The sequence below is a fragment of the Helicobacter bilis genome (assembly GCF_900198365.1).
GTDB classification, from domain to species: domain Bacteria; phylum Campylobacterota; class Campylobacteria; order Campylobacterales; family Helicobacteraceae; genus Helicobacter_A; species Helicobacter_A bilis_B.
In genome coordinates this window covers 1-57,671 of record NZ_FZMS01000009.1, presented here as the reverse complement: position 1 = coordinate 57,671, position 57,671 = coordinate 1, and the positions used below count along the sequence as shown (strand labels likewise).

The following is a 57,671-nucleotide window of genomic DNA, read 5'->3' as shown; positions in this document are numbered from 1 at the left end:
AAGTCAAAGTTGCTTGACCTACACCAATGTCTAAATCAAGAGCCTTGCTTTCAAGCAGTTCCGCAAATTTCACATTGCCAAGCGTTTTTGTGCCACGATTTAACACAGCACTTGCTACTCTTGCTAAAGGCTTTTTTGGTGGATTAAACATATTTCCACCACCAATGAAAATCACTTCTACATGTCCGGTTGGTATAACACTTGATTGTTCGCTAATGACTGGAATCTTGATATTATTGATTGTGAGATGAGAAAGTGTGTTTGCCTGCATTATTTGTGCTCCTAGAATAAGAAAAAATAACATTACAATGTTTTTTATCATGCTAAAACCTTGCATATTGGATCTTGTTTTAAAAATACTAGAGATTATACACAAACTTTGTCAAATCTTAATATTATAAAGACATACAAGATTGCGTTTTAGATTCTAAAGCGATGACTAACAAACAAGTTAAAAAGAGATATAGCTGTGCTTGCACTTGCTTACAGGTTGTAATCACATAAATGCAAACTACAATAGTAAAGAGAGGGCCTTACTATATGTAAGGTAAGAACGTATATTAGATAAGATTCTATTACTTAGCTTTAATTACACCAACAATAGCAACTGATGGCTTCTCAATCACGCTAACACCAGCAATCTCTGGTAAATCACGCACAAGGATCGCATGTCCAACATCAAGACTGCCTACATCAAGTGTATAATCATTTGGTAAAACCGCCGCATCACATTTTACCGCTACTCTTTTTCGTGAGAATACAAGCACACCTTTATTTTTCAAGCCAATAGGTGAGCCTGTAACTTTCACTGGCACTTTATATTTTGCCACACAACCCTTTGTTGCAAACATCATATCCACATGTAAAATATCACTTGTTACTGGGTCTTTTTGATATTCTTGCACAACAACATCATATACATTTCCATCGATTTTAACAGGAAAAATAAGTGTTTGTTTTGCGCGCATATACTTAATAAAGTCGTTTCGCTTAAACGCACAATGTATATTTTCCTTGCCTTTACCATAGATATTAGCAACTAGATAACCATCTCGCTTCAATGCTTTCGCATTTGTTTTGCCAATACTATCTCTAAGTTTGCCTTCTAACATAAATGTCCTTTTTGATAAAATAAAAGCTGACATTCTAGCATTTAATGCTAAATTTGTAAAGCATAACACCATAAAATATAGCAAAATCTTAGAATCTGTTGAGCTAATATGCAACATTACACAGCTATAGATTTTTTATGCAATACAAAATAAAAATATTTATTATTTTTATTTATTCTTGTGTTACTATGTAAATATTTTAAATTTTAGGAGATTTACATGAGTGTTACAAGTATTATAGAGCATATGAATAATCATCATTCAGCGGAGTTGCAGGGCTTAGTAAAGCTTTATGGTGGCTTTGAGGTAAAGGTGGCAACACTAAGCGGGGTGAATGAAGATGGCATGAAAATACAAGCAGATGGCAAAGAAGTCTTTGCACCATTTCCTGCGAAAACTGAAGAGAAAGACTATAAAGATGCTATCATCAAACTTTGCATGGCAATCAGCAAAAAAGACGATCAGGTTGCTGATGAGATAGAATCTTTTAAAGAAGAGTTTAATACGATTTTACTCACTTCACTATCAAAGGATAATAAACCGCATATTAGCTACTCGCCGCTACTAAGATATGATGGAGAGTATTATTTATATGTGAGTGAAGTCGCAGCACATTGTCAAAATTTACGCACAAATCCTAATGCAGTCCAAGTTATGTTTATAGAAGATGAGAGTAAAACAAAAAGCATTTTAGCAAGAAAGCGTTTGACTTATGATGTAAGCGTAGAGTTTATGCCTAGAGATAGCCTATTTGACAAAGTGTATGATAGCTTTGAATCTCGAGTAGGAAAAGGTGGTGGTGTAGCCCAAGTTCGTGCTATGCAAGATTTTCATTTAGTAAAAATCTCTTTTAAAGAAGGTCGCTTTGTAAAAGGCTTTGGTCAAGCATATAATATTGATTCTCATGGCAAGATAGGACATATCGGTGGTAATGGCGGTATGCCACATGCAATGCCGCATAAGCATAAGTAAGGCTAACTTTTTAAACACTTGCTTTAAATGAAGTTATGTAGGATATTAGACACAATATCTTATTAACTCATATTTTCTCTCAAAAGATTCTATATGATTGTTATAGAATCTTTAAATGCTTTATTTATTCTAGATTTTAGTATAAAGTCATATTTCACTTATTTTATCTTTATTAACACTTGTTTATAACTTTAAGTTTATATGTGATACACAAACGCAAAAAATCTTTTAACATTGTAAAAAAGTTACATTTTTAGCTATGTCTCCCATATCTCTTGTTTTTTGCAAAAAAATAGCTGTTTTTAGATAGTTCTTTGCAATATTATGTGTTAAAAAGTAACATAATTTTATGATTTAGGGCATCGCAGAATCCTTTTATTGCAAAATATAATTCCGTGTTTATTATAAAAAAAGTAATGTAGCAATTATTTTTGTAATTTTTTTTGCTTTTTATGTTACATTATAAATACATTTACTTACATATCTAGTTGTGAAAGTAAATATTCTGTGATATAAGGAGTTAGCATGGGTAAGGCAGTCGCTTCAAAAGAGGAAGTGGGAGCGAGATTCTATAAATTTGTGTCATTTCGCAATAAGTTTTCGCTCTATCTTTCTTTGATTATTCTTGTTTGTTATTACGCATTTATTGCTAGTGTTGGATTTTTCCCAGAAATTCTTGGATATAGGTTAGGTCCTAGTGCGATTAGTTTAGGCATTATTTTAGGTGTGTTTATTATTGTGCTATCGATTGTAAGCACAGGGGTTTATACGCTATTTGCGAATAAATATTTTGATAAAGAGCAAGCTGAGGTGCTAGAAGAGATGGATCGTGTAGGTTTGGTTAAAGAAATGCAAAATGAGAAATAGTTGTGTTATGGAGTTTAGATTTTGTGCTTTAGATTCTAGTATCTAGAGATTAATTGCAAGATAGATTCTAGATTCTCGCCTTTATGGGTGGGTGCAGGGTTAAGGTGCATTTTACAAGGGTTTAGATTCTATAACAAATTGTCATATTGAGCGTAGCGAAATATCTAGCATAGAATCTAAAAGAGATTTTTCGTGCTTACGCACTCAAAATGACAGAAATCTAGATTCTAGTAATTGTTATGTTGAATGCAGTGAAATATTTAAAAACTTAAGAATTTAATAAAGATATTTCGCCTATCTAAATATGATAAAAGCACAAAGCAAGAAACAAAAACTAGATTCTATAAATCTTAGATTCTAAGTTCCAATACAGAATCTAATCGCAATAAAAGCGATGAAAGACACACAGAATCTAGCTATATAAAGCAAAGCAGCTTTTAATAAGGAGAAAGTTATGAGAAAAAAAGGCATTTTATTTGGAATCATATTTAGCTATGGTTTGTTTATGCAATGTTTAGCAGCAGGTATTGATGTGGGCAATGTAGAAAAAGCCCCAATAAACTACATTGCTATAAGCATGTTTATAGCGTTTGTAATAGCAACGCTTGGCATTACTTATTATTCAAGCAAAAAATCACAATCAGCACAATCTTTTTATACTGCTGGTGGTAATATCACCGGTATGCAAAATGGCATTGCAATCGCTGGTGATTATATGAGTGCAGCAAGCTTTTTAGGTATTGTTGGACTTGTGTTTGTGAATGGCTTTGATGGATTGATTTATTCTATTGGATTCTTAGTTGGTTGGCCTATTGTGTTATTTTTAATCGCTGAAAAGTTTAGAAATCTTGGTAAATACACTTTCGCAGATATTATCGCCTATCGTTTGGAATCTAAAAAAGTGAGAACAATCTCTGCAATCTCTGCTTTAAGCGTTATCGTATTCTACTTAATCGCTCAAATGGTAGGGGCTGGTGGGCTTATACAAGTGCTTTTTGGTCTGCCTTATAGCACAGCTGTAATATTAGTTGGAATCTTAATGATATGCTATGTTACCTTTGGGGGAATGCACGCTACAACATGGGTGCAAATCATTAAAGCATGTTTGTTACTTGGTGGTGCAAGTTTTATGGCTATTATGGTTTTGTATCTTACTGGCTTTAACTTGCAGCATTATTTTGAAATGGCAATACAAAATCATGCAAAAGGTGAAGCCATAATGTCGCCCGGGACATTTCTGCCCGATCCAGTATCTGCTATCTCTCTTGGTTTAGCATTAATGTTTGGGACTGCCGGATTACCACATATTCTTATGCGGTTTTTCACGGTTAAAGACGCGAAAGAAGCAAGAAAGTCAGTCTTCTTTGCTACCGGACTTATAGGCTATTTTTATATACTCACCTTTATCATTGGGTTTGGGGCTATTGCCTTATTGATAGGGAATCCAGAGTTTATCGTCGATGGTAAATTCAGTGTTGCACCAAACATGGAGGCTGTCGCATTGTCTAAAGTGCTAGGTGGAAATGTGCTTTATGGCTTCATTTCAGCGGTGGCATTTGCTACGATTCTAGCAGTTGTAGCAGGACTTGCTATCTCTGGGGCAAGTGCGATTAGCCATGACTTATTTGTAAATGTTATAAAAGATGGTAAATGCGATCCAAAGCTTGAAATGCGCGTTACAAAAGCTTCGACTATTGGACTTGGCGTATTGGCTATATTGCTTGGGATTGTGTTTCAAGGGCAAAATGTAGCCTTTACAGTTGGACTTGCGTTTGCTATTGCTGCAAGTGTGAATTTTCCTATTATCTTGCTTTGCATTTATTGGAAAAATCTCACAACAAATGGTGTGCTTTATGGTGGTTTAATCGGGCTTTTATCAGTGTTATTACTCGTGCTATTTAGCCCTAGCGTATGGGTTGATGTCTTGCATTTTGAAGAGGCAATTTTCCCATATAAGCACCCTGCTATCTTTAGTATGCCTATCGCATTTTTATCAATCATTATTATCTCTAAGTTAGATTCTAGCGAGAGGTCAATCATTGATAAGCAAGGCTTTAAAGCACAAGACTTTAGAGCTCAAACTGGTATTGGCATAAGTGAAGCTGTTGCGCATTAGAATCTGTTAGTCTAAATTTTACAACATAAGATTCTAAACCAAACTTGCCTGTAAAGATTCTTTACTAACTAGCTATATTTCTATCTCAAAGAAGAGTTGAAAAATAGCTAGTTTTTTGCTACACTTGTGCGGAATTATCTCATAATCTACTTATCATAAACTCGCCATATAAGGATTATAATGTTGCTTGATATTTCCACCTCAACACCCCTTGCAAACTATAAGATTCTAAGCAATTCTATCACACCACGACCCATTGCATGGATAAGCACAAAGAGTAACGCCGATATAATAAACCTTGCACCATTTAGCTTTTTTGCACCACTTTGTGCTACACCTATGATATTTGGCATTAGTATTATGAATAAGAGTAATGACGATATGAAAGATACTTTGCTGAATGCAAAACTCACAAAAAAGGCGACAATATGCACGGTGCAACCAGACTTTTTAGAATCTATGCAGCAAACAAGCACAGAATTGCCTTATAATATAAGTGAGGCATCAACCTACAAGATTCCAATGATAGAGATTGCAAAAAACTATCCTCCATGTGTTGATGGTGTGAAGGTCGCATTTTTCTGTGATTTTAAGGATATTTTGCAGTTTAGCCAAACTTGTTCCACTTTGATTTTACAAGCACAAAAAGTTTTTATTCATGATGAATTATATAGCGAATCTCTAAACTTTTCTCTGCAAAATGTTGGTCGCTGCGGCAAGGGATTTATATAAAACTAATATATTAAAATATTGCTTGTTGCAAATAAATATGCCTTAACCCCTTGTGTCAATAATTGGTGTTATAATAATGTAATAATTAAGGTTGCAACCGACTACCAAGCCTCTGCAACAGCATCTATGGAATACAGCTTCAAAAATTTAACTCCGGCCTGAATGGAACTTCAAAGCTTGATAGCGTAAAGAAAAACATCTGATGTTTTTACCATCATTCCAAACAAATCAGTGTCATGTCTCACAATAATAAACAACTTTAGAATCTAAAAACTATAAATTGTCATATTGAGTGCGTAAGCACGAAATATCTTTTTTTTTTAGATTCTATATTAGATACCTTGCTTTGCTCAACATGATATTTTGTTACAGAATCTAATTTCTTGTTAAAATGCACCCCAAACCCTGCACCCACCCATAAAGGTGTAGAATCTAAAACACTTTTATTTTCTCGTATAGTAAAAATGGTATTAGAATGGATTTGATTAAGATATAAAAGTGTTTTATTTTCATAGTATTTTTGCATGATATATGCTTGATTTTTCTTTACAGATTCTAAGTTATCACCGACATGATAGGCGAGATTGAGATTATTATATGGGGCGTTACTTACGCCATGATAGCGATTTGTTAGCACAAAATGTAATCCTGTGTTGCAGAAAAGCTTACTATTTTGACTTGTAAAAAAATCTTTTTGCATACCTTCCCTTTATCTTATTAGCTATTCTTAGTCTTTATGAGATTTAGGATTCTAGCATGATTTAGGGCATAGTAGCTTTTTGCTGTGCGTGGATTTCTATTGCCAATTTTTGTAGCAAAGTTTAGAGAATCTTGCTTGATTTCGTGCATGATATATGCGAGTGTCTCTTTTGATAGGGCTTGATTGTCCTGCCTTATTAAATGCTCTAATATCTCTAAATACTCTTTTTGCCCATTGTCATAAAAGCCAATCTGCAATGGGAATCTATCGCTTAAAGCAAGAACTTCATGTATAGAATCTTGTGTATGCAGCATGTTTAAATCCGCCTTTTCTGGCATTAAATGCCGCAGATTTGAAGTAGCATATATGAGTATATTTTCTGCTTGTTGCTCCATAGAACCATCAAGTGTGCTTTTTAACCCATGATATGTGGAAGTATTTGCATTAAAAGTCAAGTCATCGCAAAATACAATGAATTTATATTCTCTAAGCAAACGCATACAATCAAATAAAAGCGGCAAAATCGCAATATCTTTACTCTCAATCTCAAGCACACGAAGATTTGGATATTTATTTGCGTATTCATAGCATACCGCTTTTACAATAGAGCTTTTACCACAGCCCCTTGCACCCCATAAAAGTGCATTTGCAGCAGGGCTATTTTCACAGAAATTTCTTGTATTATTTTCTAATAACTCATAATTTTCTCTCACGCCTATTAGCTTTTGTGCGTCTATCTTTGGCAATCTCTCTATCGCATGAAAATAGCAAAAACCATGTGAGTAGCGAAACACTGCGGCTTTATATGTATTCCAATCTATGTCTGTGCTAAATAGATTCAATAAGTCATTAAAACCAAGCATGCTATTCCTTTCGTATTAGTATAATCAAAATAATTGGTAATATACCTTACTCTATTAAACTTAAACATAAAAAGTTTTATGCTATGCAAAGTATGTTAATCTTTTACTTTGAAATCTAGAAACTTAGATCTTCGCTACCTTTTAAAGCAACTAACAAAAGAGTCTGTTTTGTCATATTTGGCATGGCGAAAAATTTTTGCTTGACTAAATTTCAAAACTTTTCGTCCTAAAATCTCAAAATAAAATAACAACCATTAACACAAAGTTTTATCGTAAAGTAGGGCATGATTCTGCATAAAATCGTTTTTTTTTTTTTGTTAAACAAACATGGCACAAAACATGCTATTATCGCATAATTTTCATATTTATTTAACCAAAATCATACCAAAAGGACACACATGTTGCAGAAGAAAAAGTGGATCGCAGTAGCCCTTGCTGGTTATTTAGGCGTGATGACTAGTCTAAAAGCACAAGATATTCGCAATGAGCATTTTTTCTATCGTGATTTTTTGGATTTTGGACAAAATAAAGGCGTATTCAGCGCAGGGGCACAAAATGTGATCCTACACTCAAGTAAAGCACCGGGTGTGTCCGTTGATTTCCAATCACCCATAATCGATCAATCCGCACGCAGTAATAATGGAAATTCTACTGCACTAGGGCGGAATTTTGCCATCACGGCTACACATGTGAAACAAATAACTGATCCAAATACACTAAATGGAGAGGGACAACTCAAATGGGGAAATAGCTACTATGGTAGACCTAAGGAATATAGCAATAATGGGCTTGATGTAAAATTCTTGCGTTTTAATAAGTATATTGTAGAGGGTGAAACTGAGTTGTTGATGCTAAACTGCCAGAAACAAGTGGAGGCAATAAGCTATCACCTGAACAAGAAAAAAAGAATCTAGAAACCTTAAAAAAGCATTAGAAGATTATCAAAATAGCGATGGCACATATTATATTTTTCAAGCAGGACAAGGGCGTTTAAGCCTTAGAGATGGTGCTCACCAAGATGGAGAAGGCTTTGATAAGGCTGGTATTTTCGGTGGCACAGGACTTCGTGGAGGGAGCTTTGGAGCAATAAAATTTGATGAGATTATTTACGCACAATCAAAGGTAACGGGTGCTTGGGGACTTAAAGCAGCACAACGCACGGATTTAACATGGTATAACGGCATAACCCCCGGTGATAGTGGTTCAGCATTTTATATTTATAATCAAAAAGAGAAAAAATGGCAAGTTTTTGGCGTCACTTCATCAGCGGACTTATTGGGTGCTGGATATGCTGGTGTGGCGATAGCGACTAAAGCAGATTTTGAGAAGTTTAAAAAGGAACATGAACAGGCTTTGGATTTAGGGGGGAATTCATGGACTTATGAAAGCAATGGCTTTCAAAATGGACGATGGACGGGCAAACAAAACGATAAAGACATAGTCTTTAGTTGTGGTGGGAATCTTACAGCAAAGGAAAATATACGACTGGCAGATAGCGGAAATATCGGCGGCTTTGTATTTAAAGCAAAAGAGGGGCAAGGCGAAACCATATATAAAGTTACAAGCGGCAGTGCTAACAGCAATAGTCAAGCCAATGGCGGTATATTTGGCTTTGATGGTGCGGGGCTTGATATTGACGAAAAGGTAAAGGTAGAGTGGGGCTGGGATTTATTAAAGATAAAACGGGCGTAAATGACGCCTTACATAAAGTCGGTAAAGGCACACTAGTCATAAAGACTGAATATAGCCCAAACTCCGTGACTGATGGTAAATACGGCTATTTACGCGTAGGTGAGGGGAAAGTCATTTTTGATACTGCTACTCGAGCTCTCAATGGTGTATATCTCACAAGTGGGCGTGGGACTTTAGAGTTAGTAAAGGGCAAAGCACAAGCCTTTGGAGCGGTGAAAGATAATTCACAGCTAGATTCTAGATTTAAACATCATTTTATACTAGCACAAGAGAATAAGGATAGTTTGGGAATCTACTTTGGCAATGGCGGTGGGAATTTGGACTTAAAGGGCAATAGCTTAACGCTTAATACCATATCAAGCAATGATTCTCGTGCAAATATCATTAATACCGATAAAACAGATACAAGCTATATGGTGATTGAAGGTAAGGGCTATGATGAGAGTAAAAACAAAACGCAAGACAAGGCTGATACCATTATCCACGCGAGTTTTGGACAAAGCACAGATTCTAAAAAAGATAATTCAAGTGAAAATAACAATATTGGCTTGATTTACAAAGGTGATGATAGCAAGAATATTGATGATAAAGACAAGGCTGCACTAATCTTTGATGGTAATGTCAATGTCAAAGGTTTAGAAGCAACAGATGGTAAAGTCGTTTTGCAAGGACATCCCACAACTCACGCCTACATTAGAGACGAACTGGTAACTGTCGGTAATCAAAAAAAGAGTCTTCTAGATCTCGTTAAGAACTCGGAAGGTGTTACCTTGCCCGACTGGATGGATCTAAGTCGCCCTAGCACATTAGAGCAGCCCGACTGGGATCATAGAGTGTTTAAAATCGGCACGATTGATTTGCAAAGCTCTCGGCTTGACATAGGGCGTGAGGCGACTTTGGAGGGTAAAATCAAGGCAGATTCTGGCTCGGCGATTAACTTTGGCGGGGATATAGAGCATTATATTGATAAGAAGGACGGGGAGAACACCACAGGCAATGGCTTTGAGTATCAACAGCAAGTAGAGAGCCAAAAACTAAAAGAAGAAACGCAGAAAATCGCAAATCAAACAATCCACTTTAAAGGCAGTATTGAAGCGGACGGCACGAAAATCAACTCAAGCATTTATGACTTAACGCCAAGCTTACTTTAAAAAATAATGCGAGTTTAAAAGCCGACTTTTTAACACTTGATAGGGAAACACATACAAGCGGTGCGATTCTAACAATAGATCAAAACAGCACCGCTGAAGTTAAGAATCTTATCTTTAAAGGCTTAAAAGGGAATGGCAACGACAATAATATTATTACTGGAAACAATGGCGGAACAAACGGCAATGGCAAACTAAGCGTTACAGAATCTCTAGGCTTTGAAGCTCTACATTTGATTTAAGCAGTTTAGATTCTATGGGATTTACTAAACCGCAAAACTATGATATTTTCGTAAAAGATAACTCAAAAAATCACAGGCACAAGCACAGCAATCACCGGCAATGTCGGCGTAATGAATGAATCTAGCCTAAGCCTAAAATCTATCACACTAAAAGATACGAAAAATGGCACGACTACAACAAAAGATATACAGAAATCTAGCCTTAAAAACTCTATCTTAGTAGAGGGTAAAAACTCAAAGCTTGAAGTAAGCGACAAAATCACTTCACAAAGCCAAGATAACACCCTAATCATTGTCAATGGATTCAAAGAAACAACAGGGGCTTGGACAAGAGGTAGAGTAGAGGGCGAGAGAAAAGAAGTTATACATGAAGCGACTTTAAAAACCACGCAAGGCATTGATCTAAACGGCACAAAAGCTTATGGACTAGAGACAAAATGCAGTGGAGATTCTAAAAGCGGTGTAGATTGCTTTGCTGATGAATCTATGAATGGTGAGATTAGCAATATCGTGCTAACAACTGGAGGCAAGATAGAATCTAATCTCAAAGCGACAAATTTACAACTCAATGTCAATGTAGATAAAGATTCTAGCTTTTTGGGTAGTGGCAAGAAGTTAGAATCTAATTCTTCAAGCGTGGCATTAAACTTTGAATTAGGCGGTAAAGAACAAGAGTTTAATATTGACGCCAAAGGAAAAAGCCATATCACGCTGACTGCCCACGCTAAAGAATCTCTCACAAAAGATTCTGAAGCTTTTGGCAAAGCTTTACAAGCTTCACAATATAAAGGGGCAATCACAGCAAGTGATGGCTCTAAAATAGATTCTAATCTTAGTAATATTACCGCTAATGTAGATCTAAAAGGTGGTGCTAGTCTCAATATCGCAGAGGGTGGAATCTTAACGCTTAAGGATACTTTTAACAGCATTAAACTTGATGGGGATAATACCGCCCTTAATGTTGGCACAATCATTGCGGATAGTTTAAATAGCATAACATTTGACATAAAAGACAAAACGCAATTTAACGTTACAAATTTTGTATTTAAGGGCGGAACACTTGGTAATGATAGATTCTACGGCGAAAATGTATGGCTACAAGATTCTGCAAATGTAACGCTTAAAGGCACAGAGGGAATAAAACATAATCTCTATATAGCTGATAACTCAACTTTTAAGACAGAAAATAGCAATGCTTTGAAAATTGATAAAGGTGGCGAAACTAAGATTCAAACAGAGATAGGCTCAAAGCTAGAGATTAAAAAGCTAAAAGCAGATAAGGGCAGTAATGTATATATTGCCCTTGATTTAGAAAAAGTAAATGAAAATCTTTAACAAAGCAAAGCAGCACACAAAGTCAGCAAAAGAACTTTGATATTGACGCAAAAAATGGTAGCAATGTCTATGTGAATGTTTGGGATATGAACCGCCAAGGCTTTGATACAAACACGAATAATGGCAATACGAGCTTAACAACTGATGATACTTCTAGAATCCACTTTGGAATCTTAAAGCACGATATGGCAAAGACAAATCATATAACTTCCCCTATCAATGCAAATCTCTCTATCTCGCAAAGCTTGACTTTAGAGAATGTGGGCAAACCTATCACAAATAGTAAGCCTATATCAAATATGGCAAGTAATAGTGCGAACTCAAGAGATATTACAAGCGAAAATGCTACAAACCCTACAAATCAAGCATATTCAGAATCTGATCCCGCACAACTAGCCGCACAAGCGGGGACAAATGATGATAGATTCCACGCTTTGAAGCTAGAGGGCAACACTATGGGTTCAAATGGAGTGGTGCAAAACACAGGGAAAAATCTTACTTTGGGTGATGGCACACGCATTGAAGTAAAACTAGATAGCAGTATCAAAGCTGAATCTAGCAACGGTGGCAGTGGCAAACCCGGAGATTTTGAACTCAATAAATACTACACACTTATTTCTGCTGGAAGCATTACTGATAATCGCACGGATAAGAGAATCTACTTTACTTTTGCGGAGGGGAATCAGCCGCTGTATTGGGTAACGATTGTAGAAAATGGCGAAGTCAAAGTCAAATTTACCAAAGAAGATCCAAGTAGCTATAATGAGCTAAAAAACTATATTAATGATGATAAATTGCTAGAGATTGTCATACAGCATAATCCTAAAAATGATTTCGTGCAAATGGCAGGTATGGCAAATCAGCACCAAGAGTTAAATGGCTATCTTGCAGGTATAAATCAAAATATGAATAATATGGCTACAAATAATGGCTCTGCAATGAGTAATAAAGTCTTATATGCAAATAATGGAGCAATAAATACAAGGGTTATGCAGGTAAAAGTCATGCAGCCTACCTTTTCAAAATGTAAGCTAGTGATGAATACCGCACAAAACACACAGGCAAACGCAGAGGTAGCAAGTGATACAGAGATGAGTGCCTTTGATGAAAAAAGATAATATAGGGGGGGGGGTTATGTTAAAGGGGATTTTGGATATTAAAAAGTATTTATAGGTTTTTTAGAATCTAGTCGGCATAGCCTTAATGAAACTACAAAAAAAACATGAAAACACTTTGCTACTAAACCAATGCGATGAAATTCTCATAGGTGATGGTGATGAACTAATCTGTGATAACCCACGCGTTGCGCTTATGAGTATGGTAGCAGATTACAATCCGATTTTAGTCTATGCAAAATCACAGAATGTATTTGCAGTCTTGCATGCAGGTAGGCTTGGTGTGTGCTCTAAGATTCTCACACATGCACTTATGCTTTTTATGCGTGATTATGGGGTAAAGACACAGGATATTTGTATATTTATTGGTGCATCAATCCGCAAATGTTGCTATAAGATTGATAAAAATCTAGCATTAAAATTAATACAAGAGTTTGGGGAAAAATATGTGATATGTGAGAATAATTCCTATAAATTTGATATGATAGGACTTTTATGCGATGAGATAGAATCTTTTGATATTTCCTTATCGCAAGTAGAAATTTATCCAAACTGCTCTTGCTGTGATGAATCTTATTTTTCATATCGCAGGGAAAATGTAACAGGGCGTTTTGGACTTTTTGCAAGTCTTTGTGATCAGGGTGTTAAATGTGATTTTGTGTATTTGTGTATAAAATCGTTTTATTTCATGAAATATTTGACATATAAAGCTCATGTATTGATGCAGAGCTTTTAGTTGCACTAATATAATTTCTTGCTCTTGCTTTACTTTTATCACCCTTTTCTTTTATAGAACTTTTTCCATTCTCTTTTTATATAATGTTTTAGTTTTGATGTATTGTCTTTAGTATTATTATCTTCATATAGGTTTTTTATTATTGGGGCGTGTTCTTTCCAGCTTTGATATGATTTTTTATTTTTAAAAACAATCGCAGTGAGATTTGGTGTTAATATGAGATTTTCTAGCCCAAACTCATGTCTATATAATTTTGCCCATGGTAATTTCAGAGCTTGTGTTTCGAGACTTTCATTATGTGTAGGTTGTATGCAAAAGTCATGAAATCCAGCGTTATGTAAGAGAAAGCCTAGTGAATGTTCTGTATAGCTTATTGTATGTGTAAAATCATTGTAGCGAAAATATGTAGCAGTAGGTGCGAGTGCATTTGGCACTTGTATGACAAGCATACCATTGTCATGAAGCTGCTTAAAAATAAGTTGTAATAACTCAAGTTGCTTTTCTTTATTAATATGTTCTAATACATCAAATGCATAAACTGCATGATATGATGATGTATTGTTGGTTAAAAAAGTGGTAGCATCGCTTAAGAAAACATTTAATCCTTCCCTTTTCGCGATTTCATATTGACTTTTATCAATATCAATGCCAGTGAGATTTTTATAACCCCGCTCTTTTAAATGCAATAAAAATCTCCCCATGCCACAACCAATCTCAAGTATATTTGAATCCAATCCTATGGGGGGGGGGGGTAGATACCTTGCGTTTGAAAAAGCCAGCTTGCATAGTCTATATCATTTTGTCTTGATTCTGCTGTATCTGAGTGCCAATGGCTGTAATACCAAGAATAATCAAATATGTTATTATTCATGTGAAGTTCTCCCAATGCTAAATTTTATAGTGCTGTATCCAATGAGTTGTATAGAAGTATTGAAACAGGGTGGAAAACGGGGTAAAATATGAAGCTCAATATTCTTTATCCCACGCATTTTTACATTAATAAGATCAAATGCGGTAAGCATGATGGATTGTTTCTTTGTTATCCAATCTGTTTGCAACAATTGCTTTTTTGTCTTTTTATATGATGTGAGAAAATCTTTAAGCTTTATTTTTTGTGTAAAAAGCGGCGTGTAGTTGTCATGCGTATTATCACAACAATGATAGATAGAATCCATATTTTCAATATCTTCACTCGTTGGATTTTCATAGAAATAATCAAGATACGCCGTTACAAGTTGTGCAGAAAAATACACATTTGTATTGCCGAATATATTGCGAATATCTTGTGCAAACAAAACTGCATGTTCAGAAATATAGGGATATACACTCTGTCTTTTTAACTCATGTTTGTTTGGTTTGTCATCATAGATTGGTTGATAGTTAGAATCTATGCCTTTTATGGGTAGCTCTGGGCTTGTTAAAAGAAACTCTACAAAATCCCACTTTTGTGGATGATAGCTTGATAGATATTGTTGTGCGCTAAAGAATGAATGCGGTGGTAGTTTATTTCGTATATGTTCATATCCCCAATATAGCCAGTAGTTTGCGTATATATTCGGTGTATTTTCTTTGTTGCCATATAGAGTTTTAAGGGTTTGTTGCAATAGATTCTGTGCTGAAAACTCGATTGTTGCTGTATCAACCATACCGATGGTAATCTTTGTGTTTAAGTTTTTAGAATCTATACTCATAGTCTCTAATATCTTTTGTAAATAGTTTGCATAAAGCCCAAACTCTTCTTGTGCTGCATTTTCAAAGATTTGCTGATTGTTTTTTAGAATCTCCAACGCACTACTATGGACATTTTGCTGCTTGAGATTTTGAATATCCTTATATTTATTTGCGAGAAAATTGAGAATAGCCAAGGCTTTATTTTCATCATTTTTATGTTGCAAAGTATAGATTAGGTTAAAAAATCGTGGGGCATATACATATTTTGTTTGTATATCTGTTTGCATTATGTCAAATATTTTTTGTAGCGTATAGCCATCTCTAGCGATAAAAAGGATGTGTTTTATATCATGTTGCTTTGCTTTCATTGCAACAAACTGCATATAGGCATACCCTATTACCCCTGCATATTCATATCCTATATTTTCCCAATAATTTTCTTGTATGAGATTAAGGCATTTTTTCTGCCAATGCAACGCCTTTAGTCCTAATAAAATCGAAGCACCTAAATCTTTTGGAAAATGTGTATATAAGAGACTAGATCGCTTATCCTCATGTAAATATCTCTCCATTATCTTTTGATAGAAGAGAGTTTGGAAACCATGTTTTTGTGCTTGAATTATGTCCGAATGATAATTGTCGCCTATGTGTAGAATCTTGGATGGCTGCATGGATAAATCGCGTTTAATATAATCATAAAGTAAGCCACTTGTTTTTGTATATCCAATATCGCTTGACACATAGAGATGTGTATAATCTATGAAGCCATTTTTATGTAACAGCTTTGCAATAAATTGTTTTGGTAGATACATGTCGCTTGTTACAATAATTTGCATATCTAAAGATTTAACATACTGCCAAACCTCCAGCATTTCAGGATTTGGTTGCAATGTTTGTAATTCTAGCTCTAACTCTTTATCTTTTAAATCGTAAAATTTAGATTCTATGTTTTCATAAATTGAATCAAAAGTAATTTCGTTGTGTCCAGTCTGCTCTACATCATGACAATGGGGGGGGGGGGTAATAGCTAATGTATCGCGTGCATACGCCTCTGCACATATTCTAGCCACAGTAAAGTTTGGTCTATTATAAAGATATTCTAAATGGAGAAATAAATCTGTGGGTCGTATATATGGACGCAAAAGCAATGTATCAAAAATATCAAACGATATAATCTCTACATTTTCACACATAGCTTTAACTTGTTGAAGTAAAAAATGATAAGCCACTTAAAATCCTTAAATTTTTTGGCATTCTACTTTATGTTTGTAAATATACATATGCACGAGGGATTAAAATTGACATTATTTTTGTATCACAATGAATTTTTCTTATATTTTAATCTGGGTATGGATTTCATGTTGAATTTCAAAGCAAGATAATTTCCTTAAGTAAAAAGTTCGTGTAATTATTGTTGTAGTTTTTACATTTGAAGGGTGCTTATATTAAAAATAAACACGATGCAGTGATAAGCCATGTTTGCTAATGCTCATGTGCCACAAAATTTCCATAAATATCCTATAATTAAACTTGAAATATAGGATTAAAAAATATGAGGTATGTATGATTTGGAATGCGATATTGCTTGCTTTTCGGCAGATTTCACGCAATTATTTAAGGGCATTTTTGACAATGCTAGGGATTATTATTGGCGTTGGTTCTGTGATTGTTATGATTTCTTTAGGGAATGGCACGACAAAAAAGGTGCAAATGCAAATTGCAAGTATGGGTAGCAACTTGCTTGTTATTCACCCAGCTTTTAGGCTTAACACAGGTGGTGGCTCTCTTAGTAAGAAATTTACGCACAAAGAAGTTGAGATTCTAGAATCTAGACTGGCTTCATCGATAAAAAGTATCGCACCCATTGCAAGCACGAGTGCTATCGCACAATATAAAGGCTTAAATACTAGGACTACAATTAGCGGTGTAACAAATAGCTATTTTGAAGTAGCGGATTGGCAAATAGGGCTTGGTCGCCTTTTTAATACTGAAGATTCTAGCTCTAATGTGTGTATTTTGGGGCAGAGTGTGCATCTTGCTTTATTTAAAGATTCTAATCCGCTTGGGGAAAAGGTGCGTATTGGTAAAAGCATTTGTGAAGTAGTTGGTGTATTTAAGGCAAAAGGGCAAGGTGGTTTTGGCAACGATCAAGATGATTTTATCGCGCTGCCTTTTAAGACTTATTTGCGTGATATATCGGGTGCTACAAGTAATTATAATATCGATAGAATCATGGTTTCGATGAAAGATAATATAGATTCTAGCAGTCTTAGCGATGAGATTAGGCATATATTAAGAGAGCATAGAAATATTAAACAGGGGCAGATTGATACCTTTGATATTATGGATACAAAGCAATTTGAAGAGAATATGACGGCTACAATGCGTATTTTATCTATATTTTTGAGTTCTGCTGCGGGCATTAGCTTAATTGTAGGGGGCATTGGGATTATGAATATTATGCTTGTGTCAGTAACAGAGCGGACAAAAGAGATTGGCACTCGCCTTGCTATTGGGGCATTAGAGAGAGATGTGTTGTTGCAATTTCTTATAGAATCTGTTGTAGTCAGCGCACTTGGCGGTAGCATTGGAATCATTCTAGCCTTTTTTATCTCATGGGGTGTAGCAATAAAGATGGATATACCTTTTGTGTTTGATATGTGGGTGGCATTTGGTGCGTTTTTATTTTCTGCGATTATTGGTGTGATTTTTGGATATTTACCAGCAAAAAGGGCTTCAAAGCTTGATCCTATTGAAGCCTTGCGTTATGAGTAGTATTTTATTTAGGGCTTTAGGCTATAATCTTTTATTTTATTTAAGGAAGAGTATGAAAAAAATATCTTTTATAAGTGTAATAATGGCTTTTATGTGTGCTTTGCTACTTGCAAAAGAGCAAGTAAAACATGTGGCATACAGCATACAAGTTGGAAGTTTTAGTGAGTTAAAAAATGCTGGGAATCTTGCTGATTATCTTAATAAACAAGGGCTTGATGCGTTCTTTTTTAAAGAAAAGGGAATGTATAAAGTCCGCTTTGGCAATTATAAAGATTCTGAAACTGCAAGAAAAATCGCAAATACATACAAAAAAAAGTCTATTATTGATGACTTTTTTATCATTAGTCCCCAAAGCTATGCGATAAATCAGCATAAGCCAAAGACACATGATAAGGTGAGAAAAAATATCGCAAAAGATGCACATCAATATATAGGCGTGCCGTATAAATGGGGAGGGACGACTTCTAGCGGTTTTGATTGTAGTGGATTGGTTAGGGCGGTGTATAGGCTAAATGGGCTGACGCTACCTAGAACTTCAATCGAGCAATATGGTAGCGGTAAGTTTGTAGCAAAAAGTAATCTAAAGGTGGGAGATTTAGTATTTTTCACAAACAATGGGAAACAAGTCAATCATGTGGGAATCTACATTGGCAATAATCAATTTATCCACGCCCCCGGAAAAGGTAAAAAGGTAACAATAGCAAATCTCAACAATAATTATTGGGTAAAAGCATATCGCGGAGGTAGGACTTATTTGTAGGATATGGGATTGTAAGAAAATATTTAGATTCTAAAAAAATAAATCAGTGTCTTTATTTATGAAGCTTATTCAATAGACTTTCGACTTGTTTCTTTCATTGCATATGATTATTTAACCAAAATCATGCGGCCACTCACACACTCACACATAAAACTATGCCAAAGAATCTAGTAAATATTTTACAAAGATCAAATACTACTTATGCCTCAATTCTTACAATACTCCAAAACATGGAAAATACAAATGCTTAAGAATCTAAAACGTAGAATCTAAGAAGTTGCAGTTGGTTTATTAGTATTTGTATTGCCGCCAAAGAAGCCGCCTTTTGCGTTTTGTGGTGTTGCTTTTGTGGCTGTTGCATTGCTGCTTGGGCTAGTAGTTCGCGGGGTGCTAGTTTGTGGTCTTTGATAGGCTGAAGGTGAGCTATATCCTCTTTGTGCGTTTGCTTTATAGTTTGCATTATTAAAAAGTTTATTACCAATATAGCTTCCAATCAATGCACCAGCCGCACTCGCAAGGATAGCACCGCCAATGCCAAGCCCACCGCCATCACCACTTGTGAGCGTGCTTGTGCCATTGTCAATCTTTTTTGCTTCTTCAGCGACAAGGGTATCAACTTCTTCTTTGCTTAAAATTCTCTTATTGCCCTCTGTATCTCTTACAATAATTGTTGTATCACCATCACTACTTGGCTGTTCATCAATAATCTTGTAGCTACCATCAGCTTCTTCTTGCAAGGTAACGGTAACGCCCTGCTTTTTGCTTACCTGCTGTGCTGTGTCGGCATTATTTGAACCACTATCACAACCAAGTAATCCTGCGACTAGCACTGCACTCATACCACCCAAAATCGCTGCATCAGAGATTTTTCGTAAATAACTTTTTGGTTTTTGCTTTTCCATATATTATCCCTTTATTTTTGCATTGTTTTTTCAAGCTTTTCTATGCGTTCCCAAGTTTTCACAACAGAATCTGGATTGAGTGAAATGGAGCTAATGCCTTGCTGCACTAAGAATTCGGCAACTTCTGGATAATCGCTTGGTGCTTGACCGCAGATTCCACAATATTTGCCATGCTTTTTACATGCCTGTATGGCTTGTTTAAACATTTCTAGCATAGCAGGATTTCTCTCATCAAATATATGACTGACTAAATCGCCATCTCTATCCACACCCAGTGTAAGCTGTGTTAAGTCATTTGATCCGATAGAATAGCCATCAAACATGCTTAAGAAGTCATCAGCTAAAATGATATTTACTGGTAATTCACACATAACATAGATTTCCAATCCGTTTTTGCCAGATTCTAAGCCATTTCTTCGCATAATCTCAAGCACTTTTTTGCCTTCTTCTGGTGTGCGTAAGAATGGGATCATAATCCGCATATTTGTAAGTCCCATATCATCACGCACCATTGCTAAGGCTTGACATTCCCATTCAAATGCGGTGCGATATTGTTCAGAGTAATATCTGCTTGCACCACGATAGCCAAGCATTGGATTTTCTTCTTGTGGTTCGTAATGCTCCCCTGAAATCATGCCGCGATATTCATTGCTTTTAAAATCACTTGTGCGGACAATCACTGGATTAGGATAAAAGGCTGCTGCGATCATACCCATGCCTTCAGCAATTTTTTTAATAAAAAAGTCCTTAGGATTATCATAGCCATGTATGAGTTTTGATACCTCATCATGATTATGTATAGGTTTATCATTCTGTAAATCTAGCAAGGCTAAAGGGTGTGCTACAATCTGGTGTAAGATAATATGCTCCATACGCGCTAAGCCAACACCATGATTTGGAATCTGTGCAAAGCCAAATGCTTTAGCAGGATCGCCAACATTCATATAAATCTTTGTCTTTGTTTTGCCAAGCTGATCGAGTGAGATAGTCTCTATTTCATAAGGGTGTATCCCTGCATACACAAGTCCTTCTTCACCCTCACTACATGAAGCAGTTACCTCCATACCTGTATAAAGCCTCTCTGTTGCACCATGTGCGCCAACGATTGTAGGCACACCAATTTCACGCGCAACAATAGCTGCATGGCAAGTCCTACCGCCACGATTTGTAATAACTGCTGCTGCCTTTTTCATGACTGGTTCCCAATCTGGGTCGGTATTATCAGTTACTAGAATCTCGCCTTCTTTAAAGGTATTCATGTGTTCTATGTTGTTAATAATCCTTACTTTACCATTGCCAATCTTTGTGCCAATCGCCATACCTTTTAAAACGATTTCGCGTTCTTCATCTGGATTTTTAAAGTGGAATTTTTCAATCTTTGCCCCACTTTTTGTCTTTTGACTCTGCACTGTTTCTGGGCGTGCTTGCACGATGAAAATCTCGCCACTTTGTCCATCTTTTGCCCATTCCATATCCATAGGGCGATATTCACCTGCTTCCTTTGTATAATGTTCTTCAATACTTATAGCATATTTTGCAAGTGTTAAAACATCTTCATCAGTGATTGAAAATGTCTCCATTTCCTGATGCGTTGTTTTTACATTCATTGTGGGCTTTTCGCTACCTGCTGGGGCATATACCATTTTTACATCTTTTGTGCCAAGTTTGCGTTTAAGTATGGGTCGCTTCCCATCTTTTAATGTTGGTTTAAATACATAAAATTCATCTGGATTCACGGTCCCACCAACGACATTCTCCCCAAGCCCCCATGATGAAGTGATGAATACTGCATCTTTAAAGCCCGTCTCTGTATCAATACTAAACATAACACCTGCTGCACCCTTGTCAGAACGCACCATTTTTTGCACACCAACACTTAAAGCAACTTTAAAGTGATCGAAATTCTTACTCGCACGATAGCTTGTAGCACGATGGGTAAAGAGTGAGGCAAAACATGATTTAATATAATGGACTAAATCTGTTTTCCCTTTAACGCTTAGATATGTATCTTGCTGCCCTGCAAAACTTGCATCTGGCAAATCTTCAGCAGTAGCCGAACTTCGGACTGCAACATCTGCTTCTGCCATATTGTATTCTTGGCTTAACATATCATAGGCTTGAAAAATCTCATCTTTTAAATCTTGGGGTAATGGGGTGCTAAAAATAAGTTCTCTAATCTTACTGCAACGATTCCGCAATACATCCATTTCTGTATAATCAATATCTTTTAAAAGATCCTTTATCTTATCCTCAATGCCACCACTTTTAAGCAAATACCAATACGCATCACTTGTGATTGCAAAGCCATCTGGGACTTTAATGCCAACGGGGACAAGCTCTTGAAACATCTCACCAATGCTTGCATTCTTGCCACCTACAAGGGGAACATCTCTATTATTCAACTCTTTAAAGAATTTAATATACTTCATTGTTATGGACTCCATTTAATGTAAAAAGGTTATGCTTGTTATTGTAGTCAAAAAAAAGTCAAAAAATGATTAAAAATTTTTTAAAAACCAAAAAATTATAATTTTGCATATCTATTTCCTTGCAAACTTTAGTTAAAATCCTTGTTTTATTTTGAGTAAATATTTGCACTTTCAAAAAGGGATAATATGGGCGAATGGAGTATTAAAAAGGAACAATTAAATGCGATTCTAAAAAAGCATAAACTAGATTCTAGTGATTATGAAAAAATTGTAGAAATTTTAGAGAGAGAGCCAAATCTCATTGAGCTTGGAATCTTTTCTGCAATGTGGAGTGAGCATTGCAGCTATAAGTCAAGTAAGATTTATCTCAAAGGCTTTCCAACAGAGGCTAGTTGGGTATTGCAAGGTCCCGGAGAGAATGCAGGTGTTATTGATATAGGCGATAATCTAGCCGCTATCTTTAAGATAGAATCACATAATCACCCAAGCTTTATTGAGCCAAATGCGGGGGCTGCAACGGGAGTTGGTGGAATCTTGCGTGATATTTTTACAATGGGGGCAAATCCTATAATAAATCTCAATAGTATTCGCTTTGGAGATATTTTAGATTCTAATATGAGAAAAAAGCATATCCATTTATTGCATGGTGTTGTAGAGGGTATCGGGCATTATGGTAACTGCATGGGGATACCAACTATTGGCGGTGAGACTAGCTTTGAATCTTGCTATAACGGCAATATCCTTGTCAATGCGTTTAGCTTAGGCATTGCAAATCAAGATGAGATTTTCTATGGCAAAGCAAGTGGCGAGGGCAATCCTATTATGTATGTTGGGAGTAAGACAGGTAGAGATGGCTTAGGTGGGGCTGTGATGAGTAGTGATAGCTTTGATTCTGCTAGTAAGGCATTGCGACCAACGGTGCAAATTGGCGATCCATTTGTAGAAAAATCGCTTTTAGAAGCATGTCTTGAAGTCTTTCAAAAAGATTTAATCGTAGGCATTCAAGATATGGGTGCAGCAGGGCTTACAAGCTCAAGCTTTGAAATGGCAAGTAGAAGTGGTAGCGGTATGATAATGTGGCTTGATAAGATTCCTATGCGAGAGAGTGGCATGACCCCTTATGAGTTAATGCTATCAGAATCACAAGAGAGAATGCTTTTGTGTGCGAAAAAGGGGGCAGAAAAGCAAATAAAAGATATTTTTGCAAAGTATGAGTTAAGTGCAGAGATTGTCGGCGAAGTGCGTAATACAGGAAAAATGGAGCTTTTATGGCATGGAGAGTTATGTGCTGCACTACCCATTGCTCCCATTGTAGAAAATGCCCCTATACTAAATCGTGCTATACAAAAGCCAAAATATCTAGAATCTTGTAAAATACTAGATTTAGAGATTACAAATAAATCCCTGCAAAAGCAATTAAATGCAAATAATATAAACACAATGCAATGTAGTAGCACTAATTTAAACACGCTAACTAAAAGTATGCTAAAAAGCCTTGATATATGTGATAAATCATGGATTTATAATCAATATGATGATAGCATTAAAGCTAGCACGATTAAAGGGGCTGGTATGCTTGGCTCTAGCGTTGTAGCCTTGCATAATTATAACTCTAAAAAAGCTCTTTCAGTAAGTGTGAAATGTAATGTAAGATATTGCTATCTAGACCCAAAAATAGGGGCTAAAATCGCAGTGGCACAAGCTGGGCGAGATGTGGCTCTCAGTGGAGCAAAGCCTTTAGCAATTACAGATTGTCTAAACTTTGGTAGCCCTGAAAATCCAGGGGTTATGTGGCAGTTTAGGGAATCTTGTGAGGGCATAAAAGAGGCATGTAAGACCTTGAAAACACCTGTTGTAAGCGGTAATGTCTCACTTTATAATCAAACAAATGATGAGGCGATATATCCTACACCAAGCATTGTGAGTGTTGGGCTTTTAGAGGATTCTAAGAAAGCTATTGGTAGTCATTTTACAAGAAAAGATTCCTATATTTGTATGCTAGGCGTTATGGATAATTCATTGCAGCTTAGTGGTAGCGTATTGCAAAAAATAATCGGTGCAAAAAATAGTGGAACATTGAATGATATAAACTTAGAATCTGAACTCAAACTTTGGGAGATTCTAAATCAAAGCATAGCAAATGAGTATATTTTGAGTGCAAAAGATATAGCACAAGGCGGACTTGCTATCACTCTATGCAAAATGGCAATTTTAGGGAAAACTAGCATTGAAGTCTTAACAGATAAGATACAAGAAGTTTTAGCTAAAGACTTTCTAAATAATGAGAATCTTTTACAAGATTCTAAAGATTATGTGAGCTTAATATCACAGAATAAACTCATGCTATTTAGTGAAAACCATACACAAGTTATCTGTGAAGTAAAAGATCTAGAATCTGTAAAAAATCTCTTCAACACAGCTAAACAAAAAGGGCTTTCATTGTGTGTAATTGGCAAGGTAACACATAAACACATAAACACAAAAGATATAACAAATAAAGATTCTATAAAAATACATGATATAAATCTATCTTTACAAGAAGCACATGACTTGTATTATAAAAGCTTTGAAACATATCTATGATTTTTATATCTTTAGCTTATTTTGTTGTAAATTAGGGGTTTTAATCTCTAGTTATAGAAATGCAAACTAAAGATTCAATCAATTAAAAGTTACTTAACACTTTTACTATACACTACTTTGCTTTGAAACAAATAATTACACTTTTGGAATCTACATATTATGAATCTTAATAATTTTTTAGATATAGACTTTATTATTAGCATATTGCCATTATTTTGGAAAGCATTATTGCTCACACTAGAAATCTCATGTTATGGAATCTTTGGGGCAATATTACTTGGTTTTATTGCTTCACTTGTGCTTTACTATCAAATCCGTCCATTTGTGTGGATAACGCGTATATACATAGAGGTATCACGCAATACCCCGCTTATCATACACTTATTTTTTCTCTATTTTGGCTTGTCATATTGGATTGAGATTCCAAACTTTTGGTGTGCGGTTATTGGTGTGATATTTCTAGGTGGTAGCTACATGGCAGAATCTTTTCGCTTAGGTTTAGAATCTGTGCGACATTCACAGATAGAATCTGCCTTGTCTCTAGGATTTAGTAAAATACAGATTTTGCGTTATGTGATTTTCCCCCAAAGCATACCTTTAAGCATACCTTCAATTTGTGCGAATGTGCTATTTTTGATTAAAGAAACTTCTATTGTTGGGGTGATTGCCTTGCAAGATTTAATGTCTATCGCAAAAGAAGTGATTAGTAACTACGGACAGACAAATGAAGCCCTTTTTCTACTCATTGTTGCATATTTAATTGTGTTGTTGCCTTTAAGTTTTATATTCTCAAAGTTAGAGCATTATTACAGACGCAATATTTTATAATGCTGTATATCTTTATTATGGTATTTGAAATATTATTGTAATAAGCAAATAAAAATTACGAAAAATGTTATTAAATTGTGTTTTTAAGAAACATTATTATTTATTTTTTCTGCTACAATGCTACGAATTTTTACAAGGGAGCAGTATGCAGAGTATAAAGTCAAAAGTATCGCTTATCGTCATGTTGTTAATGCTTATCGGACTAGGTGTGTAGCAAACAATCAATATGATTTCAAGCAAAAATAATCTTTTGGAAAAAACCATAGAATCAGAGATAGATTATGTGCAAATGGCAAGTCTTGCTACTGATATGTTTAGTCAAGATAGAATAGACTCACTAGAGCTTATGGCAAAGCACATTCTCTCACTCCCTGAAGAAAAACTAGAATCCACAGAAGCACTAGTAAAAAATGTAGGACCACTTCTATTTGGATTTAAACTCGGTGGAGCACATCTAGCCGCATACATAGGCGTGGCAGATGGCAGCATGATTGTAAGCGATATAGAATCTGATGCAGCAAAAGTGCTTTTTAGAACCTATGGAAAAGGCACAGGCAAAGTAGAAAGCTATGATTCTAGGACAAGAGGTTGGTATAAGAGTGCACTGCAAAGTAATTCAGCGATTATGACGCCTGTGTATGAAGACTTTGTAAGCAAACTACCTACTTTTACTTTTTCTATCCCCCTAGTGAAAAATGGCAAAGTGTTAGGCGTGCTATCCATTGACACACCGCTATCAAACTTGCAAAGTCCAGTTTGATAAAATGCCTGCTAGAATCTTTGGGCTTGATTCAGAACAAGCGATTTTTGTGGCAACAGATAAAACGATGACTTTATTAAACCCAACAGATGGAACAAAAAGGTTTTACGCAAAGTCCATTGAAGCAGGAAATATGAAGCCATTTACCTACATTTCTTCAAGCGGGGTTGAAAGGCTTGGAGTATGTAATCATGTCAATAAGAACAATGTAAGCTATTCCATTTGTGCGGGTGAAAATATGGATAAGGTTGTGTCTAATTCACGCAAGGGCTTAGAGATGAGAATCCTTGCATTAGTGATTATATAGGGCTTATTATGATAGCAGTCATTTATGTTGTGATTCAGAAATTCTTAACACCTATTAGCACAATCTCTGAAGGGTTACAAAACTTCTTTGCATATATTAATCATAAGAGCGATAACGCACCATTAATAAAAGTCAAATCAAATGATGAATTAGGCAAAATGACACAAGAAATCAATGAAAATATACTATTGATACATAAAGAGTTAGAAGAAGACAAGAGATTTATCGATGAAGCATTGCAAGTGGCAAATGAAGCTAAACATGGTAACTTTGCAAATCAAATCACAGCTAATACTTCTTCGCCACAATTTAATGAGCTAAAAGACATATTCAATGACTTGCTTAACATTCTTGATTTGCAACTCACAAAGGTATCCAATACGCTAACTACCTATGCAAACAATGATTACACAATGCGTGCAAATGTCGATGGTTTGGAAGGAAAAATCTTAGAAATGGCAACAAATATCAATCACTTGGGGACAAGCATAGGAACAATGCTTGGAGATTCTAGTGAGATTGCAAAACAGCTTGGTAGCAATGCAGACCAGCTATTTAGCATGGTGCAAAGTCTTATTTCAACTTCACAATCTCAAGTTACTTCCTTGCAAGAGAATACAAAATCTGTTGAGAATATCAACTCATCTATGCAGCACATTGAAGATTCTATGGGAGAGCTAACACGCGAAGCTGATGAGATAAAATCTGTAATTAATATCATTAAAGATATAGCAGATCAGACAAATTTACTTGCATTAAATGCTGCTATTGAAGCAGCGAGAGCTGGAGAGCATGGCAGAGGCTTTGCGGTTGTTGCCGATGAGGTGAGAAACTTGGCTGAACGCACAAATAAATCCTTAGGCGAGATAGAGCAAAATGCAAATGCACTCATACAATCAGTAAGCGATATGTCCCAATCTATTAAAGATCAAACACAAGGCATAGCACATATTAGAGATATTACAAATCAATTAGAATCTATTACGCAGGAAAATGCAGCAATTGCAAATCAAACTGATGCAATCGCACAAAACATGCAAAGCATAGTCCAAGACATTGTAGAAGATTCTAAAAAGCATAAGTTTTGATAATATAAAATTTTTACAAAAAAATCATAAAGAGAAATATGAGAGAGGTTGGCAAAATCTAATTTTGATATAAAGCCAAATGTAACAATGCCCTTATGTGAGTTTTTTCATATTGAATCCATGCGGTTTAGAATCCCACTTTGTCTTTTGGGACTACTTACAGCATAAAATTTTTTTGCTATGGGATTTTTACCAAGTTAGAATCTTATTTAATGGATGACTATTTGGAGTTTCATCTGTTATATGTATTTGCTTACCAAATAGGCTTTCATATTGCTCTAGCGGATAGTTAAAATCCTTTGGTGCAATATTATTAAATGTGATATATCCATGTTTCGCATTTTTGATAATTTTTTCAATATAGATATCTTGTATATTGCTTCTTAGCTCACTAAAAGCATAATTGCTTATAAAGAGATCGTAATCCCTTTTTTCTAAATCCTCCATACGCTTAAAATGTAGCTTGTTTTCTAATCCGCTAAAATGTGATAGGTATTTTTTGCTAAGAGACAGAACAGAATCCAAATCCACAAATGTGTAACTTTTGACATCAAACATTGACATAATAATCCTTGCTTGTCCACCATAGCCTATGCCAATCTCACAAATATCCTTATTGCTTAAATCGCCAAAAGATTCTATTAAATCCCCTAAGACTTTAATATAACGCAGAGTTGATGGAGACATATAGCCTATTTCCTTATAATAGCGAATGCTTGCCCCACCATACCAATCGTTTTGTCTAAATCCCTCAAAGTCTTTAGGCTCAAAACGCCTTGTTTTCAGGATATAATCAAGATATTTTTGTCCCATAATGTCATCAACATGTTCTAGTATTTGCATATATACTGGATTTGTCCTAAATGTTGCAAATACAGAATCATTAGTCGCTGCTCTTGCACAAAATGATGGATATTCATTGCTGATTGTATCTGCTAGACTTGTATTGTAATTATCTGCTTGACTAGCTTTTTTGGGTCTTAGCATTTTTTTAATAAGCTTCATATATGCCCTTTCCATAAAAGATTCTAAGTGCGATTTATACATATTTCGCAGTGTCGCAATCCTACAAAAAAAAAAAAACAAGTCAAGGCATTTTTTATCACTGCTATTTATTGAGATTCTATATCTTTGCATGAAGGCTTGACTTACACATAGAATCTAGTAAGGGCTTAAACATAATGTATCTTAAATAAGCACACAAAAATATGTTATGATTTTATGTATTTTACGAGATAAAGGATAAAAATGGAGTTAGTCGTTGTAGGTTATGGCAATATGGCAAAGGCGATTTTAGGTGGGTTAATACAGCAGTCTAAAGAGATTCTAGGCATTACAAAAATCGTTATTACAGGTAGAGCACCACATAAAATAGAATCATGGCTTAAAGAGAGTATGCAGGCTTGTCGCAGTGAGTTTTTGCATGATATTACCTATGAAGCTACATGCAATATTGAGTGTGATAATAAGGTGGTGTTACTTGCTTGTAAGCCGCATAATCTAGATTCCTTTATATTTCATGGGCGAGCTCATATCGTGTATAGTGTGTTAGCGGGCATTAATGCAAATATCTTGCATAATTATATTCAGTCATACCACTACGCCCTTATTATGCCAAATGTCGGAGCGCATTATAATCTAAGCTCAAGTGCGGTATTATGGCAGCAAAATGGCGCAAAAAACCAAAGCATTAAAGAGGTAGGCAAAGTGCTAAATCTTATGATGGATAGTCATAACATGCAAGAAGCACATGAGAAAAATAACGCACACATTCAAAGCCAAATCACGCAATTTGTATCAAGTTTTGGTAATTGTGAGTTTGTAGCAAATGAAGAAGAGCTATTTGCAAGTATCGCAACAAATGGCAGCAGCCCAGCCCTTTTAGCCCTTGTAGCACAAGGTTTAATAAATGCAGGTGTCAAGCAAGGCTTAAAGCTAGAAACAAGCCAAAAACTCGTGCAAAAAACCTTTGAGGGCATGGCAGCATTACTCAAAGAAAAAAGCCCACAGGAGATAAAAGATCTCGTTACAAGTCCGGGTGGGACAACAGCAGAAGCACTTCTTCATTGTGATGAAAATAGCGTGCAAGGCGTTATTACACGTGCATGTGTCAAAGCGGTAGAAAAGGCAAAGCATATAGCCTGCAAACAAGATGACTAGAAAAGACAAATCTCAAAAATTGCTATTTTAAGATTCTGTAAGCATATTTGCAGTCATTATGCCAAGTTGTTGCAAAGCGAAAAACTTTAATCCGTGCTCGAAAACACAAGATCTTTTCTTGTCAATCCTGATGAGTTTTATTTTATTGCATTGGGTAATAGCGATTATCTCTAATTCTGCTAACCCTTTTTTACACTATAACTTAAAATATAGATCTTTTTATGTGCTTTTGAGATCACGATTATATTTAATATGCATTTGAATACAACAATTTCATAGTTAAGTATTCAGTACAGAATATTGCATAGATATACTTTCTTTAAACCCTACAGGGTATTGCAAACTAAGTCGAACAATACCTTAACAATACACAATGCAAATACATTAATGCTTTTTTGAGTAGAGGGGGATTTTTGTGAGTTGCTAGATTAAGATTGATTGCAATAAAGTAGCAATTATTAACATATATCAATTTTTATTTTAAAACTATTGTTTATTATTGCATTGCATTTTATTATAAAGGATTTTTGATGTTAGATAAACAAACAATAGGGATTGTAAAAAGCACAATACCGGTTTTAAAAACACATGGTGAAACAATCACAAAGGAATTTTATAGAATCTTATTTGATGAATATCCACAAGTTAGAACTATGTTTGATATGACAAAGCAGCAAAATGGTAAGCAGCCAAAGGCACTTGCCATGGCAATACTACATGCTGCAATGAATATTGAGAATCTAGATACAATCCATTCGCAAATAGAATCCATTGGCAAAACACATGTTAGATTAAATGTAAAGAAGGAACATTACCCAATCGTTGGAGCATGTTTGATAAAAGCGATTGAAAATGTGTTGCAAGAAAATGCGACTAAAGAGATATTGCAGGCATGGGGGAAGGCATATCAAGAAATTGCAGATTATTATATACAAGTAGAAGAGAAAATGTATGCCTTAAAAACAGAGTAGCCATACCATGCAGGTCATTATTGATAAAAATATGTTGCTACGCAATATATTTATTGTGGAGTAGGGTAATCATTTTTATCTAATAATCCAGTATAATACCCATTTGCATTGCGATAAAACTACAAAAGCAAAAGCATAAAGGCTATATCATGCAAACATACTGGCTACATAAAAATACAGATAGCAAGATTCTTATACTCTTTTTTGCAGGTTTTGCAAGTCATTACACGCATTACACGCATTTAGATTCTAAAGCTAATGTGCTTTTATTGCATGATTATACTGACTTTACATTCGATATAAATTTAGAGTTAGAGAAATATGATTCAATCTATCTTGTAGCCTATTCTATGGGGGTTAGCATAGCTGCTAGACTGCCTTTATTTCACATATCTCTATCTCGCAGAATTGCCCTTAGTGGCACAGAATCTGGCATAGATAAATTAAAAGGCATTAATCCTGCTATATTTCGCCATACGATAAAAAACCTTAATATAGACGACTTTAAAAGGGCTATTTTTGGGGAGAATCTAGACAGGACCAAAGATTTTCATTTCGCTTCTATCTCGCGTTTAAAAAATGAATTGCAATGTATTTATGATTTTTGCATGACTACACCACATACACCGCTTACATGGGATAGAATCTATATTGCAAAAAATGACACGCTTTTTTTACCACAAACCTGCCACAAAGCCTTTGAAAATAGCAAAAGTGCAATATGCGAGTTGGCTTCATGGCATTATCCATTTTTTGCCTTTGATACATGGGAGGGGCTATGTGCTATCAACTAGAGCGTTTCTTAAAAGCCCAGCAAAGCTATAAAGACAACACGCCCATTCAAGCCTATATGCGAGAATGCTTACTCAATATGCTTTTAGACACAAAAAGAAAAGATTTTTCATATATATTTGAGTTTGGTTGTGGGCAGTGTGAGCTTACCTATATGCTGACACAAAAGCTAGACTATAAGCAATATATTTGCAATGATATAAATGAATATAAAGACATAAAGCTACCGCAAAATACACAGAATCTTTGCTTTGATATGCGTAATATTGCACGCACAGAGATTTACTCGCAAAAGTTTAATCTAATCGCTTCAAACGCATGTTTGCAATGGTTACCTTTTGTTGAAACCTTGCAGAATCTAAAACATATTTTGCTTTCACAAGGCTTTCTACTTATTGGCACATTTGGTATTGATAACTTTAGGGAGATAAAAGAGATTACAGGTATAGGACTGCCTTATATAGAATCTTGCGTTATGAAAAAGCATTTAGAGAGTGATTTTGAGCTATTAGCATGGCATGAAGAGCGCATTTCTCTGTCGTTTGAAACCCCACTTGAAGTTTTTCGTCATATCAAAAAAGGCGGGGTAAATGCCCTGCAAACACGCTTTATCAAAAAATCATGGCTGACACAATACACAGAATCTTATAGCAACACTCTTACATATCATATCATTTGCTTTCTTGCTAAAAGATGCTAACTTTTAAAGATTCTAAAATGCTTTGGATTGTAATAATTCATAAGATAGATAGTAAAAATAGATATGATTCCCCCGATAATTGTATGCGTTTGTGGTAACTCATCTAAAATAAGCCATGCAAATAAAAGTGCGGAAGGCGGCGTAAGCAGGGCATAAATCCCGCCTTGTGTTACACCTAGCACATATAAACCACGATAATAAATCGTTGTGGAAAAAGTCGTGCAAAAAAGCGCAGTAATAAGGGCTAGAATCCAAAAGTTCATACCCACTTCCCCCAAAGGTGCAAGACCATAGTATAAAAAACTAGGTAGCAAAAAAAGTGCTGTGCAAAGACTAGAATAAAAGCTTAGCGATATAGCAGATACATATTCTGTTGCATAACGAGAGCTAATAATTAGCATAGCCCATGCTAATGCCGCAAGTAGAAAAATGACATTAAAAGGCATGAGTATAGCACGCCAGTTTTCAAAGAGATTGATGAGAAAAACACCTGCTAAGATTCCAAAAAATAACGCCCACTTCTCCCTTTTAAGCAATGTCGTTTGCTTCATAAAGCTATACAAAAACGCCGCAATAATGATTGGCAAAACCTCCGTGATAACCCCAGCACTCCCCGCATCACCATACAATAGCCCCATATACATAAGATAGCTATAAGCAGTGTTAAATATACCTGTAAGTAGCACGGGTATAAGGGCTATTTTTGGAATCTTAAAGGGGATTTTATAGATATACATAATCGGTAAAAAGCTAAGGCTTACGATAATAAAGCGGATGCATGAAGCTTGCTCGGGATTTAGCGTCTCACTCATAATCTTTGATAGGGGCCACACAAGTCCCCAACCCATCATAGCAAGTATCATAAGAATTTTCATAGAGATAACTCCAAAGCGTGATAGAAAGAGAATTTAGAATCTAAAATCGCAGTAAATAGTAATGCAGAAAAACTTAAATCATGCTTAAGAATCTAAGTTTTTAAATCGCATTTTTCTACATTGAAATAAACTTCTGCAAAGTAGCTAGAGTGTGTTATGTTTTATTAAATTTTTATGTTTTACTAGAATATATATGCATGGAAAGATACTTAATCTCACAAAACACATACAAAGAAGAAAAAACTTGTTGCTAACCCATGATATGAAATTCCTCGTAATTTGCAAGGTAGATAAAATTTCATTAGGTTTTGTGCTATACACACTTTTATTATCCCTTATAATTTACATGATTTTTTGCTAGAATTATAGCAATACTTTGCATTCATAATTAAGGAGTAATTTTGACTTTCAATCCATATCCATTTGAGAAACTAAGAGCATTATTAGAAACTTGTGATCCAAATGCTAATAAAACTGAATCCTGCAAACTACATTCAAGTAGTGGTTTAAATTTAAGCATAGGTGAACCAGCGTTTCCATCACCCACAAAAGTCGTGCAGGCTTTGTGTGATAATGCAAGTCTTATCCGCTATTATCCCACACTAGATTCTAAACTACCAGAAGTCCAAAGAGAGTTTTTTTATAAACGATTTAATATCGCGTTGAAAGAAGATGAGTTAATCCCAACATTTGGGTCAAGAGAGGTGCTTTTTAATTTCACACATTTTATTTTCACAAGCACTATATGTAAAAAGCAAAATAAGCCAACATTAGCTTTCCCAAATCCATTCTATCAAATCTATGAAGGCGCACAGATTGCAAATCATGCCGATGCAATTTATATGCCTTTAAATGAGCAAAACGACTTTAAACCCAAACTTTTAGAATCTGATTTAAAAAAAGTTAGCATGGTTATCCTTAACTCGCCAAATAATCCAACAGGACAGATTCTAAATAGAGAAGAGCTTATGGAGTGGGCAAAATTCGCACTTGAATATGACTTTATTTTAGTAAATGATGAATGTTATAGTGAGATTTACAAAGATGATGCCCCACCTAGCTTACTTGAAGCATGCAAGGCTATTGGCAATACTTCTTTTAAAAATAGCTTTGTTATCAATTCTATCTCAAAGCGGCTTTCTGCGCCGGGTTTAAGAAGTGGTTTTATAGCTGGAGATTCTAATATCTTAAAAGATTATAAGGTGTTTCGCACCTATGTTGGTATCAGTATGCCCTTAACCTTGCAAAAAGCAAGTATAATCGCATGGCAGGAAGATGAATACGCACAAAGCATACGCAAAAAGTTTGCTAAGAATCTAGAGATAGCACAAGAGATTTTCCCGCATACTCGTGTATATCCTTATACATTTTATCTATGGCTATGTGTCGCAAATACAAAACATAAGATTCCAAAAGATTTTACTAGCGATATGCTTTTCACACAGGAGCTATATAAAAGAAGCGGACATAAGGTATTGCCCGGCTCATTTCTTGGACGAGAGAAAAGCGGCATGGGATATGTGCGTATCGCCCTAACACATGAAGAAGAAGTAATGAGAAAAGCCCTATTAGGTATAAAAGAATGCTATGAAGATTTCATAAAAAGAGATTAGCTATGAATGCAATATCTATGGGATTAGCAAATATCGCAAGTAAGCCATGCAAGGAACAAATAAGCAATGCCGCAGGACTGCTTATCATATCGCCGCAAAGATTTGCAAACTTTATGGCAGATTCTACACATACAAAGCATATTCACATAGCCATCGCTTCAGGCGTGGAAGCTGCAAAAAGAACAAGCGAGATTTTCACGCTATGCTATCAAATAGCCCTGCAAAGCATAGATATTGAGATACAGCCAACAGATTCTATATTTACAGATTCACTGCAATATTATACAAATTTTCTCCCAAGCTTTAAGCCCAAACGCTTTTCTCTTAAAAAATCTAAAGAGACACAAAAAGCCCCACCAATACAAGATAGCACAGAATCTAATATGCGTCTAAGATTTAATCAAGCAGTAATGAACTTTCAAGATAAGCAGATACGCATTGATAAACAACAAACAGAAGCGACTAAAGCACAGGGGTATTGTGGCTTTGAAGTAAGAGTGTGCGTGAAAGCAAACGCACAAGTATCCCCTGACATAGAATCTATGTATGCCTTGCAAACTGCATTGCTTAGTCTTTTTGGAATCTTTAAGCACGATGAGATGGCAACTATTGCTCAAATGCGTTTAATGAGATAGGTTTTAGTAGAGATTTATACCAATTGTGTTTTATTTTGATAGATACCTATTGCTTATGTTTTTTGCAATCCTATTTTTACATAAAGTAACATTTGTATATTCTATTAGTTTATAATTGTAACTATTTTTCCATAATACAAAAGCGATAAAAAGTGTATTTTATATACTTTTTATCGTAAAATAGGCTTTTTTCTGTGTAATTTTATAGAATCTCGCAATGTCCTATTTTTCTTCTTATTATTTAGATAATAATGATAATTTTATACTAAAACTTGTAAATATGTAACGATTTATAATTTTTACAAAATAAAAAAGTGTATATTATTATCAATTTAAGCTAAATTTAATGTTTAAAATGCAATTCTTACTTTCAAGGATTTAAACCCCCAAACACTCTTGCAATCGCAAGTATTTCAATTTTAGGAGAACGACATGGCAAGTATTTTTGAGAATAAGCAGTTTAAGGTAACACCCTCTAAATATTCACCAAAACTTTTGGAAATGGTTTTTACGAAAGAGGTTATTGCACAATTTTTGAAAGAAGTGGAGCGATATCCAGTGCAAGCGCTTGAGTATAAATCTTTCTTGCGATTCAGAGTGGCGGAGATTCTTAATAAACTATGTGATAACAAATTGCAAAAAGTATTGCAAAACGCACTAAGCAATAGAGATCAAGGAGCATTACTTGTGAATCCAGAGGGCATTAATGATGTAGCACAAGGCGATGATATGGTAAAAATTGCTACTGCGTTCGTGCATTTAATAGGTCGATCAAACTTTGATGATATGACAGGCAAATATTATGCTAGATGGGCGGTTGTTAATACGGATAATTCAGATAGCTATTTACGCCAACCACAAAAGCCACTTGAATTACACAATGATGGCACTTATGTGAATCAAACCACAGATTATGTATTAATGTATAAAATTGATGAGCAAAATATGAAAGGTGGAGATTCTCAACTTTTACACCTTGATGATTGGGAAGATTTAGATAAATATTTCAATCATCATTTAGCAAAACGCGTTATTAAATGGTCTGCACCACCAAGCAAAAATGTAACAGAAGATGCTTATCATCCAGTATTTGAAGTCGATGCTGATGGTCGTCCTGTTATGCTTTTTATTGATCAATTTGCACAGCCAAAAGATTATGAGGAAGGCACTTGGCTTGCGGATATGGGAGACTCGCTAGAAAATAGCAAGAATAAGCTATCATTCCCTGTGCCAGTGGGACAATTCCTACTTATCAACAATCTTTTCTGGCTACATGGTAGAGATAAGTTTGAAAGACATGAGAATTTGCGTAGAGAGCTTATGCGTCAAAGGGGCTATTTCTCATTCACTTCAAACCCTTTTAAAGCCTATCATGGATTAAAAAAAGCAGCTATATAATTGCTGCATTTTATAAAGTAAGCAAAGAAATTCATCAGTCAATGAGAGATTTTGTTTGCAGGACTTATTTATATCTACATTAAATATTGAATCAAAGTGTGCTGGACATGATTTTATTTTAAGTCTAGCATATCTCTAGATCTAGTGTTTTGAAATCTGACGAAATCTTGTCATTTTTGGTATTTTGGTGAAAAATCCAAGATAGATATTGTAGCCAAGTTTTAACATGGCAAGAGATGAGATTCTGTAAATCCATTTATAGTGGTCTTTAAGCTAAAGATTCTTGTTTAATGATCTTTATTGTAGCGAGTAATTTGGGATTTCAGTCTTTAACATACAATTTTAAGCTATAATGCAGAATCTTAAACTTATAGATTCTAAGTCAGCAAAATGTGTGTTACACATGCGTTGTAAAGGGAAAAAATATGATATATGATTTTGTTATTGTTGGTGGTGGTATTATCGGTATGTCTGTCGCTATGCAGCTTATGGACGCATATCCGGGCATGAAGGTCGCATTATTGGAGAAAGAGGCAACTGCCGGGCAGCATCAAACTGGGCATAATAGTGGCGTTATCCATGCGGGTGTGTATTATACACCCGGGAGTTTGAAAGCGAAGTTTTGCTTTGAGGGAAATAAGGCAACAAAGGCTTTTTGCGATGAAAATGGGATTAAATACGACATTTGCGGTAAATTATTGGTAGCGACAACACCGCTTGAAATAGAGCGTATGAAAGCGTTATGGGAACGCACAGAGGCAAATGGCTTGGAACGCACATGGCTAGATTCTAAAGAGTTGCAAGAGAGAGAGCCAAATATCACTGGGCTTGGGGGTATTTTCTTCCCATCAAGTGGCATTGTAAGCTATGTGGAAGTAACGCAGGCTATGGCAAAACGCTTTCAAGAAAAAGGTGGAAGTATTTTTTATAGCACGGAGGTTGTGGGCTTAGTGGAGCATTCACAAGGCATGATAGTCCAAACCACAAAAGGACAATATGAAAGCCGCTATCTTGTTACTTGCTCTGGGCTTATGTCGGATAAACTTGTGAAAATGCTAGGTATTACGCCTGATTTTGTGATTTGCCCTTTCCGTGGCGAATATTATCGTCTGCAAAGTCAGCATAATCAAATCGTAAAGCACCTCATCTATCCTATCCCTGATCCTAGTGTGCCTTTTCTTGGAGTGCATTTGACACGCATGATTGATGGGAGTGTAACAGTTGGTCCTAACGCTGTGCTTGCTTTTAAACGCGAGGGATACACAAAAACTGATATTTCTATCGATGATATTGCAGAGATGATAACACATTCAGGCATTAGAAAAGTGATATATAAGAATCTAAAAACCGGGCTTGTTGAAATGAAAAATTCATTCTGCAAAGGTGGCTATCTCAAACTCGTGCAAAAATACTGCCCAAAACTCACAAAAGAAGATCTAAGCCCATATCCTGCTGGTGTGCGTGCGCAAGCTGTGAGTAACTCTGGTGAATTAATCGAGGATTTCCTTTTTGTAAATACACCAAGGTCTGTGCATGTATGTAACGCCCCAAGCCCTGCTGCAACCTCTGCTATCCCAATAGGCGCACATATTTTAGAAAAAGTAAAAGAAATGCTTGAGGCATAAAATTGATGACACATAGTGTAACAAAAACCAGTTTCTCATGGTTGTCATGTTGAATGTAGTGAAACATCTAACGGGGATTTAAAAATTTTTGTCTAACATCTAAAAAATAAGGACCTAGATTTTACAAAATACCTCGCTTGAGAGGACCTAAAGCCCACACTTTCGGACTTAAGCGATCTCTGCTCTCAACAAAAACTTAAAATAACATTAATGGTTTATAAAAATCTTTATAATTTCATAGTATCATTGCCTATTTGAAAGATAAATTGCAACAAAAAAGGAACACAATAGTATGCAAGCAAGTAATGCCAACTCTACGCTACAAGCAAAAGTGCAAGAAGCCATGCGAGAAATTGAACGGGGCTGTGTGGAGTTTATCGGTAAAGAGTATATAGAATCTTTAGTAACAAGATTCTATGAAAAGGGGGAAGAGTTTATTGTAAAGGCTGGTTTTGATCCCACTGCACCAGATTTACATTTAGGGCATTCTGTGTTATTGCAAAAGCTTGCGACTTTTCAAAACTATGGTGGTAGAGTAAAATTTTTGATCGGCGATTTCACTGCGACAATAGGCGATCCTTCAGGGAAAAGTGAGACAAGAAAACCACTAACTTTTGAAGAAGTAGCACAAAATGCTAAGACTTATGAAGAACAAGTCTTTAAGATTCTAAACAAAGATAAGACAGATATTTGCTTTAATAGTAAATGGCTAGGCAGTCTTACAAGTGTAAATATCATGCAGCTAACCGCTCAATACTCTGTTACAAGAATGATGGAGCGAGATGACTTTACAAAACGATTTAAAGAAAATCAGCCTATTTCTATTGTGGAGTTTATGTATCCTTTATTGCAAGGTTATGATTCTGTGGCACTAAATTGTGATATTGAGCTTGGCGGTAATGATCAAAAGTTTAATCTCTTAGTAGGTAGGGCATTACAAAGGGCGTATAATTGTGGTAAAGAACAAAGCGTGATGACTATGCCTTTACTTGAAGGGCTAGATGGCGTAAATAAAATGAGCAAAAGCCTTAAAAACTATATCGGCGTAACAGATTCCCCAAATGACATGTATGCCAAGATTTTAAGTATTGATGATACGCTTATGTGGCGTTATTATGAGCTTATTAGCACAAAAAGTTTAGCAGAGATAGCAAAGCTAAAAAGGGGTGTAGAGACAGGTGAGTTGCACCCAAAGGCTGTGAAAGAGGAACTTTCTTTAGAGATTACTACGCGTTTTCATAATGAAAAATTAGCCCTGCAAGCAAAAGAAGCCTTCAATGCGATATTTCGCAATAAAGAGATTCCAAAAGACATTGAAACAAAAGAGATACAAAAAGGCGAGTGGATATGCAAAGTGTTAGTAGAGCTAGGTTTTAGCCCATCTACTTCACAGGCAAGAAGAGATATTAAAGCTGGGGCTTTAAGCGTAGATCAAGCAAAACAAACAGATGAGAATTTTCACTTTTTACAAGAAGGCGAGTTTATTATAAAACTTGGTAAAAGAAAGTTTGCTAAAATTATTGTTGTAGATAGTATATAAGGTAGGATAATGGGTAATTTATTTAAAAGCTTAACAATAAGAAAACACACGATAAAATATCCTATTTTTCAAGGTGGCATGGGTGTTGGCATTAGTTGGGACGAGTTAGCAGGCAATGTATCAAAGGAAGGTTGTTTAGGCATTATCTCTGCAGTTGGCACGGGCTATTATAAAAATATGGGTTTTGTTGATAAGATTTTATCAAGTAAGCCTTTTGAGGCGATTAACTTTTATAGTAAAAATGCGTTGAATGAAATCTTTAAAAATGCGCGTAAAATATGCGGTGATAAGCCTTTAGGTGCAAATATTTTACATGCAATTAATGACTATGGCAGAGTAGTAAAAGATGCGTGTGAAGCAGGGGCAAATGTGATTATTACAGGTGCAGGACTGCCTACAAACATGCCAGAATTTACAAGGAATTTTCCAGAAGTAGCATTAGTCCCAATCGTATCATCAGCAAAAGCCCTGCGTGTTATATGTAAGCGTTGGAGTGAGCGATATAAAAGAGTGCCAGATGCTGTGGTCGTAGAGGGACCTTTAAGTGGTGGTCATCAGGGCTTTAAATATGAGGATTGTTTTAAGCCAGAGTATCAGCTTGAAAACATTCTACCACAAGTTGTCGCAGAATCTATGCAGTGGGGGTCTATGCCAATTATTGCTGCAGGTGGTATTTGGGATAGAAATGATATTGATACCATGCTTTCACTAGGGGCTAGTGGAGTGCAAATGGGGACAAGATTCTTAGGGACAAAAGAATGTGATGCGAAAGCTTATCAGCAAATCTTACCACATATTACTGAAGATGATATTGAACTTGTAAAATCGCCCGTTGGCTATCCAGCAAGAGCTTTAAAGATCGGTGTAATGCAGAGATTAAAAGAGGGAAATGCCCCAAAAGTGCAGTGCATTAGCAACTGCGTTAGCCCATGTCAAAGGGGCAAGGAAGCAAAAAAAGTGGGTTACTGCATAGCTGATAGCTTAGGCAAGGGACATTTAGGGAATCTTGAAGAGGGTTTATATTTCAGTGGTGCAAATGGCTATCGCGTAAAAGAGATTTTGAGCGTTAAAGCATTAGTTGATGAATTAACACAACGCTAAATGGATATGTATGCGTTGCATTGTGCTTTTTTTCTTGCTTATAAGCAGTTTACAAGCCGACACACTGCGCGTTTTAAATACTATTCCTTTTGGTGCATCAAGCCTTAGGATTGATGCAAACAGAGCAATTAAAAAAGATGAAATCAGCGTTCATAAACTAAGTGATACAAGCACTTTTATAGACATATACGGCATATATGTGCCAACGGGTAGAAAAGAGTATAACTTCCCAAATAACACTCAAATCACAATCGCACAAAACAACAAACAGCGACTTCGTGTGCTTATCACTCTCACCTCAAAAACTGAATTTGAATACAATATCAAAGGCAACCATCTCTACATCGCAATCAAAGAAAAAAATGCAAAACAAAGTGTAGTCCCAATCGCAAGTTCAAAAAAACCTGAAAAGCAACCAGAAAAAAAGCCCATACAACAAGCAAAACCCACAACACAAAAGCCACAATCACCAAAGCCCAAGCCAAAACCAGCTGCAAACACAAATCAGCCAAAGCCAATACTTGTTTCAAAAGCAACGCCAATGAGTAAAAATCGCAAAAAAATTATTATCCTAGACCCCGGTCATGGCGGTAAAGATTGTGGCACACAAGGTATTTCTAAAACTTGCGAAAAACATATTGTTTTAAGCGTAGCCAAACTCACCGCACAAGAGCTTTCTAGAAGGGGCTATGTGGTCTATATGACAAGAAACACGGATATATTTATTGAGCTGCAACGACGCACAGAAATGGCAAATGAGATACATGCGGATTTGTTTATATCTATTCATGCAAACTCAATACCAGCAGGTTCGAGCAGACAGCCAAAAGGCGTAGAAACCTATTTTCTATCAACTGCAAGGACAGAGAGGGCGATAAATGCCGCTGCTATTGAAAATCAAGGCATGGCGGAATATTCGCCAACAACCATTGCTTCATTCCTTACATCACAAAGGATTATCGCTTCAAATAAGCTTGGTATGGATGTGCAAGCAGGTATCCTAAAGCAAATCCGCACAAAATATAATGAGAATCTTGATGGTGGTGTAAGAGAGGGACCATTTTGGGTGCTTGTAGGTGCTCTCATGCCTTCAATCCTTATTGAAATAGGCTATAACTCTCACCCAGTAGAATCAGAGCGATTAAAGGATACAAGCTATCAAACCCTAATCGCCAAAGGCATTGCAAATGGTGTTGATGGATACATAACAAAGAATCCATAAATTACTACAATCTGTTATTCTAAATATTTCACCAAACACTTTTAACACAAGAATATATTTTCTATACTAAAACGCATTGGAATCTATCGTAGTTTTTTTGCAATCTATTCTTACCTACACAATACTTACACGATGCAAAATCTTAGTAATATTTAAAACCAAAAGTTGTAAAAAACACAGAAAAAGAACATAGGTATGTGGACTAAGAAGAAATTAAAATAGGTTAAATATATAGGCAATAAGGCTAATAAGATAGAAAGTTTAATCCTTCTGACTTACCTGTATCTCTAATACTTTGTTTTAAAGGCACAGGAGACTTAATGATGTGCCATACAAAGTAGATCAGTAAGGTATCATATTGTATTCGTTTTATAAGTGTTTGGAGAGATTACCATGTCGCCTTCTAGTGAAGGCGTTATGCCAAAGTTGGGATTTTAAAGCCAAGATTAAATCTATGGTGATTGTTTGCAATAAGACTCAAACCAACATTAATTAGATAAGATAAAGCCATCTGCCTTAAGCATATCCTTTGTTGCACTTCTATTGCTGCTTGTATCAAGCAGATTTGAAAAGGTATTTGCGATATTTTGCATTATCTCTTTTTCATAAGGTTCCATTACAGAATCTACAAGCATATATTCTGAAATATCATTTGCTAAATCATTGATAAAGGCTCGTGCCTCTTTGCTATCAAGCACACTTACAACTTCTTGCAAATATCTAATGTAATTTGTCTCATCAAGCTTTACAAGGCGATGTTCTGCTAATATCTCTTCAAACATCTCTGTTGCCCCAAACTCTTTAGCTCTTTCATACATTTTTTCTTTTTGTAATTTAATCTGTTTTGAAGTGTTTTGAGAATGATTTAATAGCATTTTATACATGCTAAAAAGCGCACGAAACTCTTCAAACTTTAGATCATTTTCTGTAATACCTACTATACTGCCTTTTTGTATCCCATCAAGCATTTCTCTTTTTTCTGCTTGGACTACACGCGGGGTAATATACTCATTATTAAACTCTACAAATGCTATATAGCGATGAATGAGATCTTTATTTGTAGTTTTGTATCGCCGTTTTAGTGTTGCCACATAGTTAAGCAGATAGCTTTTAAACTGATTACGCATAGTCTTTTCTACACTGCTGTGTCCTTCTTCTATCCCTTTTTGCACTAAATTTGCATTTAACATAGCATTAGCATCAAAAATCTTTAAGAAATCTTCCATATCTCGCTGACTTGGTGATGAATGTGCTAGGATTTCATATGCTTCAATAAGACTTTTGCCTTCTATATGAAAAAGCACGAAAGGATTAAGTGTCCTTACAGGATTTATGTTATATCTACCTTGTTGCTTTGTCTCTTTAAAATGCTCTTCTTTACCCTTATCTTTTGCAGAATTGCTTATAAGTTTATATGCACCATAGCCAAGTGCAATCCCACCTAGTGTAGCCCCAGCGATAAGCGTTACAGGTGCAGCAACTGTTGCAACGGTGGTAGTCGCAAACAAACCAAAAATACCGCCCGTAGTAGTTGCTACTGTGCTAGTCCCAAGTGTCGCTGCTGTAAAGCCGCCAGCAGCCCCAGCAGTAGCCATTGAAACGCCACTACTCAAATACTCAAGAAATCCAGTAGTAGCCTCTGTGCTACAAAAAAGTATATTAAATGCTTTATCTTGATAATACCCTATTTCATCACTAGAAGCATTGCCTATAATACTTATAATCTCACCAGCATTTTCTGTTGTGGTAAGTATTGCGTAAGCTTGATCCCATTGCTGTTGTGAATCGAGTGGTTCGAAACCCACGGTACTTCCTTCTCTCTCTGCCATAGCATTCCTTTCAATGTTAAATATGTAGTTTAAAAATCATTCCTTAATGCCTTAAAAATCTCTACTAAAAGCTTAAAAAACTCTTTTGTAGTATGTGTTGCACCTGCGATAACCTGCTGAAGAGTGCTATCTAGCTCTCTACCCCCTTTATTCACATAGTCAATATATCCACCGATAGCTGCACCAAGAAATGGGGATATAAGGGATAATACATCACCAATAAGTGGCATCATACCAAGAAATGAGCCAAACACTGCACCGATAATAGTGCCTAATGTTAAGTTTGGGTTATCTTGTATAAATTGATAGATCTTTGCAAATACGATTCTACCGATATTAATCAGCTTACCTGCTATTATCTTTGTTTGCTGAAAAAGCGTTACCATTTTACGATCAAATTCTGCTTTCATAGATTCTGGTAGTTTTAAACCACTAGACATTTCATCAATTAAACCACGTGCATTATCTTCATTAAAACGCACATTATCAAATCTTTGTAATTCCTCAATTGCTATCGTTTTTGTCATAGCCTTGCTCCCTAGTGTAATATATCAAAACAACATTGCTACTTTACAAAAAAACAAATCAAGGGTAAATGTATAATAAATATGAAAAGTTTAAAATGTGAGATTCTATATCTCAATCTTGTCATAGTTTCATGCTATGGATAATATTTAGAATTAATGTTTAGGATCAAAGCGGCATAAAGCAATCTTTAAGTTATCAAAAATAAATAATTTTTTGTTAGAATAACATGAGTTTCAGTATATGCGAACTATATTTTTATATAAGATATAAATCTTATAATTTATTATATATAAAAATATAAATTTGAGAGTTTTATAAAAAGGATTTCTATGCAAAGCACACTTGATACCACACTAATCCACGCAGGCACTACCACAGACCCACGCACAGGGGCGGTAAATACGCCTATTTTCCAAACCTCCACTTACGCACAAGATGAGCTAGGTAAGCACAAAGGCTATGAATACTCTCGCACCAAAAACCCCACAAGAGATGGGATTGAAAGCCTTATTGCCGAATGTGAGGGCGGGAAATATGGCTTTGCCTTTGCCTCTGGTATGGCAGCACTTGGCACGATTTTGAGCCTATTTAAAAGTGGGGATTCTATCATCATCTCACAAAATGTGTATGGCGGGACTTTTAGAATCTTAGATAAAGTCTTTAAAAACTTTAATATCACTTATAAAATCGTAGATACAAGGGACTTAGACGCGCTAGATTCTGCCCTAACCCCTGAAGTCAAAGCTGTGTTAATTGAAAGCCCTGCAAACCCACTTCTAAGCGTTACGCCTTTGGCAAAAGTCGCTGAAATTTGCAAGAAAAAAGGCGTGTTAAGTATCGTGGATAATACCTTTATGACGCCCTATTTGCAGCAGCCCTTAAGGCTAGGCATTGACATTGTGGTGCATTCTGCGACAAAGTATCTTGGCGGACATAGCGACCTTGTAGCCGGGCTTGTGGTGGTAGATGATGAGAATCTAGCTGAACGCATAGGATTCTTACAAAATAGCATTGGCGGTGTATTGGCTCCATTTGATAGCTTTTTGCTTATCCGCGGTATGAAAACACTAGGCTTACGAATGCAGCGACATTGTGAAAATGCCTTGTTTCTAGCAGAATCTTTAAGCGAACACAGGGCGGTAGAAAAGGTGTATTACCCCGGTCTAAAAAGCGATAGCGAATATGAAGTGCAAAGCTCTCAAGCGCGTGGTGGCGGGGGAATGTTAAGCTTTATCCTAAAGCCAGAATATGATTATAGAATCTTTTTTAAATCCACAAAAATCATCGTTTTAGCTGAAAGTTTGGGGGGCGTAGAGAGCTTGCTTTGCCACCCTGCGAGTATGACTCACGCCTCTATTCCTAAAGATTTGCGTGAATCTATGGGGATAGCTGAAAATCTTATCCGCCTATCTGTTGGCATTGAGTATGGCAAAGATTTGCTAGAAGATATAAATCAAGCGATTGATAAAAGTCGTGTGTAATCTTTAGCCTTATTGGGCTATTGTATATATTGGTCATTAGCACTTGGTCTAACTATTTATTTCACTCTCGCTTTTAGATTCTATATAGAATCTACTTAGCACTCTTTTTTTTATTGCACTCTTTACATAATATTTGTCAGTTATCTCCCTTGTTTTTCCACCTTTGTTCCAAGGGATTATATGGTCGGATTCCATTTGATTTATATTAAGCCTTCCATTTTCATGTGGGCGTTTTATGCATTTTATATCCCCATCGCTATTGGTACCGATTTCTTTTTGCTTCTCATATGTTGCCCTTTTTATGTTATTACCAAACGCCCTTAGACTTAAGCCTTTTATTACCACTTAGCGGGTATGCATACACGCTTTTTTGTTTCTCACTTCATCATCTTGCATAATCTCTGTGATTGTAGATTTTAGTTCTCATTCCTTGCTGTATTCTTAACATGCTCTATCACACGCTTTGTTGCTAGATTACATATTATATATGTTGTCCCATGAAGTAAAATCTATGTGGCTTAAGTCTAATATTCATGATGTATATGCAAAAAAAAGAGTTAAGAACATTAAGACTATAATCAACAAAGTTGTTGGGGGCAAATATCCTTTAGAATGTGCAATACAATACTTTTTAAGCTCTATCTATCCCCTTTTTTGTGCGTGAAATCAAACTAGGATACTGGATTTACCCCTTACAAATTCATCGTAATTGATAGTATTCAAGTTGTATCCTAGGCCTTTAAACTAGCACAAATTGCTGATTTATTAGCCCTTATCATACGTGATAGAATGAATGATAGCAACATAGAAGTCATCTCATACTATGTAACTCAAAATAAAAAGTTATCACAACATCTAATGCTATATTTTGTCATTTTATTTTTCTTTTCTACTTAATTTGTTATGCAGAAATTGTAAATATGGTTAAGCTATTTGGGTTTCTTATTTACCCTTGACTTGTTTTTTTGTAGAATGCAATCTCACAAGACTTGTTCTTGATAGATTATTTTAGGAGTTTTTGTATGTTTTTGAATCTACTTGAAAAAGATGAAAAAGTGGCGTTTTTTAGAGATAGCACACCATCTTGCATGGAGCAATAATGACTTTTCTGATACGCAAAAAGCAGTGATTGCGACTTATTGTTTAGAAATGCAGATTGATGATATTAGCTATGATAAGAATTGTGAAGATAGCTTTAGTCTTGCAAACGCATTTGCAAAGATTAGGAATCCACAAAGCCAACGCATTATGTTGTTAGAAGTTATGGCATTGGTATTTGCAGAGCATGTTGTGCATGTGGATAATATCCACCCAGAAGAAAAAAGAGTGATTGATGAGATGATAAAAGCCTTTAATCTTACAAAAAATCACGCATTAATCTATAGCAAATGGACTAAAGCTGTGTTATCTCTCACTACGCAAGGCAGGGCGTTAATCGCTCTATAAGGTTATACTATGAAAGAGATTCATAATGCAGGTTTTCCATGCACTAGTTGTGGTGCATGTTGTAAAAATATAGCTGGTATCAAGGAGTTAGAATCTTATGATTTGGGTAATGGTGTATGCAGATTTTTAGATTCCATAAATTTTGCACCCACACAAATGGTTGAAAATCTAGAATCTACTCAATAAGATTCTATTTCAGCACATAATAATATAGAATCTACCATGAAACCTTGCTATTTGGAGCGACTTTTATGATATGTGTATTTTCGTCCCACTCTACCATGCCTGTTTTTATGTTTGTAAGTGTTAGAGTGAATGAGTAATCTACTCTTTGTTTTTTACCTACTTTTGTATTTTTCTGCACGATAATGCCTGATAGTGAGAGATTTGGTGCGATGAGTGTGCCTTTCTCTGTTGTTGTGTATTGATTAAACTCATCATTATCTCTTAAATCCCTTGCATTATAAATCATATTATCTGTTTGCCCACCACTACCGCTAATAGCATTTGTAAGCTGGAATTTCCCGCTTTTACGCATAGCTCTTGCTACCTTGCTTGTTAGTCCTCGCACATCGACTTGCTGCATAGTATCATTGACTACATCAGAGATAGCAAGGACTTGCTTTTTCTCCAAACTCATTACATATTCGCTATTTAAAAGACTTTGCACACTCTTATGCACCGCTGCTTCAATATCGTGATAATCTATACCTGCACTCGTATATTCTACTGAATCTTGCGTATCAACGTAGCTTACCTTGCCACCGCAACCAACTATACTCAAAGCTACAACGCTTGTTACTACAACTTTTGTCCATTTATACATCTAATCTCCTTTAATAATGGTATGAGCGATTGTGCCACGATGCACACGCACATACATGATATTGTCTGTTAAGACGCACAATCTATCTTCATTGCCATTTTCATAGTATTGCTTAAAAAGCTTGATTCTAGCAGAAATGTCTTTAGGCTTTGCTTTAATGAGTGAATCTAGCTCATTTTTACTTGCCATTCTCGCTAGTTTTGCGTTGCATTCTTTTGTTATGGGAATCTCTAGCAACTTTTCATTATTACCATAAATTTTGACACTAGATTCTGTATTGGGAATTCTAGCAATCCATACGCTATTTGGCAAAATAAGACTTGAGCGTAAGTCAGCCGCAGTAGTCGCACTAAAAGCTAAAGTGCTTGCGAGTCCAATAATCGCACCATAATTCCCACCCACTGTATTAATCGTTTCTGTAATGCCAAACTTTAGCAATGCCCCAACTATCGCACGAGTGATGATTGATGGAAGCTGTTTTTCAAACTCACTTGCAAACAGATTGCTTACATCACTTAGAATCTCCGCATTTGTAGTGTTGATTCTATAATCGCTGTATGTAGGCTTTCCATTAACAAGATTTGGCAAGGCTAGATTTATTGCATTGATACCGCCACCGGTTACAAGTGGTTGTGAAATGATTAGCCCCTCTTTTCGTGCCAATGTGCCATCTTCAATAATTATCCAAGTAAATTTTTGATGATCGCGTTTGCCTTTACGAGATTCTAGAATCTGCATATCTTGTGCTACAAATGGAATCTTACTGATACCATAAGATTCTTTTAGTAAATCAGTCGATTTAGCAAAATCTCTCTCAATCATAAAATATACGCCAGAAACATAGGGGATAAGCGGATTTATCATGTCTCTATATATCGCAAACTGCTCTAGATTTGTATATCGTGTTTTTAAAATATTATCAATTTCAGAATCTCTTGTATTTGTTTCATAGAGTGTGCTTTGTGTTTTCTTATTTGCCTCTTCTACCACTTTATCATGTGCTTTTTTTATCTCTTTTGCATAATAATCTTTTGCCCTTCTTTGCCTATCATTCGCACGATTAAATTCAATCCTTGCTTGTGTATTATCCCCTAAACTAGAGAATGCAAGGGCTTTGTAAAAGTTTAGCAATGCTCCCTCAAAAATCATGCCACGATAAGGCATAGCCATATCATTGCTTAAAGTCGCTCCAACATTTGCACCTATGTTTGATAATAGCCCTTTTGCTTCATAGATTTTGAACTGCTCTTCCGCTTTTTCTAAATCATTAATACTAAAATGCGCTCCAAAATATGAAAATGTGAGAAAGCCGGACTGCATTTTCCACAAAAGCCAGTCGTTTGATTTATCTTTTGTAGCTTTTTGTAATGTTTTATAAGTTTGTGTGTAGTGCTGTGTATCGTATTCTCTCTTAATTTGTGTGCTATATGGAGAACAAGCGGATAAAAAAAGCCCAATTAACACAAAAAAGATAAAATTTTTCAAAGTTTCCTCGATACTATTGCAAAGTTTTTCTCTAAAACCATGAAATACTAATATAATTTCATATAAAAATCAATTGTTTGGGAGTAAATATGATGAAAAAGTCCTTTATGGTATTTGCCACTATGTCGCTTTTTGGAATCTTGCATGCAAAAAGCTACTGGGGGCAAAGCAACTCTTATTATAAGCCAAATTTTTATGGACAAAATTCATACCAAAACTCATATTATGATGATCAATATAACGCACAAGCTGATTATGATTCTGCATATAATCTCTACAAAAGGGGCAATTTAGAAGCAGCCCTGCCTATTTTTGCAAGGCTGTGTGAGCAGGATAACTATATTGCATGTTTATCTGCTGGGATTGTGCAGGGAAAATTGCTTGATAGTCTAGATTCTGATAAAAGATTCTCTCGGGGAGAGAGAAAGAGAAAAAAGGCAGAGTATTATAATGCGATGATGGCATTTTACACAAAAGCGTGCAATGGTGGCAATTATGATGCGTGTAATAACCTTGCATTCTACGAGCATAGCACAAAAGCAGAAAGAGAAAAAGAGAAGAAAGAAGAAGAAAATGCAAGGATAGAAAATAATAGGGCAATGGAGCTTTACGCAAAGTCATGTAAAGCTGGGAATAAGGAAGCATGTCAGAATCTAGGCGTTATATATAGTGGGAATCTTGAGGATAAAAACGGGCAAAGCACAAATCTAATGCAAGCACAAAATTATTATGGCAGAAGTTGTAATATGGGAGATAATGTAGCATGTTTTAATCTCGGTGTTTTGCGTTATAATTATGCAAAAACTACAAGCGATTATGCACAGGCGATTCATTATTTCAATCAAGCGTGTGGGGGCGATTATCCCGCAGCATGTCTTAATCTAGGTATTATTTATGAAAGGGGCGTTACACAAGATGTAAATGAAGATGTAGCAAATGCTATGCAATATTACACAAAAGCATGTTATTTGCAAAATGCTGATGCTTGCACCTACCTTGCAAAACTTGCAAATAAACGCAAAAAAATGCAGTAACATCTTGCAAGATTTTTATTAAGACTTAAAGAAGTTTGTGATAAAATAAGCCCTTTATTTATGATTTTTGTGAAGTTTAGTTAATTATAGAATCTTTTTGTAAAAGGTTATGGTATGAAGATTCAAAAATGTGCGTTTGGAGAATATCAAACAAACGCCTATATATTGCAATTTGATGATTTTGAGTTTGTAGTAGATCCCGGCTTTAATGCAACTGAATGGGTATTAAAAAACACAAACAATCTACAAGCAATCCTTATCACACATGGGCATTTTGATCATATTTGGGATACCGCCAAGCTACAAGAGCAAACAAAGGCAAAAGTGTATTGCCCCATTCAAGATTCCTTTATGTTAGAATCTGATTGTTTCAACTTAGGCTTAACACCATGCAAGGCAGATGTATATGTAGAAAATGATAAAGATTCTAAAAGTCTCAATATAAATGGTATTAATGTAACTTATTGGCATTTTCCCGGTCATACACCCGGTTGTAGCATTATAGAAGTGTGTGGGCATATTTTTAGCGGTGATTTTATCTTTCAAAGAAGTATTGGTCGATATGATTTTCCATATTCAAATAGCAATGATATGAGAGAATCTTTAGAAAGATTCTTGCAAATCAAAGAAGACTTACCTATACACCCCGGACATGGTGGAGACACTTCAGTATTTGCAGAATCTCGCAATATACCCGCATGGATAAAATATATTGCATAAAGTTTAGAGTAGGATAATATGGAAAAAGAAGAAGTATTAAAAGAGCGTTATCTAAGACATTTAATGCTTGAAGATGTCGGTGAAGAAGGGCAAAAAAAGCTTAGTAATGCAAAGGTCTTAGTGATTGGTGCTGGTGGGTTAGGCTCACCTGTATGTTTGTATTTAGCAGCCGCTGGTATAGGTCGCATTGGCATATTAGATTATGATATTGTAGAAGTGAGTAATTTACAAAGGCAAATCATACATGCGACTTCAGATATAGGCAAAGCAAAGATTACATCAGCACAAATAAAGATGAAAAATCTCAATCCAAATATAAGAATTGACACTTATTTTGAAAAACTCACAACAAATAATGCCATGCCGATTATGCAAAATTATGACTTTGTTGTCGATGCTACTGATAATTTCGCAGGTAAATTTCTCATCAACGATGCGTGTGTGTTGCTTAATAAGCCCTTTAGCCATGCAGGTGTTTTAAAATATCGTGGGCAAACTATGACGATTTTACCACATGAAAGCGCATGTTTTGCATGTGCTTTTGATGAGCCGCCCGCAAAAGAGTTAAATGCTATATTTCGTGCGGGGCTTTTTGGCGTAGTCCCGGGCATTATTGGCTGCATACAAGCAAGCGAAGCGATTAAATATATTCTAAATCTTGGTGAATTACTCACAAATACGCTATTAACCATGGATATTAAAACGATGAATTTTAGAAAAGTAGCCATTCATAAAAATGCTGATTGTCGCGTATGCTCTAAAGAAAATGGCATTAAAGAATTAAAGGCTTATCATGAATGACAAAAAGAGAAATCAGTCGATAGCCAAAAAACCACAAAGCATGGTATATAATTTGCTTAATTCAAATCTAATTGTGAAGAGAGGATGGGTATGGATTTAACGAGTATTTTAGGTATTATTTTGGCGATTACAAGCTTTTCTGTTGGGGATATACTAGAGGGCGGAAACCCTGTTCATCTAGTGCATTTAAGCTCTGTTATCATCGTGATTCCGACTGCGGCGATGTGTGCGATGACAGCCACACACGCACACGCAGTAAAAGCGGCATTTAAGGAATTAAAAATCGTTTTTGTGAATCCAAAGGTAAATATGAATAATACCATTAGACAAATGGTAGAGTTTAGCTCAGAAGCGCGTAAAAATGGACTTCTAACACTTGAATCAAGAGTATCGCAACTAGAAGATGACTTCACACGAGAAGCAATGTCAATGATTATTGATGGACGCGAAGCAAAAGATGTGCGTGAAGATATGGAGATTCAAATCGAGCAGCTAGAGCATTACTATCATAGTGCGGCACACTATTGGATTCAGTTTGGTGAGACATGTCCTACGATGGGACTTGTTGGTGCGGTGTGCGGTCTTATCCTTGCGCTTACGCTACTTGATAACCCAGCGGCTATGGCGGCTGGTATCGGTGGTGCTTTTACAGCGACTGTTACAGGGATTATGGGTGCGTATGCGATCTTTGGTCCATTTGGTCAAAAGATGAAGGCAAAATCACATGATATTATCATTGAAAAAGTAATGATATTAGAAGCGGTTGTAGGTATTGCAAATGGGGATAACCCAAGAAACCTAGAAGCGAAACTTTTAGGATTTATCCCACCGGGTGAGCCAAAAATATCACAATTTGAATAGTATGCAATGCTACATACAATACAAAAAGGTATATCGCAAAAGGCATGTTGAATGTGTGGCTAGATTCTATAAAACTTTAGAATCTAAAAGCTATACATATTTAGCATACAATAATTTCAATGTAATAGAATTTAAGGATATAGACAATGGCAAAGAAATGTAAATGTGAAGAATGTCCAGCGGGAGAGAAATGGGCTGTTCCTTATGCGGACTTCCTTTCACTTCTACTCGCACTTTTTATTGCGCTTTATGCGATTTCAGCGGCTAATACTTCAAGAGTAAAGGCGGTTACAGAAGCATTGATTACTATTTTTGACGCAACGCCTATGCCAGAACGCACCATGCCTGTAATGATTATCCCACCAGATCCCGGAACCGTTAGGCAGGAAACAAAAGATACGCTAAAAAATACTTCTACAAACCTTAATGCGCCAACCACGGTTGTAACTATCACGCAGTTATCAAACCTTATACAAGATGGTGGTTTGTTAGAACAAATCGAGCAAGGAACGACTCTAAGACTTCCTTCGGACATTCTATTTGAGCCCGGCACTGCAGATCTTGTGAATCAAGACAGAAAAACAGAGCTTGATCTACTTGCAACAGCGATTGCAAAAATGCCACCAGAAGTTACGATAAATATTAGGGGTTATACGGATAATTCAAGCCCGGCAGGCTATCGTAATAACTACGAGCTTGCAGCCGCCAGAGCATCAAATGTTATGGAATATCTAATGAGTAGGGGTGTCGATCCTGCTAGACTTTCTTTCACTTCCTATGGGCAGTATAATCCTATCGTGCCAAATACAAGTGAAGTCAATCGCCGTGCAAACAATCGCGTTGAAGTATTCTTTGCGACAACAAAAACTTCTGTCCATAAAGTGCAAGGCGTATTAGAAGATATGCAGCAATAAGTAGCATGTAAAGGGGCATTCTTGCTAGGATTTGGAATCGGTGAAATTATCCTTATAGTGATAGTTGCCATTATTGTGCTAGGACCTGATAAATTGCCAAATGCACTGATTGAAATGGCAAAATTTGTGCGTGTTGTAAAAAGGACCATGCAAGATGCAAAAGATACGCTTGATAGAGAAGTAAATCTAGCAGAGATTAAAAAAGAGGCACAAGCCTATAAAGAGAAGCTAGAACACAGCGTAGATATTAGCAAAGAACTAAATATAGATGATATACAAAAGGATATGCAAAAGGGCATAAATGATGTGCAGCATTTATTTAAAGACTACAATCCAAAGCCAATCCAGCTTGACACACAGACAAATAATACAGAATCTACAAGCACTCATAATGAAAATCTAACAACAAATCATGCAGATTCTATAAATAAGCCAGATTCCAATCCACTTGAGTGGGATGCGGAGTTTAGGACGCAACAACATAGAGAGAATCTAGATTCTAAAAATTACAACCTAAATCCCGCCACCAAAGAAGCGAATAGAAATCTAGCTACAACAAATTATCATACTGAGCGTAGCGAAATATCTAGCATGGAATCTCAACAAGATTCTTCACCTTTTTCAAAAACTCAAAATGATAATAAGTTAGATTCTAATCCCGCACAAAACGCAGAAAAAACAGAATCTGCAAATAAGGCAAATCATGCTTAATTTTGTTTTAACTACAACCTATTATAGAATCTCATCTAAAATCACAAGCCATACAAAAAGATTCTATAAAATCATAAAACATTTGGGGTATAGATATGTTTGAGGAGTTGAGACCACATTTACAAGACTTGCGAAAGCGGCTTATGCTTTCTCTTTTAAGCGTTGTGATTTGCTTTGTAGCTTGTTTTAGTTTCCATGAAGAGATTTTTACATGGGTGCAAACGCCAATTTCTCATGCTTTTAGCAGTGGTATCAAAGGCAAACTTATACAAGTAGCCCCGGCAGAATACCTTTTTGTAGCTATTAAAGTCAGCTTTTTTGCAGCATTTGTAATATCTGTGCCTATTGTATTTTGGCAGTTATGGCTTTTTGTTGCTCCGGGCTTATACAAGCACGAAAAAAAGCTTATTTTACCCTTTGTGTTTTTTGGTAGCTTTATGTTTGGCTTGGGGCTATTTTTTTGCTATCAAGTCGTATTTCCACTTATCATTCGCTATGTGCTTGCTTTTGGCAATGAAGTCGTTGAAGCAAACATTGCAAGTGATGAATATCTATCGTTTTTTATCCGCATTATGCTTGCTTTTGGTTTTGTGTTTGAATTGCCTGTTATGGCTTTTTTCTTAGGTAAAATAGGGCTTATCACAGACAATACGCTGAAGCGGTCATTCCGCTATGCAGTTGTAGCTATCTTTATAATCGCAGCGATTGTAACGCCCCCAGATGTTATCTCGCAGCTATTATTTGCATTACCTATGGTTGTGCTATATGGTGTTGCCATTATTATTCTTAAGTTTGTGAATCCAGAAAAAAAAGAAGATGAAACTTCACCGCCAGATAACACAGAGCAAACTCGCAAAGATGAGATACAAGCACAGATAGAAGAGCAGTTAAAATCTTGATTGAATAGCTAGTTTTAAAACCCCTAGCTTAATCTAGTTTTTTAACTCTATTTATTCATACCAAATAAAACAGAATTTCTTTTTTAAGAATAAAATCCATTCATACTGAATCCACCTTGTCATGTTGAATGATAGCGAAATATCTTTTCTTAACTCAACTATTTGTCATGTTGAGCAAAGCGAAACATCTAAGCATAGAATCTAGTATCATTTGTCATTTTGAGCGACAGCGAAAAATCTAATATAAAATTGCGTTTTTGTTATATTGAGACGAAGTCGAAATATCTTTTTTTTTAACTCAACATGATAAGATTCCAGAAACCACACAACGCAATCCATCAAATCACTGCAACATATCAAAAAAGTGTAAAATATATACAAAATCCACACAGATTCTATAAAATTTGTAACTTTTACTTACTTTTTATAGAATTTACTTGAATTTGTTTTTTTTTTTTTGTAGAATCATGCAGTATTTTATTTGCTATTGCAAATAGTTGATCCTAAGAGAGGCTAGTAAAATGGGGGTTAGAGCCATGAAAGTAAAAGCTTTTGTATTGAGTGCTATTTTGCTTGGTGTAGGTCATTATTCATATGCTGCTAAGAATATTCAAAACGATATTTACAATCTATACAACAAAAATGATAACTCAAATGATATATTTTATAGTAACAACATGGGGACAACATACAGCACCTTTGGTAGAAGTTTTACACAAAACTATCAAAACGGCACATTAATCATTGGCAACACCTCAAAAAGTCCAACAAATAATGGACATTGGTTTGGCTCAGGCGGTCGGCTAGGTTTTATTAATGCAACCTTCAATGCAAAGGAAGTTTTTCTTACTGGGAAAATAGGCACGGGAAATGGATGGAGAACGGGCGGTGGAGCAAATCTTACTTTTAATGCAAACAATAATCTCACATTAGATAGGGCAAATATCAGTGTAAATCGTGCAGGTACACAAAATTCAACTACTGCTTTAAATGGCAAAGGAATCGATATAAAAAATTCACAATTCAACATAGAAAATATCAATGGCGGTGGCATTAATATCGGCAATGAAAAAACAGAGAATCTGACTATAGATAATACAGATATAAGCATGAGTGGCGGACAGATAAATATCACCGCAAAGAACTCAAAGCTAAACTTTGGGTCGGTCATTATCACAAATGGCACACTTGATTTAACAAAAGCAAATTATACAGAACTTACAACACACTCACTTAATATCACAAACTCTAGCTTTCGCTCAAAAGAACTTAATATGTCAGGTGATATTGTAAATGGTAGATTCACACCAACACAAGATCTACCACATGGGGCAGGTTTTCGCCAAAGTCTAGGAAATGGAGGGCAAGATTTTAGTTCAGATTCTGTAACAATAGATGATGGCAGTAGCACCTTAAATGCGACTAATGCGACGATCAAAGAGTTAAATTTCAAAGGTCCATCAACAATCTTTGGTTCAACACAAAAAAAGCTTACTGCTACTATTAGCGGTAAGTTAAATATTACAACACTCACAAATCCTTACCAACCGCTTGGTAAAGGTTTTGCCGCTGAACTAGAAGTAAAACAGGCTAGTGAAGTCAATATAGAAAACATACACCACCAAAACTATACGGGCGGCAGCTGGATACATGTCAATGTGGATAACAAACTCGTTGTAGGAAATATTCAGTTTGCAACAGATGGTATAGCTGGGAGTCAAGGGCGTGTCGAGCTTAAATCTAGTAACGGCGATGTAATAGTAAAAAATGC

General features: G+C 35.8%; 54 protein-coding genes and 2 pseudogenes (1 of these 56 running past the window's edge). 40 read left to right on the top strand and 16 right to left on the bottom strand.

The window, feature by feature from the left end; all coding sequences use genetic code 11:
* Positions 1-322 carry the 5' portion of a M16 family metallopeptidase gene (locus C6H08_RS01650; protein WP_034579396.1) on the bottom strand. Its footprint begins 971 nt before the window's first position, so the window shows 322 of its 1,293 coding nt (coding positions 1-322); the start codon lies at positions 320-322; its stop codon lies beyond the left edge, outside the window.
* A 253-nt stretch (positions 323-575) separates the two neighbouring features.
* A complete protein-coding gene (locus C6H08_RS01645; protein WP_034565940.1) occupies positions 576-1,112 on the bottom strand; it encodes a 50S ribosomal protein L25/general stress protein Ctc in 537 nt (178 codons plus the stop codon).
* A 219-nt stretch (positions 1,113-1,331) separates the two neighbouring features.
* On the opposite strand from C6H08_RS01645, the gene C6H08_RS01640 reads away from it, so the two are divergent.
* The 4 genes from C6H08_RS01640 (at position 1,332) to C6H08_RS01625 (ending at position 5,799) form a co-directional block, all read left to right on the top strand.
* On the top strand, positions 1,332-2,084 hold the full coding sequence (locus C6H08_RS01640; RefSeq protein WP_034579398.1) for a HugZ family heme oxygenase: 753 nt from the start codon (positions 1,332-1,334) through the stop codon (positions 2,082-2,084).
* A gap of 525 nt (positions 2,085-2,609) precedes the next feature.
* A complete protein-coding gene (locus tag C6H08_RS01635; protein WP_034579401.1) occupies positions 2,610-2,951 on the top strand; it encodes a DUF485 domain-containing protein in 342 nt (113 codons plus the stop codon).
* A 505-nt stretch (positions 2,952-3,456) separates the two neighbouring features.
* Positions 3,457-5,067 carry a cation acetate symporter gene (locus C6H08_RS01630; RefSeq protein WP_104686083.1) on the top strand — a complete coding sequence of 537 codons (1,611 nt, stop codon included), beginning with the start codon at positions 3,457-3,459 and terminating at the stop codon, positions 5,065-5,067.
* A gap of 180 nt (positions 5,068-5,247) precedes the next feature.
* Positions 5,248-5,799, top strand: a complete 552-nt coding sequence (locus tag C6H08_RS01625) for a flavin reductase family protein (protein ID WP_034579406.1) — start codon at positions 5,248-5,250, stop codon at positions 5,797-5,799.
* A gap of 283 nt (positions 5,800-6,082) precedes the next feature.
* On the opposite strand, the gene C6H08_RS01620 is transcribed toward C6H08_RS01625, so the two are convergent.
* Together C6H08_RS01620 and C6H08_RS01615 are read right to left on the bottom strand one after the other, a co-directional pair.
* Positions 6,083-6,499 carry a laccase domain-containing protein gene (locus C6H08_RS01620; protein ID WP_233708430.1) on the bottom strand — a complete coding sequence of 139 codons (417 nt, stop codon included), beginning with the start codon at positions 6,497-6,499 and terminating at the stop codon, positions 6,083-6,085.
* A 17-nt stretch (positions 6,500-6,516) separates the two neighbouring features.
* Entirely contained in the window at positions 6,517-7,362 is an 846-nt protein-coding gene (locus C6H08_RS01615; protein WP_034579409.1) for a DUF815 domain-containing protein, read from the bottom strand.
* Positions 7,363-7,760: 398 nt separating this feature from the next.
* Here C6H08_RS01615 and C6H08_RS01610 point away from each other — a divergent pair, with 398 nt between their 5' ends.
* The 7 genes and pseudogenes from C6H08_RS01610 to C6H08_RS01585 all read left to right on the top strand — a co-directional run bounded on the left by C6H08_RS01610 (position 7,761) and on the right by C6H08_RS01585 (position 13,630).
* Positions 7,761-8,276: a S6 family peptidase gene (locus C6H08_RS01610; protein ID WP_104686079.1), complete on the top strand. Its 516-nt coding sequence runs from the start codon at positions 7,761-7,763 to the stop codon at positions 8,274-8,276.
* A gap of 52 nt (positions 8,277-8,328) precedes the next feature.
* Positions 8,329-8,619 (top strand): annotated as a pseudogene (locus C6H08_RS12620) (hypothetical protein); the annotation flags it as partial.
* 18 nt (positions 8,620-8,637) lie between these two features.
* A complete protein-coding gene (locus C6H08_RS01605) occupies positions 8,638-9,054 on the top strand; it encodes a hypothetical protein (RefSeq protein ID WP_034579415.1) in 417 nt (138 codons plus the stop codon).
* The gene (locus C6H08_RS01600; RefSeq protein WP_034579418.1) at positions 9,018-10,205 is read left to right on the top strand and encodes a S6 family peptidase; all 1,188 of its coding nucleotides are present in this window, start codon (positions 9,018-9,020) and stop codon (positions 10,203-10,205) included. Before C6H08_RS01605 ends, C6H08_RS01600 begins: the two co-directional genes overlap by 37 nt.
* Positions 10,206-10,555: 350 nt before the next feature.
* Positions 10,556-11,779, top strand: coding sequence for a hypothetical protein (locus C6H08_RS01595; RefSeq protein ID WP_034579421.1), 1,224 nt, complete (start codon positions 10,556-10,558; stop codon positions 11,777-11,779).
* A gap of 71 nt (positions 11,780-11,850) precedes the next feature.
* Positions 11,851-12,897 (top strand): hypothetical protein, encoded by a 1,047-nt coding sequence (locus tag C6H08_RS01590; RefSeq protein WP_138196146.1) that lies wholly within the window; start codon positions 11,851-11,853, stop codon positions 12,895-12,897.
* 85 nt (positions 12,898-12,982) lie between these two features.
* Entirely contained in the window at positions 12,983-13,630 is a 648-nt protein-coding gene (locus C6H08_RS01585) for a polyphenol oxidase family protein (RefSeq protein ID WP_233708429.1), read from the top strand.
* Between the two features lie 38 nt (positions 13,631-13,668).
* On the opposite strand, the gene C6H08_RS01580 is transcribed toward C6H08_RS01585, so the two are convergent.
* The 3 genes from C6H08_RS01580 to C6H08_RS01575 are packed head-to-tail and all read right to left on the bottom strand — an operon-like array spanning position 13,669 to position 16,530.
* A complete protein-coding gene (locus tag C6H08_RS01580; protein WP_104686078.1) occupies positions 13,669-14,364 on the bottom strand; it encodes a class I SAM-dependent methyltransferase in 696 nt (231 codons plus the stop codon).
* Positions 14,365-14,366: 2 nt separating this feature from the next.
* Positions 14,367-14,501 carry a hypothetical protein gene (locus tag C6H08_RS12235; protein ID WP_267892852.1) on the bottom strand — a complete coding sequence of 45 codons (135 nt, stop codon included), beginning with the start codon at positions 14,499-14,501 and terminating at the stop codon, positions 14,367-14,369.
* Entirely contained in the window at positions 14,494-16,530 is a 2,037-nt protein-coding gene (locus C6H08_RS01575) for an HAD family hydrolase (protein WP_104686077.1), read from the bottom strand. The genes C6H08_RS12235 and C6H08_RS01575 overlap by 8 nt, the downstream gene beginning before the upstream one ends.
* Before the next feature lie 334 nt (positions 16,531-16,864).
* Between C6H08_RS01575 and C6H08_RS01570 the strand changes: the two genes are divergently transcribed.
* Complete coding sequence (locus C6H08_RS01570) at positions 16,865-18,076, top strand: ABC transporter permease (protein ID WP_034580113.1); 1,212 nt, start codon at positions 16,865-16,867, stop codon at positions 18,074-18,076.
* A 52-nt stretch (positions 18,077-18,128) separates the two neighbouring features.
* Positions 18,129-18,836 carry an NlpC/P60 family protein gene (locus C6H08_RS01565; RefSeq protein ID WP_034565242.1) on the top strand — a complete coding sequence of 236 codons (708 nt, stop codon included), beginning with the start codon at positions 18,129-18,131 and terminating at the stop codon, positions 18,834-18,836.
* A gap of 269 nt (positions 18,837-19,105) precedes the next feature.
* Here C6H08_RS01565 and C6H08_RS01560 read toward each other — a convergent pair whose 3' ends face one another.
* Together C6H08_RS01560 and ppsA are read right to left on the bottom strand one after the other, a co-directional pair.
* Positions 19,106-19,738, bottom strand: a complete 633-nt coding sequence (locus C6H08_RS01560) for a UPF0323 family lipoprotein (RefSeq protein WP_034565238.1) — start codon at positions 19,736-19,738, stop codon at positions 19,106-19,108.
* A gap of 11 nt (positions 19,739-19,749) precedes the next feature.
* Complete coding sequence (gene ppsA / locus C6H08_RS01555) at positions 19,750-22,167, bottom strand: pyruvate, water dikinase (RefSeq protein ID WP_104686076.1); 2,418 nt, start codon at positions 22,165-22,167, stop codon at positions 19,750-19,752.
* 186 nt (positions 22,168-22,353) lie between these two features.
* Here ppsA and purL point away from each other — a divergent pair, with 186 nt between their 5' ends.
* The 5 genes from purL to C6H08_RS12395 all read left to right on the top strand — a co-directional run bounded on the left by purL (position 22,354) and on the right by C6H08_RS12395 (position 27,733).
* Entirely contained in the window at positions 22,354-24,750 is a 2,397-nt protein-coding gene (gene purL / locus C6H08_RS01550) for a phosphoribosylformylglycinamidine synthase subunit PurL (protein WP_034578948.1), read from the top strand.
* Positions 24,751-24,909: 159 nt separating this feature from the next.
* Positions 24,910-25,578 carry an amino acid ABC transporter permease gene (locus C6H08_RS01545; RefSeq protein ID WP_034563975.1) on the top strand — a complete coding sequence of 223 codons (669 nt, stop codon included), beginning with the start codon at positions 24,910-24,912 and terminating at the stop codon, positions 25,576-25,578.
* Between the two features lie 226 nt (positions 25,579-25,804).
* Positions 25,805-26,338: a cache domain-containing protein gene (locus C6H08_RS11715; RefSeq protein WP_052092841.1), complete on the top strand. Its 534-nt coding sequence runs from the start codon at positions 25,805-25,807 to the stop codon at positions 26,336-26,338.
* Positions 26,301-26,645, top strand: coding sequence for a hypothetical protein (locus C6H08_RS11710; protein ID WP_233708428.1), 345 nt, complete (start codon positions 26,301-26,303; stop codon positions 26,643-26,645). The genes C6H08_RS11715 and C6H08_RS11710 overlap by 38 nt, the downstream gene beginning before the upstream one ends.
* An 8-nt stretch (positions 26,646-26,653) precedes the next feature.
* Positions 26,654-27,733, top strand: a complete 1,080-nt coding sequence (locus tag C6H08_RS12395; RefSeq protein ID WP_052092846.1) for a methyl-accepting chemotaxis protein — start codon at positions 26,654-26,656, stop codon at positions 27,731-27,733.
* Between the two features lie 189 nt (positions 27,734-27,922).
* Here the strand turns inward: C6H08_RS12395 and C6H08_RS01535 are convergent, their stop codons facing one another.
* Positions 27,923-28,738: a putative sugar O-methyltransferase gene (locus C6H08_RS01535; RefSeq protein ID WP_233708427.1), complete on the bottom strand. Its 816-nt coding sequence runs from the start codon at positions 28,736-28,738 to the stop codon at positions 27,923-27,925.
* A gap of 243 nt (positions 28,739-28,981) precedes the next feature.
* Between C6H08_RS01535 and C6H08_RS01530 the strand changes: the two genes are divergently transcribed.
* The 4 genes from C6H08_RS01530 (at position 28,982) to C6H08_RS01515 (ending at position 32,356) form a co-directional block, all read left to right on the top strand.
* On the top strand, positions 28,982-29,893 hold the full coding sequence (locus C6H08_RS01530; protein ID WP_034578946.1) for a pyrroline-5-carboxylate reductase dimerization domain-containing protein: 912 nt from the start codon (positions 28,982-28,984) through the stop codon (positions 29,891-29,893).
* Positions 29,894-30,423: 530 nt separating this feature from the next.
* Positions 30,424-30,864 carry a globin domain-containing protein gene (locus C6H08_RS01525; protein WP_034563982.1) on the top strand — a complete coding sequence of 147 codons (441 nt, stop codon included), beginning with the start codon at positions 30,424-30,426 and terminating at the stop codon, positions 30,862-30,864.
* Positions 30,865-31,013: 149 nt separating this feature from the next.
* Complete coding sequence (locus tag C6H08_RS01520; RefSeq protein ID WP_034563984.1) at positions 31,014-31,658, top strand: pimeloyl-ACP methyl esterase BioG family protein; 645 nt, start codon at positions 31,014-31,016, stop codon at positions 31,656-31,658.
* Positions 31,643-32,356 carry a methyltransferase domain-containing protein gene (locus C6H08_RS01515; protein WP_034563987.1) on the top strand — a complete coding sequence of 238 codons (714 nt, stop codon included), beginning with the start codon at positions 31,643-31,645 and terminating at the stop codon, positions 32,354-32,356. The genes C6H08_RS01520 and C6H08_RS01515 overlap by 16 nt, the downstream gene beginning before the upstream one ends.
* On the opposite strand, the gene C6H08_RS01510 is transcribed toward C6H08_RS01515, so the two are convergent.
* Positions 32,353-33,231 carry a DMT family transporter gene (locus tag C6H08_RS01510; protein WP_034563989.1) on the bottom strand — a complete coding sequence of 293 codons (879 nt, stop codon included), beginning with the start codon at positions 33,229-33,231 and terminating at the stop codon, positions 32,353-32,355. The two genes, C6H08_RS01515 and C6H08_RS01510, sit on opposite strands and share 4 nt — an antisense overlap.
* A 401-nt stretch (positions 33,232-33,632) precedes the next feature.
* Here C6H08_RS01510 and C6H08_RS01505 point away from each other — a divergent pair, with 401 nt between their 5' ends.
* The 7 genes from C6H08_RS01505 (at position 33,633) to C6H08_RS01475 (ending at position 42,365) form a co-directional block, all read left to right on the top strand.
* Positions 33,633-34,844: a succinyldiaminopimelate transaminase gene (locus tag C6H08_RS01505; RefSeq protein ID WP_034578945.1), complete on the top strand. Its 1,212-nt coding sequence runs from the start codon at positions 33,633-33,635 to the stop codon at positions 34,842-34,844.
* A gap of 2 nt (positions 34,845-34,846) precedes the next feature.
* Complete coding sequence (locus C6H08_RS01500; protein ID WP_034578942.1) at positions 34,847-35,479, top strand: cyclic pyranopterin monophosphate synthase MoaC; 633 nt, start codon at positions 34,847-34,849, stop codon at positions 35,477-35,479.
* Between the two features lie 432 nt (positions 35,480-35,911).
* Positions 35,912-36,877: a glutarate dioxygenase GlaH gene (glaH, locus tag C6H08_RS01495; protein WP_034578940.1), complete on the top strand. Its 966-nt coding sequence runs from the start codon at positions 35,912-35,914 to the stop codon at positions 36,875-36,877.
* A 425-nt stretch (positions 36,878-37,302) separates the two neighbouring features.
* Positions 37,303-38,502, top strand: a complete 1,200-nt coding sequence (gene lhgO / locus C6H08_RS01490; RefSeq protein WP_138196232.1) for an L-2-hydroxyglutarate oxidase — start codon at positions 37,303-37,305, stop codon at positions 38,500-38,502.
* Positions 38,503-38,794: 292 nt separating this feature from the next.
* Positions 38,795-40,042, top strand: a complete 1,248-nt coding sequence (tyrS, locus tag C6H08_RS01485; protein ID WP_052099942.1) for a tyrosine--tRNA ligase — start codon at positions 38,795-38,797, stop codon at positions 40,040-40,042.
* Positions 40,043-40,051: 9 nt separating this feature from the next.
* Positions 40,052-41,143 (top strand): nitronate monooxygenase, encoded by a 1,092-nt coding sequence (locus tag C6H08_RS01480; protein ID WP_034563995.1) that lies wholly within the window; start codon positions 40,052-40,054, stop codon positions 41,141-41,143.
* A 10-nt stretch (positions 41,144-41,153) separates the two neighbouring features.
* A complete protein-coding gene (locus tag C6H08_RS01475) occupies positions 41,154-42,365 on the top strand; it encodes an N-acetylmuramoyl-L-alanine amidase family protein (RefSeq protein ID WP_052092849.1) in 1,212 nt (403 codons plus the stop codon).
* Positions 42,366-42,853: 488 nt separating this feature from the next.
* Here C6H08_RS01475 and C6H08_RS01470 read toward each other — a convergent pair whose 3' ends face one another.
* Both C6H08_RS01470 and C6H08_RS01465 read right to left on the bottom strand, forming a co-directional pair.
* On the bottom strand, positions 42,854-44,194 hold the full coding sequence (locus C6H08_RS01470; protein WP_052092851.1) for a hypothetical protein: 1,341 nt from the start codon (positions 44,192-44,194) through the stop codon (positions 42,854-42,856).
* 29 nt (positions 44,195-44,223) lie between these two features.
* Entirely contained in the window at positions 44,224-44,721 is a 498-nt protein-coding gene (locus tag C6H08_RS01465) for a hypothetical protein (RefSeq protein WP_034563997.1), read from the bottom strand.
* 330 nt (positions 44,722-45,051) lie between these two features.
* Between C6H08_RS01465 and C6H08_RS01460 the strand changes: the two genes are divergently transcribed.
* On the top strand, positions 45,052-46,203 hold the full coding sequence (locus C6H08_RS01460; RefSeq protein WP_034578938.1) for a trans-sulfuration enzyme family protein: 1,152 nt from the start codon (positions 45,052-45,054) through the stop codon (positions 46,201-46,203).
* A gap of 48 nt (positions 46,204-46,251) precedes the next feature.
* Here the strand turns inward: C6H08_RS01460 and C6H08_RS01455 are convergent, their stop codons facing one another.
* Positions 46,252-46,548, bottom strand: a complete 297-nt coding sequence (locus tag C6H08_RS01455; RefSeq protein ID WP_034564001.1) for a hypothetical protein — start codon at positions 46,546-46,548, stop codon at positions 46,252-46,254.
* A 702-nt stretch (positions 46,549-47,250) separates the two neighbouring features.
* Between C6H08_RS01455 and C6H08_RS01450 the strand changes: the two genes are divergently transcribed.
* A complete protein-coding gene (locus C6H08_RS01450) occupies positions 47,251-47,649 on the top strand; it encodes a hypothetical protein (protein WP_233708426.1) in 399 nt (132 codons plus the stop codon).
* Positions 47,650-47,658: 9 nt separating this feature from the next.
* Positions 47,659-47,784 (top strand): annotated as a pseudogene (locus C6H08_RS01445) (YkgJ family cysteine cluster protein); the annotation flags it as partial.
* 82 nt (positions 47,785-47,866) lie between these two features.
* Here the strand turns inward: C6H08_RS01445 and lpoB are convergent.
* Together lpoB and C6H08_RS01435 are read right to left on the bottom strand one after the other, a co-directional pair.
* Positions 47,867-48,475, bottom strand: a complete 609-nt coding sequence (gene lpoB, locus C6H08_RS01440; protein WP_005218550.1) for a penicillin-binding protein activator LpoB — start codon at positions 48,473-48,475, stop codon at positions 47,867-47,869.
* Positions 48,476-49,960, bottom strand: a complete 1,485-nt coding sequence (locus tag C6H08_RS01435; RefSeq protein WP_034578936.1) for a hypothetical protein — start codon at positions 49,958-49,960, stop codon at positions 48,476-48,478.
* A gap of 89 nt (positions 49,961-50,049) precedes the next feature.
* Here C6H08_RS01435 and C6H08_RS01430 point away from each other — a divergent pair, with 89 nt between their 5' ends.
* From C6H08_RS01430 to C6H08_RS01395, 8 genes are all read left to right on the top strand, one after another.
* The gene (locus C6H08_RS01430) at positions 50,050-50,994 is read left to right on the top strand and encodes a tetratricopeptide repeat protein (protein WP_034563588.1); all 945 of its coding nucleotides are present in this window, start codon (positions 50,050-50,052) and stop codon (positions 50,992-50,994) included.
* Positions 50,995-51,108: 114 nt separating this feature from the next.
* A complete protein-coding gene (locus tag C6H08_RS01425) occupies positions 51,109-51,714 on the top strand; it encodes an MBL fold metallo-hydrolase (RefSeq protein WP_034578935.1) in 606 nt (201 codons plus the stop codon).
* A gap of 18 nt (positions 51,715-51,732) precedes the next feature.
* On the top strand, positions 51,733-52,515 hold the full coding sequence (locus C6H08_RS01420; protein ID WP_104686075.1) for a HesA/MoeB/ThiF family protein: 783 nt from the start codon (positions 51,733-51,735) through the stop codon (positions 52,513-52,515).
* Positions 52,516-52,605: 90 nt separating this feature from the next.
* Entirely contained in the window at positions 52,606-53,376 is a 771-nt protein-coding gene (gene motA / locus C6H08_RS01415) for a flagellar motor stator protein MotA (RefSeq protein WP_034578933.1), read from the top strand.
* 146 nt (positions 53,377-53,522) lie between these two features.
* Positions 53,523-54,290, top strand: coding sequence for a flagellar motor protein MotB (gene motB, locus C6H08_RS01410; protein ID WP_034565831.1), 768 nt, complete (start codon positions 53,523-53,525; stop codon positions 54,288-54,290).
* 21 nt (positions 54,291-54,311) lie between these two features.
* The gene (gene tatB / locus C6H08_RS01405; protein WP_034565829.1) at positions 54,312-55,001 is read left to right on the top strand and encodes a Sec-independent protein translocase protein TatB; all 690 of its coding nucleotides are present in this window, start codon (positions 54,312-54,314) and stop codon (positions 54,999-55,001) included.
* Positions 55,002-55,096: 95 nt separating this feature from the next.
* A complete protein-coding gene (gene tatC, locus C6H08_RS01400; RefSeq protein WP_034578932.1) occupies positions 55,097-55,900 on the top strand; it encodes a twin-arginine translocase subunit TatC in 804 nt (267 codons plus the stop codon).
* A 521-nt stretch (positions 55,901-56,421) separates the two neighbouring features.
* Positions 56,422-57,671: vacuolating cytotoxin domain-containing protein (locus C6H08_RS01395; RefSeq protein ID WP_233708425.1), on the top strand; the 1,250-nt coding region annotated here is incomplete at its 3' end.

Excerpts from the sequence above, each read along its gene's own strand:
- C6H08_RS01645 (WP_034565940.1), bottom strand. The coding sequence starts at position 1,112 with ATGTTAGAAGGCAAACTTAGAGATAGTATTGGCAAAACAAATGCGAAA.
- C6H08_RS01640 (WP_034579398.1), top strand. The coding sequence starts at position 1,332 with ATGAGTGTTACAAGTATTATAGAGCATATGAATAATCATCATTCAGCG.
- C6H08_RS01635 (WP_034579401.1), top strand. The coding sequence starts at position 2,610 with ATGGGTAAGGCAGTCGCTTCAAAAGAGGAAGTGGGAGCGAGATTCTAT.
- C6H08_RS01630 (WP_104686083.1), top strand. The coding sequence starts at position 3,457 with ATGCAATGTTTAGCAGCAGGTATTGATGTGGGCAATGTAGAAAAAGCC.
- C6H08_RS01625 (WP_034579406.1), top strand. The coding sequence starts at position 5,248 with ATGTTGCTTGATATTTCCACCTCAACACCCCTTGCAAACTATAAGATT.
- C6H08_RS01620 (WP_233708430.1), bottom strand. The coding sequence starts at position 6,499 with ATGCAAAAAGATTTTTTTACAAGTCAAAATAGTAAGCTTTTCTGCAAC.
- C6H08_RS01615 (WP_034579409.1), bottom strand. The coding sequence starts at position 7,362 with ATGCTTGGTTTTAATGACTTATTGAATCTATTTAGCACAGACATAGAT.
- C6H08_RS01610 (WP_104686079.1), top strand. The coding sequence starts at position 7,761 with ATGTTGCAGAAGAAAAAGTGGATCGCAGTAGCCCTTGCTGGTTATTTA.
- C6H08_RS01595 (WP_034579421.1), top strand. The coding sequence starts at position 10,556 with ATGAATGAATCTAGCCTAAGCCTAAAATCTATCACACTAAAAGATACG.
- C6H08_RS01585 (WP_233708429.1), top strand. The coding sequence starts at position 12,983 with ATGAAACTACAAAAAAAACATGAAAACACTTTGCTACTAAACCAATGC.
- C6H08_RS12235 (WP_267892852.1), bottom strand. The coding sequence starts at position 14,501 with ATGAATAATAACATATTTGATTATTCTTGGTATTACAGCCATTGGCAC.
- C6H08_RS01570 (WP_034580113.1), top strand. The coding sequence starts at position 16,865 with ATGATTTGGAATGCGATATTGCTTGCTTTTCGGCAGATTTCACGCAAT.
- C6H08_RS01565 (WP_034565242.1), top strand. The coding sequence starts at position 18,129 with ATGAAAAAAATATCTTTTATAAGTGTAATAATGGCTTTTATGTGTGCT.
- C6H08_RS01560 (WP_034565238.1), bottom strand. The coding sequence starts at position 19,738 with ATGGAAAAGCAAAAACCAAAAAGTTATTTACGAAAAATCTCTGATGCA.
- ppsA (WP_104686076.1), bottom strand. The coding sequence starts at position 22,167 with ATGAAGTATATTAAATTCTTTAAAGAGTTGAATAATAGAGATGTTCCC.
- purL (WP_034578948.1), top strand. The coding sequence starts at position 22,354 with ATGGGCGAATGGAGTATTAAAAAGGAACAATTAAATGCGATTCTAAAA.
- C6H08_RS01545 (WP_034563975.1), top strand. The coding sequence starts at position 24,910 with ATGAATCTTAATAATTTTTTAGATATAGACTTTATTATTAGCATATTG.
- C6H08_RS11715 (WP_052092841.1), top strand. The coding sequence starts at position 25,805 with ATGATTTCAAGCAAAAATAATCTTTTGGAAAAAACCATAGAATCAGAG.
- C6H08_RS12395 (WP_052092846.1), top strand. The coding sequence starts at position 26,654 with ATGATAGCAGTCATTTATGTTGTGATTCAGAAATTCTTAACACCTATT.
- C6H08_RS01535 (WP_233708427.1), bottom strand. The coding sequence starts at position 28,738 with ATGAAGCTTATTAAAAAAATGCTAAGACCCAAAAAAGCTAGTCAAGCA.
- C6H08_RS01530 (WP_034578946.1), top strand. The coding sequence starts at position 28,982 with ATGGAGTTAGTCGTTGTAGGTTATGGCAATATGGCAAAGGCGATTTTA.
- C6H08_RS01525 (WP_034563982.1), top strand. The coding sequence starts at position 30,424 with ATGTTAGATAAACAAACAATAGGGATTGTAAAAAGCACAATACCGGTT.
- C6H08_RS01520 (WP_034563984.1), top strand. The coding sequence starts at position 31,014 with ATGCAAACATACTGGCTACATAAAAATACAGATAGCAAGATTCTTATA.
- C6H08_RS01515 (WP_034563987.1), top strand. The coding sequence starts at position 31,643 with ATGTGCTATCAACTAGAGCGTTTCTTAAAAGCCCAGCAAAGCTATAAA.
- C6H08_RS01510 (WP_034563989.1), bottom strand. The coding sequence starts at position 33,231 with ATGAAAATTCTTATGATACTTGCTATGATGGGTTGGGGACTTGTGTGG.
- C6H08_RS01500 (WP_034578942.1), top strand. The coding sequence starts at position 34,847 with ATGAATGCAATATCTATGGGATTAGCAAATATCGCAAGTAAGCCATGC.
- glaH (WP_034578940.1), top strand. The coding sequence starts at position 35,912 with ATGGCAAGTATTTTTGAGAATAAGCAGTTTAAGGTAACACCCTCTAAA.
- lhgO (WP_138196232.1), top strand. The coding sequence starts at position 37,303 with ATGATATATGATTTTGTTATTGTTGGTGGTGGTATTATCGGTATGTCT.
- tyrS (WP_052099942.1), top strand. The coding sequence starts at position 38,795 with ATGCAAGCAAGTAATGCCAACTCTACGCTACAAGCAAAAGTGCAAGAA.
- C6H08_RS01480 (WP_034563995.1), top strand. The coding sequence starts at position 40,052 with ATGGGTAATTTATTTAAAAGCTTAACAATAAGAAAACACACGATAAAA.
- C6H08_RS01475 (WP_052092849.1), top strand. The coding sequence starts at position 41,154 with ATGCGTTGCATTGTGCTTTTTTTCTTGCTTATAAGCAGTTTACAAGCC.
- C6H08_RS01470 (WP_052092851.1), bottom strand. The coding sequence starts at position 44,194 with ATGGCAGAGAGAGAAGGAAGTACCGTGGGTTTCGAACCACTCGATTCA.
- C6H08_RS01465 (WP_034563997.1), bottom strand. The coding sequence starts at position 44,721 with ATGACAAAAACGATAGCAATTGAGGAATTACAAAGATTTGATAATGTG.
- C6H08_RS01460 (WP_034578938.1), top strand. The coding sequence starts at position 45,052 with ATGCAAAGCACACTTGATACCACACTAATCCACGCAGGCACTACCACA.
- C6H08_RS01450 (WP_233708426.1), top strand. The coding sequence starts at position 47,251 with ATGAAAAAGTGGCGTTTTTTAGAGATAGCACACCATCTTGCATGGAGC.
- lpoB (WP_005218550.1), bottom strand. The coding sequence starts at position 48,475 with ATGTATAAATGGACAAAAGTTGTAGTAACAAGCGTTGTAGCTTTGAGT.
- C6H08_RS01430 (WP_034563588.1), top strand. The coding sequence starts at position 50,050 with ATGATGAAAAAGTCCTTTATGGTATTTGCCACTATGTCGCTTTTTGGA.
- C6H08_RS01425 (WP_034578935.1), top strand. The coding sequence starts at position 51,109 with ATGAAGATTCAAAAATGTGCGTTTGGAGAATATCAAACAAACGCCTAT.
- C6H08_RS01420 (WP_104686075.1), top strand. The coding sequence starts at position 51,733 with ATGGAAAAAGAAGAAGTATTAAAAGAGCGTTATCTAAGACATTTAATG.
- motA (WP_034578933.1), top strand. The coding sequence starts at position 52,606 with ATGGATTTAACGAGTATTTTAGGTATTATTTTGGCGATTACAAGCTTT.
- motB (WP_034565831.1), top strand. The coding sequence starts at position 53,523 with ATGGCAAAGAAATGTAAATGTGAAGAATGTCCAGCGGGAGAGAAATGG.
- tatC (WP_034578932.1), top strand. The coding sequence starts at position 55,097 with ATGTTTGAGGAGTTGAGACCACATTTACAAGACTTGCGAAAGCGGCTT.